The 55,638-nt window shown below is 57.7% G+C and carries 41 protein-coding genes and 1 pseudogene (1 of these 42 only partly in view); 21 read left to right on the forward strand and 21 right to left on the reverse strand.

All coding sequences use genetic code 11. The annotated features are described in order from the left end of the window. Positions 1-259, reverse strand: a pseudogene (locus IIA05_09175) (terminase small subunit) (it extends 221 nt beyond the left edge of the window). 699 nt (positions 260-958) lie between these two features. Between IIA05_09175 and IIA05_09180 the strand changes: the two are divergent. Beyond that, a complete protein-coding gene (locus IIA05_09180; GenBank protein MCH9027272.1) occupies positions 959-1,321 on the forward strand; it encodes a cytoplasmic protein in 363 nt (120 codons plus the stop codon). A gap of 296 nt (positions 1,322-1,617) precedes the next feature. On the opposite strand, the gene IIA05_09185 is transcribed toward IIA05_09180, so the two are convergent. Genes IIA05_09185 through IIA05_09220 form a run of 8 tightly spaced genes read right to left on the reverse strand, consistent with a single transcriptional unit; the run spans position 1,618 to position 12,923 of the window. After that, the gene (locus IIA05_09185; protein MCH9027273.1) at positions 1,618-1,854 is read right to left on the reverse strand and encodes a hypothetical protein; all 237 of its coding nucleotides are present in this window, start codon (positions 1,852-1,854) and stop codon (positions 1,618-1,620) included. Next, positions 1,826-2,731, reverse strand: a complete 906-nt coding sequence (gene psd / locus IIA05_09190; GenBank protein ID MCH9027274.1) for a phosphatidylserine decarboxylase — start codon at positions 2,729-2,731, stop codon at positions 1,826-1,828. Before psd ends, IIA05_09185 begins: the two co-directional genes overlap by 29 nt. After that, entirely contained in the window at positions 2,728-3,855 is a 1,128-nt protein-coding gene (locus IIA05_09195; GenBank protein ID MCH9027275.1) for a hypothetical protein, read from the reverse strand. Before IIA05_09195 ends, psd begins: the two co-directional genes overlap by 4 nt. A gap of 7 nt (positions 3,856-3,862) precedes the next feature. After that, the gene (locus tag IIA05_09200; GenBank protein ID MCH9027276.1) at positions 3,863-5,554 is read right to left on the reverse strand and encodes a hypothetical protein; all 1,692 of its coding nucleotides are present in this window, start codon (positions 5,552-5,554) and stop codon (positions 3,863-3,865) included. Further along, positions 5,551-6,660, reverse strand: coding sequence for a DUF3419 family protein (locus IIA05_09205; GenBank protein ID MCH9027277.1), 1,110 nt, complete (start codon positions 6,658-6,660; stop codon positions 5,551-5,553). Before IIA05_09205 ends, IIA05_09200 begins: the two co-directional genes overlap by 4 nt. Continuing rightward, positions 6,657-9,461, reverse strand: coding sequence for a phosphoenolpyruvate synthase (locus IIA05_09210; GenBank protein MCH9027278.1), 2,805 nt, complete (start codon positions 9,459-9,461; stop codon positions 6,657-6,659). Before IIA05_09210 ends, IIA05_09205 begins: the two co-directional genes overlap by 4 nt. Further along, positions 9,347-10,636 carry a hydroxymethylglutaryl-CoA reductase gene (locus IIA05_09215; protein ID MCH9027279.1) on the reverse strand — a complete coding sequence of 430 codons (1,290 nt, stop codon included), beginning with the start codon at positions 10,634-10,636 and terminating at the stop codon, positions 9,347-9,349. Before IIA05_09215 ends, IIA05_09210 begins: the two co-directional genes overlap by 115 nt. Positions 10,637-10,655: 19 nt before the next feature. Further along, entirely contained in the window at positions 10,656-12,923 is a 2,268-nt protein-coding gene (locus IIA05_09220; protein MCH9027280.1) for an MMPL family transporter, read from the reverse strand. A 513-nt stretch (positions 12,924-13,436) separates the two neighbouring features. Here IIA05_09220 and IIA05_09225 point away from each other — a divergent pair. From IIA05_09225 to IIA05_09235, 3 genes are all read left to right on the forward strand, one after another. Next, complete coding sequence (locus tag IIA05_09225; protein ID MCH9027281.1) at positions 13,437-16,652, forward strand: hypothetical protein; 3,216 nt, start codon at positions 13,437-13,439, stop codon at positions 16,650-16,652. Between the two features lie 124 nt (positions 16,653-16,776). Then, positions 16,777-18,786 (forward strand): PD40 domain-containing protein, encoded by a 2,010-nt coding sequence (locus tag IIA05_09230; GenBank protein MCH9027282.1) that lies wholly within the window; start codon positions 16,777-16,779, stop codon positions 18,784-18,786. Between the two features lie 220 nt (positions 18,787-19,006). Then, entirely contained in the window at positions 19,007-21,238 is a 2,232-nt protein-coding gene (locus IIA05_09235) for a tetratricopeptide repeat protein (GenBank protein ID MCH9027283.1), read from the forward strand. Positions 21,239-21,916: 678 nt separating this feature from the next. Here the strand turns inward: IIA05_09235 and IIA05_09240 are convergent. Then, a complete protein-coding gene (locus IIA05_09240; protein MCH9027284.1) occupies positions 21,917-22,714 on the reverse strand; it encodes a DUF2971 domain-containing protein in 798 nt (265 codons plus the stop codon). A 428-nt stretch (positions 22,715-23,142) separates the two neighbouring features. Beyond that, entirely contained in the window at positions 23,143-24,309 is a 1,167-nt protein-coding gene (locus IIA05_09245) for a tyrosine-type recombinase/integrase (GenBank protein ID MCH9027285.1), read from the reverse strand. 348 nt (positions 24,310-24,657) lie between these two features. On the opposite strand from IIA05_09245, the gene IIA05_09250 reads away from it, so the two are divergent. The 4 genes from IIA05_09250 (at position 24,658) to IIA05_09265 (ending at position 29,983) form a co-directional block, all read left to right on the forward strand. Continuing rightward, positions 24,658-26,853 carry a tetratricopeptide repeat protein gene (locus tag IIA05_09250; protein MCH9027286.1) on the forward strand — a complete coding sequence of 732 codons (2,196 nt, stop codon included), beginning with the start codon at positions 24,658-24,660 and terminating at the stop codon, positions 26,851-26,853. 6 nt (positions 26,854-26,859) lie between these two features. Then, positions 26,860-29,028, forward strand: a complete 2,169-nt coding sequence (locus tag IIA05_09255; GenBank protein MCH9027287.1) for a hypothetical protein — start codon at positions 26,860-26,862, stop codon at positions 29,026-29,028. A 15-nt stretch (positions 29,029-29,043) separates the two neighbouring features. After that, positions 29,044-29,586, forward strand: coding sequence for an NUDIX hydrolase (locus tag IIA05_09260; protein MCH9027288.1), 543 nt, complete (start codon positions 29,044-29,046; stop codon positions 29,584-29,586). Between the two features lie 73 nt (positions 29,587-29,659). After that, positions 29,660-29,983 carry a ferredoxin family protein gene (locus IIA05_09265; protein ID MCH9027289.1) on the forward strand — a complete coding sequence of 108 codons (324 nt, stop codon included), beginning with the start codon at positions 29,660-29,662 and terminating at the stop codon, positions 29,981-29,983. 28 nt (positions 29,984-30,011) lie between these two features. On the opposite strand, the gene IIA05_09270 is transcribed toward IIA05_09265, so the two are convergent. Together IIA05_09270 and xerD are read right to left on the reverse strand one after the other, a co-directional pair. Then, positions 30,012-30,764, reverse strand: coding sequence for a DsbC family protein (locus IIA05_09270; protein ID MCH9027290.1), 753 nt, complete (start codon positions 30,762-30,764; stop codon positions 30,012-30,014). Positions 30,765-30,874: 110 nt separating this feature from the next. Then, entirely contained in the window at positions 30,875-31,819 is a 945-nt protein-coding gene (gene xerD / locus IIA05_09275) for a site-specific tyrosine recombinase XerD (protein MCH9027291.1), read from the reverse strand. A 420-nt stretch (positions 31,820-32,239) separates the two neighbouring features. On the opposite strand from xerD, the gene IIA05_09280 reads away from it, so the two are divergent. Then, a complete protein-coding gene (locus IIA05_09280; GenBank protein MCH9027292.1) occupies positions 32,240-32,968 on the forward strand; it encodes a 1-acyl-sn-glycerol-3-phosphate acyltransferase in 729 nt (242 codons plus the stop codon). Here IIA05_09280 and IIA05_09285 read toward each other — a convergent pair. The 8 genes from IIA05_09285 to IIA05_09320 form a co-directional block, all read right to left on the reverse strand. Then, positions 32,965-34,275 carry a tetratricopeptide repeat protein gene (locus tag IIA05_09285; protein MCH9027293.1) on the reverse strand — a complete coding sequence of 437 codons (1,311 nt, stop codon included), beginning with the start codon at positions 34,273-34,275 and terminating at the stop codon, positions 32,965-32,967. The genes IIA05_09280 and IIA05_09285 overlap by 4 nt on opposite strands. Next, on the reverse strand, positions 34,272-34,901 hold the full coding sequence (locus IIA05_09290; GenBank protein ID MCH9027294.1) for an energy transducer TonB: 630 nt from the start codon (positions 34,899-34,901) through the stop codon (positions 34,272-34,274). Before IIA05_09290 ends, IIA05_09285 begins: the two co-directional genes overlap by 4 nt. Position 34,902: 1 nt before the next feature. Then, entirely contained in the window at positions 34,903-35,310 is a 408-nt protein-coding gene (locus IIA05_09295; protein ID MCH9027295.1) for a biopolymer transporter ExbD, read from the reverse strand. A 54-nt stretch (positions 35,311-35,364) separates the two neighbouring features. Continuing rightward, on the reverse strand, positions 35,365-35,769 hold the full coding sequence (locus tag IIA05_09300; GenBank protein MCH9027296.1) for a biopolymer transporter ExbD: 405 nt from the start codon (positions 35,767-35,769) through the stop codon (positions 35,365-35,367). Positions 35,770-35,793: 24 nt separating this feature from the next. Further along, a complete protein-coding gene (locus tag IIA05_09305) occupies positions 35,794-36,318 on the reverse strand; it encodes a MotA/TolQ/ExbB proton channel family protein (GenBank protein ID MCH9027297.1) in 525 nt (174 codons plus the stop codon). Continuing rightward, the gene (locus IIA05_09310) at positions 36,319-37,725 is read right to left on the reverse strand and encodes a MotA/TolQ/ExbB proton channel family protein (protein MCH9027298.1); all 1,407 of its coding nucleotides are present in this window, start codon (positions 37,723-37,725) and stop codon (positions 36,319-36,321) included. Continuing rightward, positions 37,722-38,516, reverse strand: a complete 795-nt coding sequence (locus IIA05_09315) for a DUF3450 domain-containing protein (GenBank protein MCH9027299.1) — start codon at positions 38,514-38,516, stop codon at positions 37,722-37,724. The genes IIA05_09310 and IIA05_09315 overlap by 4 nt, the downstream gene beginning before the upstream one ends. Before the next feature lie 113 nt (positions 38,517-38,629). After that, a complete protein-coding gene (locus IIA05_09320) occupies positions 38,630-42,073 on the reverse strand; it encodes a methylmalonyl-CoA mutase family protein (protein ID MCH9027300.1) in 3,444 nt (1,147 codons plus the stop codon). Positions 42,074-42,377: 304 nt separating this feature from the next. Here IIA05_09320 and IIA05_09325 point away from each other — a divergent pair, with 304 nt between their 5' ends. The 12 genes from IIA05_09325 to zapE form a co-directional block, all read left to right on the forward strand. After that, a complete protein-coding gene (locus IIA05_09325; GenBank protein MCH9027301.1) occupies positions 42,378-43,496 on the forward strand; it encodes a Glu/Leu/Phe/Val dehydrogenase in 1,119 nt (372 codons plus the stop codon). Positions 43,497-43,570: 74 nt separating this feature from the next. After that, positions 43,571-44,737: an isovaleryl-CoA dehydrogenase gene (locus IIA05_09330; protein MCH9027302.1), complete on the forward strand. Its 1,167-nt coding sequence runs from the start codon at positions 43,571-43,573 to the stop codon at positions 44,735-44,737. A 46-nt stretch (positions 44,738-44,783) separates the two neighbouring features. Continuing rightward, entirely contained in the window at positions 44,784-45,965 is a 1,182-nt protein-coding gene (locus tag IIA05_09335; GenBank protein ID MCH9027303.1) for an acetyl-CoA C-acyltransferase, read from the forward strand. A gap of 21 nt (positions 45,966-45,986) precedes the next feature. Then, on the forward strand, positions 45,987-47,597 hold the full coding sequence (locus IIA05_09340) for a methylcrotonoyl-CoA carboxylase (protein MCH9027304.1): 1,611 nt from the start codon (positions 45,987-45,989) through the stop codon (positions 47,595-47,597). 35 nt (positions 47,598-47,632) lie between these two features. Next, a complete protein-coding gene (locus IIA05_09345; GenBank protein ID MCH9027305.1) occupies positions 47,633-48,406 on the forward strand; it encodes an enoyl-CoA hydratase/isomerase family protein in 774 nt (257 codons plus the stop codon). Between the two features lie 3 nt (positions 48,407-48,409). Beyond that, positions 48,410-50,455 carry an acetyl-CoA carboxylase biotin carboxylase subunit gene (locus IIA05_09350; protein MCH9027306.1) on the forward strand — a complete coding sequence of 682 codons (2,046 nt, stop codon included), beginning with the start codon at positions 48,410-48,412 and terminating at the stop codon, positions 50,453-50,455. Next, the gene (locus IIA05_09355) at positions 50,436-51,356 is read left to right on the forward strand and encodes a hydroxymethylglutaryl-CoA lyase (protein MCH9027307.1); all 921 of its coding nucleotides are present in this window, start codon (positions 50,436-50,438) and stop codon (positions 51,354-51,356) included. The genes IIA05_09350 and IIA05_09355 overlap by 20 nt, the downstream gene beginning before the upstream one ends. Positions 51,357-51,383: 27 nt before the next feature. Beyond that, positions 51,384-52,151, forward strand: coding sequence for an SDR family NAD(P)-dependent oxidoreductase (locus IIA05_09360; protein MCH9027308.1), 768 nt, complete (start codon positions 51,384-51,386; stop codon positions 52,149-52,151). Continuing rightward, positions 52,123-53,763, forward strand: a complete 1,641-nt coding sequence (locus tag IIA05_09365) for an electron transfer flavoprotein-ubiquinone oxidoreductase (GenBank protein ID MCH9027309.1) — start codon at positions 52,123-52,125, stop codon at positions 53,761-53,763. Before IIA05_09360 ends, IIA05_09365 begins: the two co-directional genes overlap by 29 nt. A gap of 33 nt (positions 53,764-53,796) precedes the next feature. Beyond that, positions 53,797-54,498, forward strand: a complete 702-nt coding sequence (locus tag IIA05_09370; protein MCH9027310.1) for a CoA transferase subunit A — start codon at positions 53,797-53,799, stop codon at positions 54,496-54,498. Between the two features lie 18 nt (positions 54,499-54,516). Further along, on the forward strand, positions 54,517-55,176 hold the full coding sequence (locus tag IIA05_09375) for a CoA transferase subunit B (protein MCH9027311.1): 660 nt from the start codon (positions 54,517-54,519) through the stop codon (positions 55,174-55,176). Between the two features lie 12 nt (positions 55,177-55,188). Then, positions 55,189-55,638: cell division protein ZapE (gene zapE / locus IIA05_09380; protein MCH9027312.1), on the forward strand; the 450-nt coding region annotated here is incomplete at its 3' end.

The raw sequence follows: 55,638 nt of genomic DNA on the forward strand, positions 1-55,638 counted from the left end.
GTAGCTGGGTTAAAACCAGCTCCCTGTCTGACACCGCAGAGGCGATAAAAGCGCGGTCTTTAGCCCTATTCAGTACCTCAATACGTGTGGTTATCATGGGGTTGCTCATCAATCTTGTTGCTTCCCGGTGAATGCTGGCTGGCTTCATTCTGCTAGTACTGTACGCTTCCCTGTATGCATCACTCATCGTGCAACCTGCTGCCACCGCTCGACAGAAGTGCTGTTGTTTTGGGGTGAGTGCTGATCCTTTCTGTGCCATGGTTGCTCCTGACTTGCTGTACTCCCTATTATACGCGAACTAAACTTGTATCTATCTTGCTTGATGCTGCTGTGTCCAATAACATTGGTCTTGAGCACCATCACGCGCGCACGCGATTTTTTTAAGCGTATGGTTTCGCGCCATGATCTGACCATTGGGAAGCCTTACGGACTTAGCAAAACCCAACATGTAGCCGGACTTTTCCGACGCGGTTACGCGCGCGAAGACCGTAAAATGTCCGGAGTTTTTGGCAGCGACAACGCGCGGGCGTGTATTGGTGCAGAAATTCACCACGAAAACCTGACAAAATCTGACCTGCAAGCGATCGCGTGTCAATTTCAAATTGGCTGAAATGAGGCAATACCAAGGGCAAGGCCGGATCGAGTTATGGTCTTACAAGCGATCTGAGGGGCCGATTTTTTGGTAAACAGGGCCGCCAGCGATCAACAGTTCCGGCTGGAATGCGTAGGATGAATGAAACGGTGTTCCCCTTGCATCGTGGCCCCAGTTTCCGCGCTGGGGTTTTCACAGATATCCTCGACCAAAGCGGACATCACGGGATTGACACAATGGTTAATTTTATCGACCTAAAATCTAATAGGAGATTGCAGCACAGTCACCAACTAGAATTATCCACTATACTTGGATTGTTAATCACAAGAATTATCTCAATCAGTGAGATTGTAGGAGGATCGACTCATGTTCAAGAAAATAGTCATTGGTATTTCATTCGTCGTGGCAGCAGTTTTTTCTACAGTGACGATTGGGGAAGATGCGGTAATTGCCGATCCGCAGCATTACACTGTCGAATTTGAGAACGACAGGGTTCGTGTAATACGGATCAAATACGGCCCGGGCGAGAAGTCCGTTATGCATACACATGGGCCGCACGTGACGATTTTTCTGACCGATAACACCGTTCGCATGACCTTGCCTGACGGTACATCCTCGGAAGTAACTGGAGAAGCCGGTGCCACTTCATGGACTGATGCGGATGAGCACTTACCAGAGAACCTGAGCGACAAACCGTTTGAACTTATTCTGGTCGAACTCAAGGAATAAGACTTGCAAATACCGCCGTTTCTGGTCACACGGGACGTCCGCTATTGGCCGAGGCTGTGTGAAAACTCATCAGTTTTGGCGGCCGATGGGACAGTGCTTCACTTTGACAGCGTGCAGCGATCAGACAACGATTGACAGCCCACATTGGGGCTTGAAGTGAGTGTATTCGGCAAGGTTTTACCACCATCTTTTTCAAATTCGGGTTTTCACACAGCCTCGGCCGAAAGCGGCCGGTCGCCGAGGCAATATTCTGATTGATTGAATGACCGATTTGGGAAAAGCAGACGTTCGACTGCTCAGTCTATCGGCCCACCGGAACTCAGCGCAGTGTGTATGTCGTCCAGTGCACCATTCACCACGTCCTGCATCACGCTCAGAATTTTCAGCGGCGACGCCTCCTTGCTCAGAGTAGAAATCAGGTCGCTGTCGGTTGTTATGCGATTCTTGATCATTCCACTGAGTATGGATGCGATCTCGTGATTCAGCGTCCACGCTTTATTGGATTCAATCAGGCTTCCGGCCGATTGAATCACCGAGTCGCACGTAGGTTTCGATGTCATCGCGCGTGTTCGCAATGAGGTCGTCGTCGAACACAATCTTGTCGGTCTCGAAGAGCAGCACCACAGTCGATCCTCCCAGTTCGAAGAGACCCTTGCGCTGCGCCTTCTCGACGTGCTGTTCTGCTTGAAAACGCTGCCGGATCGAACCGACAGTGAACGCGCCTACCTCGACTAACGCCATGCTGCCGAAGTGCTCGGACTCGAAGCGGGTGAGCATTCGCTGGTTCTCCGCGTAGAAGGGAACAAGCGCGCGCCGCGCGTACGGGCTCACCGCGTAGAGTCCTCCGGCGATCGTCCGCGAAGGTCCCGGTGTGCCACCGTCGGGAAAATGAAAGTGATGGTAGTCTCGCAGGTACAACCGCGTGATGAACATGCTCCCGCCGGCGAAGCGTTCGGCGAGGTTGTCGTCGCTAAGCAGTTCACGCAAGTTGAACGTCGCGCGTTTGATGCGAAACGTGGCGTCAGGTTCGATGAAGGGGTAAACCAGGGCGCGTCCGTCGGCAGGAGAGATGCACACGTCAGGATCCCATCGCATTGTCCGTCGCGACAGGTCGATTTCGCGGATGAAGAAGTCGTTAAAGCTTTCGAATTCGTCGAGGGGACGCACGATTTCATCGACATTGACGCCCAATTGTTGCACAAAGGGTTTGATGCGGCGCCGGCTCCACCGCGTCTTCTGAAACCAACCATAGAGCCGCGATACCCATCGGTGCCGAAAGACGGTGTCGGTAAGCAGCCTCCCGAAGGCTGTGTTGTATGACCAATCGAGGAACGCGTCGGCGTATATCTCGTCGTCGAGCAACTTGCCCTGCTCACGGTTGTAGTATGTCAGTGGATTCCTCTTTGTCATATTTCGATCTCGTACAGGGTGTATTCGCGTTGCGCGGGCATGGCGTCGCGCCCACCAACGAGGCCCCGCGAGCGCCCGTCCTGTGGCATCAACGCCGCCACTATCGAGCGGTACCCGAGTGTGTGTAACGATTGTGTGACATGGCAAACGGCGGCACTGCCGAGACCGGTTTGCCTCGCCGCTTCCCGCGCGCTCAATCCGATAATGTAGAACACCAGGCGATCGACGCGACGGCGCCGCATGATAAATCGCAGTCGTGCGCAAATGCTGGTTTGGCCCCTCATGGCGCGAACCGCGGCAGACAGGTCGAGAAACGCCCCGGCGAAACCGGCGAGCTCACCTCGTGGATCGGTCACGAACGTAAACAACCGCGGGTCGAGCGCGTACTTGAGCTTCGAGAACATAGCGACAAATTCGTCAATAGTGATCGGCGTGAATCCGAAAAACCCGGAGAAGGATTCGGTGAGTGCGCCATAGAGGCGAGTCAGCTCGCTATCGAAACGCGCATTGTCAAACTTGTCGAAACGGTAGCCATTGGCGACGAAATCCTGGTAGCGTGGCGTGCCCCATGTAGTCAACTGCTCGATCGCATCCCCAATGACTTCGACCGACTCCCAGTTACGCTTCGGCCGCCATCCGTAACGCTCGAAGAAGCCGGGGTAGTACGGCTTGTTGTAAGGCTCGCCGTAAAACACGGGGCGGTCGAACCCGCGCGTCATCATTCGGTAGTCGTGCCAAATGTCGAAGTTCATCGGTCCCCAGACGCGGGTGATGCCATGGACACGTCGCAGCCAGTCGATTGCCGCCGTAAAGAGCTTCTCGGCGACCGCATAGTGGTCCACGCACTCGAAGAAGCCGACGGTGCCGACTGCGCCGTCGGTTTCGCGCAAGTCGGCGTTAACCATGGCCGCTGCGTGTCCCACCGTTTTACCGCCGTCCATGGCGACGAAATTCATGCGGTCGTTGCCCGGTTTACGGCAGAATCGGTAGGACGGAGACAACTGCTCGCGCAGCGACGACTGGAAGGGCGCGATCCAGTTGTCGTCGCCGCGATAGAGTTCGGCGCCAAAGCGAACCATCCGGTCGGTCAGGGTGGTGTCGTCGCTGAAGTCGTGTACCGTCATCGTCATCTCACGACCAGGTGAAGAGCTCGCTGAAGAATTGCTCCAGCAAACCCGAAGCAAAAACCGCAAGAACGTATCCCTCGGCGAACGGACGAAGTTTGGACGATCGCGGGTTGGGGCGAAGAACGAAACGAATATGACCCGCCATGGTGATCACGTATGCGAGCAGGATGACTCCGGGGAAGAGTCCGGATAGCGACAAAGTGCGATAGAAATAGAGCCCGATGATCAAGGCCGCCGTCTGCGCGACAGTGGCAATCAACACCGCCCGGAGTCGGCCAAAGATCCGCGAATAGGTCACGTAGTCGTTCTCCTCCTCCGGTGCCCGGATCTTGCGCGAAATCTCCCACGCGAATATCGGTGCCCAATAGAAGGCGATCACCAGTGCCACCATCGACCCGCTGACTTCGTCAAGGGACAAGCCGTACTCGACGCCGAAGAGCACCATCGCATAAAGCATGAGGACGGCGACAACCGGGTTGTGGGTGGCGAGATTGAGTAACAAATTGCGCCGGAGAATCTCGGGGATGAAAAAGTATCCAAACATCAAGTACGCATAACCGAGCAGGACCAGTGCCACCCACAGCGCGGGACCGGCGGCCATGTTGGTGAGCACAAACAACACCGATGCGATGGCGAGACTCGACTTGATGTCAGAAACGCGCACGCGTCCCGATGGCACAGGTCGATCGCAGAACAGCACCCGGTCGACTTCGAGGTCCTTCAGCTCATCCATCAGCCGCAGGATGAGCAGGTGAAAAAAGAAGGTACACACGCCGATGACGCTGTACGCTGTGAACAGCGACGTTTCGAGCCCGTAAATGCTCTTCATCAGCGAGGCTACGCCGAGGTAAAGAACGGCGGCGATGGCGATGTGCACCGGTATCACGAACATTCCGGAAAAGTATGCCTGCATCCGCTCAAAGAAACTTTTTTGCCCGGGCTCGCGTGCGCGCCGCTGCAGCGTGACAATGGCCGTGACGAGGAGCACAGTCGATCCGATCTGAAGCCAAGGGCCAAACGCGGAACCGTGAAACGAGGTGACCAGCAATACCAACGCGATCAGCGGCGACAACAAATTGTCCAATCCATCGGTGGCAATGGCCTCGGTTAACATGGTGACGACGGCCACGGCCACGGCGATTTTTAGACTGTCGAAGCCAGTCAGATCGGAGAATCGCAGCAGCACCGAATAGGTGCAGAGAAACGATACGACGAAGAACGCCAGCGACCCTTCTACCGACTTGTGTCCGCGTGTGGATCGATAGTGGGTGCATCCGAAACGTAAACCCACAACGGCGGCTGCGGTGTCGGCAAACGTGAGAATCAGGACGGGAATACAATAGAGCAGAGGATCGGCCCCGGCCAGCAGGAACAACATCGCTATCGCCAGAGGGAAATAGAACTCGCCGCCCGATTCCCGGTCGACACTACCTATAACCTCGCGAAGGCGAACCGGAAACCAGTTGGTGTGGCGAAGTACGGCAAGTCCGATCGCGCTGACGCCGCAGGCAATCACCACCGGCCACCACGTGGTGAAGAGCCAGGGGAGACTCAGCGCGAGCAGTCCGCTGCCCACATGGACGATCTTTCGCGCGGTTTCGGCGTGTATGGCGACTCGTTTGCGGACCGCCGCCGTGCCCACCATGAGCCCGGAAACGCCGCCGACGGTGAGTGCGATGCCCAGATATGAATTCATTCGGCCACAACCTCTTCCACGATGAAATTGCTGTAGAAAAATGCCTTGTCCGCCTGATGGAGCCGAGCCGCTTCCGGTCGCGGTCGCAGCCGCTTTGCCAAAGTTTCAGGGCGGGTCCTGGGCACGAGCAGATTCCAATAAGCGATGCGGGTGCCGGGCGCGGCGTAGGCCGTAATGCGTTCGAGAATGCCTGTGTAGTTTTCCTCGGACATGTACTCGAATACGTCGCTCAGGTTGTAGCTGTTCACAGACCTTGCATCGTCGGAATGGAGAAAATCCTCCAGCGATTGAACGCGGCATTCGAGCCGATCGAGGTTGCTGCGAATCGCGTCGAAGTTTTCCGCCCGCAGCGCATAAGGCAACGCCGTGGGATGGCTACCAAAAAATATCCACTGCAAGTAAGAATTCTGTGACGGGTCGAGCTCGATGAGCGCGTGCCGCGCTCGCACAAGAATTCTATCGGACACGCACCCCTCGACGTATTTGAAGAAACTGGGGTCGCGGCCGGCCCATCCCATCACGAACCGGGAGAAAAAGATTCTGAACATCCTCCGCCAGCGCCAATTACTCCACACCTGCTCGTAGAACGCCTCGCGCTCAGAACGCGGCCGTGGCTCGAAAAGGCGCTCGACCGTATCGCGGCCGTGAACGGCCGGCAACACCCTGGTGCGAAACAGCCGGAAGTAGTTTTCGAATTTGCCCGCTGAGCCGATGCCACCCGCGACCGCGCCGGCCCGTGCATCCCAGAATGAACGCGTGTTCCTGGAAAGAAGCGAACGACATCGCCGATAGAGAGCAAGCCGGTCGTTGCCAGGACGCGATCCCATCAGGCGCAGCAGCTCGTTGTGTTCGAGCTCGCGATAGGCGGCAATACGCAATTCGATGCACGCGAGCTGCGCAGGATTGAGGTCAACAGCCACCACGCGTTGCGGGCCACGGCTGAGCATGGCCAGCGCATTGTCGCCGGCCGATGCAATCGCAAAGCAACTATCGCCGGGTTGAATATCGAGCGCGGCGAGAAGCACGTCGGCATCTTCCCAACACTGGGCGTAGCGCAACAGGGAGAAACTAGCGCGTGATTCCACTTCGCTGGTTACGCCGGTCACGCTTTTTCCTCGTCGCCGCCGGTGCGCCGAACGATTCCACTGGCGCCATCGAACTCGACGGTGTCGCCGTTGCTCAGCCACCGGGTCACACCGGAGATGGAGACGATCGTTGGGATGCCCATTTCTCTCGCCATGATCGCCGAATGTGACAGGAGGTTACCGCGCTCGACGAGCAGACCCGACGCAAAGGGGAACAACATGATCCAGCTTGGATCGGTGCACTCGGCTACGAGAATGTCCCCTTGCTGCAGCATGGCCGTTCGCGGGTCGGTAACCACGCGCACCGCGCCGGAAACTTGTCCCGGGCAGCAGCCGATGCCGGTACGTGTGTCGCCGCCGTCATTGGTCCCAAGCGTGGCGTCAAAACAGTTGCGATATACGACCCCGCGAGTTTCGAAGCGATCGGGCGGCGGATCCTGGCGCTCGTATTCTGCGAACTCCTCCTTGCGCAGCGATATCAGCTTGCGCAGATCGGTGGTAACGGCGGTGCCTTCGACAAAATCAAGGACCTCGCGCGTGTGCAGGTAGAAGACGTCACGGGGATCGGCGAGCGCGTCGATGTTGCTGAGACGTTTGCCCAACTCGACGAAGATGCGGCGGACGCGGCCAAAGACTCGCGTTCGTTCCAAGCGCAGGTTTTCGCGGTTACGAATGGTGTCACGGGCATTACCGAGAACCCACTCGAACGTCCAACGCTTGAGTGTTTGCGACGCTAACGTGTGGCGAACACATTCCTCTGCCTCGGCGCGCAGCGCGCACCTGTTGTTGCCCGTGTCCGTCGCGGGCCCGATATTTTGCGCGGCCAGCGCCCCGATCGCACGCAGCAGCATCGTGGGGTCGTCGTGCAGCGTGTGACTTTCCAGCTTGAGCTCGTTGATGCAGCGATCGCCGAACTCCTCGAGATAGGATTGGTAAAGCCGATGAAACTCTTCGTCGGCTTCGATTTGCGGAGTAATTTCCCTGAACTCTGCTTCGCGTAGCGCGCGCGCGAGATCCTTGTTCCCGGCGGCGATCTGGGCCATCGTTTGTAAGCGCTCCGCCGGCTCGGTGCTGACCATGCCACCGGTTGCGCACAACAAGTTGTTTTGCAGGGTGCCGGCCTCATCACCGCACCATTTGACGCACAGCTTGCACAAAATCCCATAGAAGCTCATGGCGAAGAAGTCATTGATCAATGGTGCGTCCCAGCGTGTGATCAGTCGGCTCTCCAGCAAGCGGTACTCGCCCACGAGCTCGTTCGCGCGCAGCGTCGCCAGATCGGGACGCGTGGTCAGCGCCGCTTCGACGCGCCCGTAGAATCGCCGAATCTTGAAATCGAGAGTAAAGAGATTTACAACGATCGAAATTGACGTCCTCAGCAAGCGAAAACACTCCGCTAGGCGTGATGGCAGCGATCGTTTCGTCGCCGTACCCAGCGCCTCTTCGGGGATCGGTTCCTGCAACCCGATCATTTGCTCGAAAAAAGTGGCGTTGGTGCGGTAACCGGGTGTCTGGGCGAGCAGCCGGTACCAGTTGAGCACGTTGTAGTACACGCGTCCGCGGATCAGCCCGATCATGTTCTTCAGGGCGGCGCGATTGTCATCGATACGTGCTTCCGGAATGGCGAAAATGCGACACAGTTGTGTGTACACGCCCTCGTAGGCGTTGCGCGCGAACGAAAACGTCAGGGGTGTGGTCACGCCGCGGTAACTCTCGGCGATGTTGCTGTTGTCCCAAATGTTAAGCGCGCCGCCGACGTCAGCGGTGATGGCGAACGAGGTGATGGGACGCGATTGCAACAGGTAGAGTTCTCCGGACGCCATCGCCCACTCGATATCCTGTGGCCGGCCGAAAAAGGTCTCCGCCTTGCGCACGAGTCTGGCCACCGATGCGACCTCGGTGTCGGAAAGCGCCCACTGTTCGGTTCGTCCTGCGTCCACAGCTACCGCTGCCACACCTTCCCGGGCCGAGGAGGAAAATCGGTGCTCGATCGTCTTTGTCGCCAACTCGCATGAGACCACAGCGCCGTGGCAGTCGACGCGATGGGTATCGGCGTCGGCATCGCCCGAAACCAGCGCCGTACCCACGCCGAAAACTGATCCCACCACCGCGATGCCCCGATCACCGCTAACCGGGTCGATGCTGAAGGCCACGCCAGAGACGTCGGCGTCGACCATTATCTGAATCAACACGGCTGGGACGCCGGGCGACGGCGAGAGTCCATGCTCCTTGCGATAGGCAAACACACGTTCGCCGAATCCAGAACGCCAAACGTCCGCAACACGGCACGGCACGTTCTCGAGCGAGACGAACAGATAGCTCTCCAATTGTCCCGCGAAAGAATGCTGGGCCGAATCCTCGTCCGCCGCCGACGAACGAACCGCAAAGCGCTGTCCGTCGCCCGCGAGTGTGTGCAGCTCGCTCATCAACGCCGACTTGACGTCGGGAGCCATCATCAGGTTGTCTAACAGCGCAGTAACGTCGTCGTAGGTCGTCGCTATGGCGAGGGCTTCGCGCTGCGCCTCAGTGACGCTTCGGTCGAAGGCGTCCGGTGCAAGCACGATCCACGGCGGCACCGGAAAATCGGTGTCGCCAAGTGCGGCCAGCGCACCCGCTTTGCCGCCCAACGGTTGCGCCGGCGTCGCCTGGTCAAAACGGATAATGCAGGACGACCCGTGTTCATCTGCTAGCGGTTTGGGTATCGCAGTCACGATTTGCCTTCGCGACCTTCGTCGAAGTTTCCACGCGCGAACCGTTCGTGGGCCTGCGTGAACTCGCGCGCACAGATGGCGCCGACAATCGAGAGCTCGCCAGCCATGCATAACGCGGCAACCACTTCGGCTAGTTCGTGTGCCCGGCCCGGTTTCTTGAGGCCGAGGATGTCGAGACACGCGCTCTGACTGGGAAGCTGTGTGCCGCCACCAACCGTTGCTACCATCAAATTGGGCAGCGTCACGCACAGGTGCAGGTCACCGTTTTCGGTGGTTTCAAAACGCGTTATCCCCACGGCCGACTCGGCGACGCAAGCCACATCCTGCCCACAGGCGAGGTAAAGTGCAGCCAGTCCATTGGCGTAGTGTCCTTGGGTGCCGATCGATCCGATCAGCAGGCTGGCTGCGGTGGCGAAGTTCGAGTAGCGGGTGATGTCTGCGGGAGTGGCGTGCAGTCGTTTCTCGACCAGATCCCTGGGCACGAACACTTCTGCAGTAACCTTGCGCCCGCGCACCGTCTGGAAGGATTGAATCGTCGCCTTCTTGTCGCCGGACAGATTGGACTCGGAGAAGTAAACCTTGGGCTTGATCGGGCTTTTTTCCAGGATGTATTTGCACATCGCTTCCGATGCGATGGTGGTCATGTTCTGGCCAGATGCATCACACGTGAAGAAATCGAACAGAAAGTAGACGTGGTTGCCCTCGAGGTTGAACTTGATGTCAATGAGTCTGCCGTGCTGTGTGGTTTTCTCGGCGGCGCGACGCAGTTTCTTGATATTGCGCATCGTCCAAATGAGAAAGTTCGACGCCTCGGCGAGGTTGTTGAACACAAAACCCGGGGCGCGGCTCACTCCCTCGTTCGCCAGAATGGTAGTGCAACCGCCGGCTTCGCTAATCACGCGCGCACCGCGATTATACGACGCTACCAGCGTCGCCTCGGTGGTCGCCAATGGATAATAGTAGTCGCCCTGCGCGAACATACCGTTGATGCGCAACGGGCCGGCGACACCCACCGGAACCTTCACCGTGCCGATAAAATTCTCCACGTTGCAGCGAAATCTCTCGCGCAGGCTCATCGACGTGTCGTCGGCGATAACTTCCCGGGCGGCATCGTCAACGGGAAGCACCTGCCAGCGCGCCGCTATCGTTTCTTCATCGGTGCCACGGGGGATGGGCGGCGGAAGTGCGTTGTGTTTGGGTCGAAGCCCATTCTTCCAGTCCAACTGTTCGTGGACGTCGTCAAGGTAGTCGAGGAAGTTTTGCAGTCGATTGAAATCTGTTGCCATGTTTAAACCCCTTCGGATGTTATTCGGCGTGCCGCCTGCTAAACAAAAACGAAATGAACGCGGGCAGCAGTACTAAATCTGTCACCAGCGCCGCCAACACTGCGACTGCCATCAAAAGGCCCGAGTTGCCGATGGCGTCGCTGCCGGCAAGCGAGATGACGAAGAAGCCCGCGCAAAAAACAAAACTCGTCATTACCACCGCGACCCCACTGGCTCGCGCCACTGCGCGCATCGCGTCGTCGAGAGCGGCGCCGGTAGCGAGCTCGCGCCGTAGCCGGTGCAGAATGTGCACGGTATCGTCGACGATCACGCCCAGCATCACTGCGGCAACGGTAACGGTGGCGATGTCCAGCTCGATGCCGGCGAATCCCATCACACCGAGCAGCATCGCTACGGGGAGCAGATTGGGCGGGATGGCCACCAGGGCGAAACGCCAGGAGCGCAGCACCAATGACACGACCAAGAAAACCATCACAAACGCGAGGCTGAAGCTCTTCACCTGGTCGCCGACCAGGTGTTCGATCATCTGGCTGTACAGCGGCAGATAGCCGCTCATAGAGACCTCGGCTTGGTCGCCGACGGCCGCTTGCGCCGTCGCACTCGCTCGCTCGGCTACTTCGATAAAGCCGCCGGCGCTCATCCCCGATGTGGTCGCCGTGAGTCGCAGCGTACGCCCGTCGGCCGCTACCAGGTGGTCGAGTATGTCGCTATTGCCGGTGCGTTCGAGCAGTGCCACCGTCATTTCGATCACATCGTCGCTTTCCGGCACCCACGGCCGAGGGATCACATCTCCGCTGGCACCTACATAAAAGTCGCGTAGCACATCGGCGATCGTGGTCGTGCGCCCGATAGCCGCGTCCGCTTCCAATGCCGTTTGCGCGGCAGCCACCGCGGCGAATAACTCACTGTCCATCCAGTTGTCGCCGCTCGTTCGCAGCGTCATCTCTAGAGGAAAATAGGGGCCGGCCGTGCGCTCAATGGCATCGGCGTCCCGCCGGGCCACGTTGTCTTCGGGAAGGAATCCAATGCTGTTCGTGTCCACGACGATCCTGGCCGCGCCCACTATCGAGACTGCGACGACGAGCGACGTCACCACCAGCACGGTGGCGCGGCGGCGCATGGAAAACATCATGATGCACTCGACGATCTTGGCCAGCCACGCAATTGAGCGGTCGGGCGGACGCAGTCGCGACACCCGCGGCAGCAGCGCCGACATCCCCGCCACTGCGAACACGAACGCGAACACCACGCCGATGGCAGCGAACAAACCATAGTCGCGTGTAACGGCCATGCTCGCCGTCGTCAGTGACAGGAACGCCACTGCTGTGGTGACCGTGTTGAATGCGCACGGTATGGTCACTTCGGCGAGTGTGGTCGTGAGAGCCTGGATCGAGTTGCGCGCTCGGCCCAGGGCGATGTCGAGGTCGGTGGTCATGTGAACGACGTTGGCGACGCCGAGTATCATCACCACCGGAGGCAGCGCTATCGTGACCATATTGACGGAGCGGCCGAGGAGCGACATGACTCCGAGCAGGGCGATGTCCGCCAGAGCGACCACCAATAGGGCGAGGACCGTCCACAGGCATCGCCGTGTGATCAGGAAAAGCGTGGCGGCGATGACCAGGTAGGACAGGCCGATGAAGAGGCTGCCCTCACCGATGGTCGCGCGGTTGAGCGCGTCATGGAGGACACCGATTCCGCCGTAGCTCGAATGCTCGGCTTCGTTTAGTTCTGCCTCGGTGGCGGTACGGATCGCTTCGAGTATGCGCGGCCGCTCGATGTCAATGTCGCGGTTGGCCTCCATCCACGCGAACACCAAGAGCGTCGAGCCGTCGCGCCCGACCAGTCGCGATGCCAGTCCGTCAATAGCGACCACCGCGCGGGCGCGCAGCAGATCGTCGTTGCCAACAGGGAGGTCGACTGCGGGAACGAGCCGCGGCTCAGCGCCGGCCACGAGAACGCCGGTGTTGGCCAAGCTATGCACCCGGGCAACGCCGCCGATTTCTTCCAGGGCGCTACTCAGGTGGGCGAGTCGTTCCAAGCGGTCGGGCGCGAACACGTCGTCCGAACCGTGAATCGCGATGACGACCACCTCATCGTTGCCGAACTCTTCGAGGAATGTCTGGTACGAAACCAGTGCGGGGTCATCCTCGACGAACCACGCCTCAATCGAGTTGTCGATGCTGAGTCTGCTTGCAAACACGCCGAGCACGATGGTCAGCACGAGCGCTACCGATACCACGACGATGCGTCGTTGCACGAGAAAGTAGACGAATTTGGTCAGCATGAGCGTTTCCTATTCGTGGCTAACCGCAAAACTCCTTTGTTTACTAAGGTGGGAGGAACTCAGCCATGTGAGTCCTTCCGCTTATGGTCATGGAACAACCATACCCAGGCATGGCATACACGGGACTTACACAGGACTTACAATTCACTTACAATTCACTTACACAATGCGCTCAGCGGCAGGTGATTATGGTGAAACGCTACGTAAGGCTGTTACGGCCGATATCGTGGCTTCAATCGGTCTCAGGCTTGTCTTTGCGGGACCCAAGTAGATGGTCGATTGCCGCACTAACAAGTGCTGCACTTGTTACCAGAATGACCTGTGCATTTATGTCTGCTATCGACCCAAAGCCGACCATTCCCTAAAACTGTCGGCGCAATTTACAGGCTGTACAGCAATGGAGTCGTAACTCGCTGATTTTGTTGCGCGACACTTTGATTTATCGCTGGCGTTTCTGGCTTGACAACTTCAGGATCAGCGACCATATACTAGTTTTTGGTCCTAAAGACACGCATGCAACATTCGGCCGTCAGGTTCGCAAAAATCAGCCGCCCGCGTCTGCCGAAGATCGCGTCCCGGCCCCGATTGTTCACGCTGCTGGATGAGGGCAGGCAAAGGTCAATAATCTGGGTATCCGGCTCGCCCGGGTCGGGCAAGACCACGCTGGTTGCCGATTATCTCGATACCTGGGCAGTTGATGATGTTTGGTACCAAGCCGATGAAAGCGACGGCGATGTCGCCACCTTCTTTTATTACCTGTCCCGGGCGGTCACTGATTCGGACGATAGCGATGCCAAGCCCCTGCCGGCCTTTTCTCCCCAGTATCTGAGCGATCTCCCGGCGTTCTCTCACGGTTATTTTCGCGAGCTTTTCGCCCGCCTGGCGCAGCCTTTCGCTGTGGTTATCGACAATTTCCAGGATGTGCCCGCCAAATCGCAATTTCATGATGTGATTCGTAATGGCCTGGCCGAGATACCTCAAGGGTGTTGCGTGGTCATCATCAGCCGGGAAGAGCCGCCGGCCTGGATGGCGAGAATCAGGGCGAACCAGCGCATGCTCGCGCTCGACCAGTCCGACATGAGGCTCACGCGAGAAGAATCCGATGCCGTCATCCGCGTTCGCGGGCACGAATTTGACGAAGAGGCCTGTGAGCGATTATTTCAGCGAACCCGTGGGTGGGTCGCCGGTCTGGTCCTGATGCTCGAGCAACAGCACGGGAGCAGACCGATACATGACGTTCAGGAAGATTCTACGCCACAGGTGATTTTCGATTACCTGGCGGCCGAGGTCATCAAACGGCTGCCCGATCAAGATTATGAATTGATGTTGCAGACCTGTTTGCTGCCGCAGGTTACCGCAAAGCAGGCCGATACGCTAACTAACCGCAACGACACAGAAAATATTCTGAGTGTTCTCGCGCGCAACGATTTCTTCGTCACTTCCAGGCACGGTCTGGATGAAATCATCTATGAATATCATCCCTTGCTGCGTGAGTTCTTGTTGGGCAGGGCCAAAGTAAAGCTGGGCAAGAAGGAATTCGCAGAACTGCAGGAGCGTGCGGCGAGCCTGCTGGAGCAGGAAGGACAAATCGAGGATGCGATCAATCTGCGCGTCGAAAACCGACAATGGGATGAACTGGCCAAGCTCGTCAAGCAACATGCAGCGACGGTGCTGGGGCAGGGGCGCGACGAAACCTTGCAGGAATGGCTGGAGAAGTTACCCTCCAAATTCGTGGAAGGTGATCCCTGGATGTCTTACTGGATGGGTGCTTGTCGTACCGCGTATGCGCCGGTGGAAAGCCAGCTTTTCTGCGAGCGCGCTTACACGATGTTCCGCGAACAGCAACCGGTCGATCGGGATGGGCTTTTCATGGCCTGTGGCGGCGTGCTGGACGCGATTTTGTACGATCTTAACGACCTGAGCCCGCTGGATCACTGGATCAGTGAAGTCGAGCGGCTGCTGGTGGAATACCCGGATTTCCCCGAACACCCTTATGGCGCCAGGGTGACCTACAACATGTACCTGTCGCTGGCCTATCGGCAGACCTCACACCCGGAAATCGAGCATTGGGCGGAACGTACGGTTGGCGTAATCGAAAAGGCGCACGATTCGGCTACCCGCTTACGGGCTGTGACCATGCTGTGTTCCGGGATTGTCTGGACCGGGCGCTTTGACGTTGCGCGGACGTTTATCGAATCCATACGCCAGATTGTCGATGAACCGGATGTGCCACCGATCGCGGTCACCACCTTGCATGCGTTCGAGGCCATGCATTACATGCTCCTGGGACAACACGAAGATTGTCTGAAGGTCGCCGGTCAGGGTCTGAAAGCGGCGCGAGACAGTGGTATTCATGTGTGGCGGAACACGACGCTGATTTTTGGTGGGGCCGGGGCGCTGGGCGCCGGGGACTTTGAAATCGCAGAAAGCATGTTGGCACAAATCGATGAGGACGCATTAAAAGCCAGGCGCTTCGATGCCAGTTTGTATTATCTTGTCCGTGCCTGGATCGCGATGGAAAGGAGTGATCCGCAGGATGCTTTCAATCAGCAGAGGACCGCGCTGAGGCTGATCCAGGAACTCGGTCTGCCGTTTTTCGAAGCCATCATGAGGATCGGTATGGCACAGATTCAGTTTGAACTCGGCGATACCCGGAAAAGCTTCGAGCACTTGAAAAAGGTCAGAAGATTTGTCCGGGCCATCGACAACCGTCTATTCGAGTTTTCGAGTCTCCTGATCTATGCCTATCTGGCGTTCGAGTACCACCGCAAGTCGCAGGGACTGCGCGCCTTGAGTGCGGCGCTAAAATTGGGCCGGGAAAATAATTATTCATTCACCTTCTGGTGGCAAAGGCGGTTGATGGCCAGGTTGGCTGTCATCGCCTTACGCAGCGGGATTGAACCTGAATACGTCAAGTGGCTGATTGTAAAACGGCGACTGATGCCCGATAAGCCACCATTGGATGTCGAAGGTTGGCCGTGGATGTTCAGAGTCACGACGATGGGAAAATTCCATATTGAGTGGGTCGGGCAGGCGGCCAGGAAAAAGAAAGGCAAGGCACAGGGAAGGCCCATCGAGCTGCTACAGGTAATCATTGCTTTTGGCGGGATAGATGTTCGCGTACAGAAAATTGCCGATGCTATGTGGCCGCACATCGACAGCGACTACGCCAACCGTTCTTTCAACACGACACTTCACCGCCTACGCAACATCCTCGGCGATGAGCAGGCGCTGATTCTCGAAGGTGGCCGGCTGAGCCTTAATCCGAGTCTTTTCTGGCTCGATCTCTGGGCGATGGAGCAGGCGCAGAAGCAGGTCAGCGGGATGATCGCCGGTGAAATCGCCGGAGGCCTCGATGACATCAGGGCAGTGGTTGGCAAGATCATGAATATCTACCAGGGTGCTTTCCTTGGCGATGAAGAAGCGTCCTGGGCGATTGGTATACGCGAGCAGGTCAGAAACCGATTCACACGATTCACCAGCCAGATTGTCAATTATTTCAATGCAAATGATTGTCCGGACGAAGCGATTGACTTGCTCGAGCATGCCCTCGAGACCGATGACCGATCGGAAAGTCTTTACAGGCTGTTAATGCTTTGCCACGCGGAGCAGGGACGCAAGGCCGAAGCCATAGAAGTGTACAACCGCTGTCGGACCACGCTAGAAGGCACACTGGGCGTAACCCCATCACCGGAAACCGAAAAAATTTATCAGCAGATTCGAGGCTGACAGGTTTTGCCGCTGTCATGGCCTCGCGGCCGAAAGCGGACATTAAAGGCTGAAAACCGTCGTTCCTGGTGAAAGGTCGCTTTACGACCCAAAGCGGACATTCAATGAACCTTGCGGACATTCTATGACCAAGCTGCTGCAACGCCTGTCTAAGAGAAATGTGCCACGAGTCGGAGTTGCCTACCTGGCAGTCTCCTGGGTGGTGCTACAGATCGTCGACGTACTTACGTCAATGCTCGATTTGCCTGCATGGATCGGGCCGTTAAGCATAATAACTTTGCTAATCGGATTTCCCATCGTACTGATGCTGTCGTGGACCTACCGATTTACTCCAGAGGGCCGGTTAGATCGCGAGAACGATGACATAGATTCTCCGGTGACAGCATTCGGTGGGCGGAAAATTGATTTCGTGATTATCGGCGCGCTGTCTGCTGTTGTTGTTGTGTTGGTAGTCAGTCGAGTCATTGGGCAAGATGGACCGAGCCATCGTATTTCAGATCAGCCGGTCGTCTCAAAATACACGAAGCTCACCGATGCTCGGATCGTGCTCCCGCCCGTGTCCAGCCCTTTGCCGATCGTTGCGGATGAGTCTCGCATCTTTTTCACGAATTTCGAGACCGGATACTACGGGATAAGTCAGGTACCAATACAGGGTGGTGGACATAGTCCATTCGAAACGCCATTTAACGTCGAACAGGTGGGTGTTATTGCGTCCGCAATAATCCCGAAAAAGTCATTAATGTATCTTGAGGTATTTGATCTGGAATTTGGTGCCCGCGAACCTATCGGATGGGAGATTCCGATCGTCAGCGGTAGTCCAAAACGGATTGGTCCATCTCGATCGACTTCATTCTCATTGGATGGCAAACAGAAAGTGTTCATGCGATTCAATTCGGACGTTCATATCTCAAACGCCGACGGAACAGATGATAGAAAGATAGCAACAATGCCGCACCGATCATACTGGCCGCGGATTTCGCCGGATGGAACGCGAGTGAGGGTTACTGATTTTCTGGACGATTTCGCCGGGACAATTTGGGAGATTGATCTTGCCAGTGGTGAAGCCGCCAGAATCTTTTCCGACATGGATGTCCATGCAATGTGCTGTGGTTCATGGACCAATGACGGTGGGTATTATGTGTTCCAGGCACGCGATGATGAGGGCACGCAACTGTGGGCGGCCAAGGATACTGGCGACGGAAAATACTGGGAACCATTTCAAATAACGACTGGAGTCATCGACTTTCTTCGGCCGACAATGGAGGTGGGTGGAGATCGAATATTCGCGATCGGCTGGCAATTGCGTGGCGAGATTATGCAATTTAATAAGGAGACCGGCTCGATCGAAGGTATTGAAGGAATGCGGTCGTTGTCGGCCGAGCATTTGCAAATCTCTCCCGACGGATCGACGGCAGCCTATGTGGCCTATCCAGGTGGCACGCTATGGCTCAAGGATTTAACAACCGGCGAGAGTACGCAGCTTTCGTTCGAGCCGATGCGCATTGCCAGTCCTTCATGGGCGCAGGACGGGAAATCGATAGCGTTTGAAGGATGGGTGCCTGGCGACGAACATGGGATCTATGTCATTTCCACAAAGGGCGGTGAGCCTGAGCGACTATCAACGGAAGGAAAGTATAGCTGGTCGCCGAGCTGGTCACCGGATGGCAATCTTCTTTCGTTTAACGAGGCAGGCAAAGAATCGCCGGTATTTTGGGACATGGTCGCTGGGCAAATGGCGAAGATACAGACGTCGAGCCCAATTTACGGTTTGAGGTGGTCGCCGGACGCCCGCTTTGCTGCCGGTATTGTCGACGGAAAAATCGCCCTGCTTGATATGGAGACCCTGGATGTCTCCGAGTTGACCGATGGATCCGCATTCTATGGGCTTATGTTTTGGTCGGCCGACGGACAAAGTCTTTTTCTTGTTGACTCATGGAAGAAAGGCCGCAGGCGGGCGGTTCATCGGCTGGACATCAAGACTCGAGAAATCGTCGAGATGATTCGCATTGGCAAGGAGATGCAGGTTTGGGGTACCACCGGGCCATGGGTCGGTGTTGAGCCAGACGGCACCGTGATTCTGCTCCGCGATCACAGCATTCACAACATTTACGCGCTTGAATGGGAGAGACAGTAGGCACCCGAACGTCCGCTATTGGCCGAAAGCGGACATTCCGGAAGTGCTGATCTAGACCGCTTCTGACGTCTGCTAACGACCCAAAGCGGACACTCAAAATTTCCCTCTAGTGGATCGACTTCGACCACAATTTGGTGAGATTTCATCTAATTTGGTCCTTCGAGGGCCCCATTCTAGGTAGAATCCGGCTTATCTCTGACTCTCGTATACGGGGGGAGGCATGACCTCAGTCTGGGCGGAGTTAAGACGACGCAACGTCGTTAAGGTCGCGGTGGCCTATGCCATCGTGGGCTGGTTGCTGGTGGAAGTTGCCTCCGTCTTGTTCGAGACTTTTGAAGCGCCTGCCTGGGTCATGAAGGTCTTCGCGACCGTCATTATCATGGGGTTCCCGCTGGCTATGTTTTTCGCGTGGGCGTACGAGCTTACACCCGAGGGCCTGAAAAAAGAAAAGGATGTCGATCGCAGCCAGTCCATCACTCACCTAACCGGACGAAATATCGATTACCTCATTATCGCGGCACTGGTTTTGGCGCTGGGTTTCTTCGCTTTCGACAAGTTCGTGCTCGACCCGTCGCGGGACGCTGAACTGGTACAGGCGACGACCGAAGCCGTAACCGAGCAGGCGGCCGAATCCGGGAAATCAGAGATTCCTGATAAATCCATCGCCGTCCTGGCCTTCACTGATTTAAGCCCCGAGGCGGATCAGGAGTATTTTTCCGATGGCATCTCCGAAGAACTGCTGAACGTCCTGGCCAAGATTCCTGGTCTCCGAGTGGCGGCGCGTACCTCATCATTTCAGTTCAAGGGCGAGAACCGGGACGCTATTGAAATCGGCCAGCAATTGAATGTGGCCTTGGTTCTGGAAGGCAGCGTCCGCAAGGCGGGCGTTCAATTACGTATCACCGCCCAGCTTATCGATGCCAGTACCGGCTTCCACCTTTGGTCGGAAACCTATGATCGGGAACTTGTAAATATCTTCGCGGTGCAGGACGAGATTTCGGCAGCCATCGTTGGGGCCCTAAAGGAACATCTGGGACTCGAAGTCGAGGCAGCACCCCGGGTGGTCGCAGCAGCAAATACCGAGGCCCATAATGCTTACCTGAGGGGTCGGTATCTGGTGGCCCAACGCGGGCGGGCCGGCGTTGAGGGAGCGGTTGGCGAGTTTGAAAAGGCAATAGCGTTCGACCCCGAATATGCGCTTGCCCATGCTGAGTTGGCTATGGCCACCCTCTTGCTGATTCAGCAGGCCGGCCTACCTGTCACCGAAGCCATTGCCAGGGCCGTTCCCCATGCGGAGCGAGCGATGGATCTTGATCCGACCCTCGCTGAAGCCCAAGCCGCCATCGGTTTTGTCTTGCTAGAACAGGGGAATCTGGAAGAGGCCTTGACACACTTCGAGCAAGCCATCCAGATCAACCCCAACTATTCCATCGTCTATACCTGGATGGGGAGCATCCTCGGTGGCGACCTCGGAGTCTATGCCGAGGGCTTTACCAGGCAGGAGACCGCGCTGCGTCTCAATCCGCTGTCGGTACCGGCCAGGTACAACTATATTCAACTGCTGATCAACCGAAACCGGCTCGCCGAGGCCGACCGGGAACTGGAAAAGTTTGCTTCCATCGCCCCGGGGGCTTATGCGAGTGTGCGTGGCTTCCGGACATCCGTCGGCGGGAAATGGGCCAATAGAGTCCTGGCCGGCCTGGATGCCTTGCGGATCAATCCGGAGAGTGTGTTCGGGCGGAACGATTTGACCCAGCCGTTCGCCGCCATCGGCCTCGGAAAAGAAGCCCTTGCCATTTCAGAGGCACCACTACCCGATGTACTAAGAGTGTTGGGCAGACCCGAAGACGCGGTCACTACTGCACAGGCGCGCCTTGCTGAGGACCCGGATTCGCTCAGAGCCCGCAGTGATCTAGGGCTGGCGTTTGCCAGCGTCGGTGATTATGTCCGGGCCCGGCCTATTCTGGAGGAGATGTGGCAACGAAGCGGTGGGCGGGTTACGTTCACCGGTCTGTTTCAAGCCGATAACGCGGCAGCATTGATCGCCATCCGCCGCGATGCCGGTGAAGAGGCTGAAGTCGGCGAACTCCTGGCAGCGATAAAGGACAATGTGCGCCGTTATCGAGAGGCCGGGGTCATCAGAGCCAAACTTTACCTCAGCGTTGACTATGAAGAGGGTCTTGCCGACTATCTGGCCGGCGAGCGCGAGAGAGGCCTCGCGCTGATTGCCAATGGGTTGGAAGACGGGTATTTCATCCGGTCCAATGAAGCCTATCTGAAAGTGCTTTATGACGATCCGGGATTTGCCCCCATCCTCGCAAGCCAGGAAGCCCGACAGGCCCGAGAGCGCGATAGATTCCTCGCCATCGTCTGCACCGACAATCCGTACGCGGCAGTCTGGCAACCGGCCGAGGGAACCTGCGAACGGTTTGCGGCGGAGGGTGGAAATTGACTCTTTGTAATGTCCGCTATTGGCCGAAAGCGGACTGTCAAAAATCGGCTTTTCCTGAAATCGAACGTCCGCTTTACCCGCGGAAGCGGACATTCAGCTAATATTGCCACGAAGGGCCGCTAACGACCCAAAGCGGACATCCGGCACGCTGGTTTAGACTTCGAGGGACTCATTAAGCGATAGCAGCAGGACACCGTCGAGGGATTCACCGAGTGACTCGCCGGCCCCTTACTACTCAGCAGCAAAAAAACAGATATCCACAAAGACACGCGCAAATCTTTTCGATCCTTCGCAGCGTCCCTCAGAGCCCAGCCAGAGCGACCCCAGCCCCACAAGCCCAGCGGATTCGGGGAACGTCGATCTGGGGCCATTCTCAGGCCGCTGAGAGGGTATTGTGTGACAGAGTGTGACCACGCCAGGCTACAGGCATTGAATAGCCTTAAAGGTGCCGAGAGAAGCACTCAGACTCAGGGTCGAAAGAAGGTAGGACGGTCGGCGCTGGACACCTTATCTATATACAGGCTGATCGCTCTGAGATTTCGCGAGGGGGCCAGGGGGGGAGATTCGGGCATTCGATTCTCAAGTTGGGGTGACAGAAATTTTTGCCAAAACTAATCGAGTCCCATAATGTCTTTTGATCCAAGGCGGCCATTAGCAGCCCTCGAAAAACGAAATGCTTTAATATATCGGGTCGGCGCGCAATTCAGACCACGCAACTTTCTCAACAAGATCTGGCGCAAACTTTGCAACAACTGTGTGGATAACATCGCTGTACCAGTCAGGCGCAAAGGGGCTAATGATGACTCTGTCGAGTGTGATATCAGGATTCCAGTCCATTTCGTGTCCCTTTGGGGACAGTCCACTACCGCTGGAACCCAATAGCATATCGGTTTCTTCTTGAAGCCACCGGAAGAGTCGAATTTCCTGTTCATGCTTAAATGCAAGACGTTTATGCATAATTGGCTGTAACCAGTTTTCATCAGGTAGAAGTTCTGAACCGTAATCGAGGTAGTTGACAGCACCCAATCGCGTTGCAGCATCTGTGATCGAGTCGTTCAGTCTACCAAACGTCGTCATCATCGCTACACCTTCGTTTTGGCCACAATACAGCCGCCACATTGCCTCGGATTCGTCACCGTGCCGCCAACAGTTTATATAAGAGCTATGGATGTAAGCGAGACGCAAAGCGCGCATCCGAGGAGACACTTGTCGAGAAACCTCCTCTCTACTCAATACAACACCGTGTTTGTCGCCCATGTTCTTCATAACATCAAGCATGCGCGACTGATCGCGTTGAGGAACAGAACCTTCGAACCGGTCCCCTAACCGGTCTGCTCGGCAAAGATAAAGTTTTCGATTAGACAATGTCCAGATGAATTTAGCTAAATCTGTATAACGCCAGACCGGTACATCGCTTTCCAGTAGTGGGAATGCGGGGTGAGGTATATCTTTTTTCCAAGGAGAATTGTTATTCATCGGCTTCTGCATAAGTGTACGTGACAAGGCGACACAGCGTCACTCACGAGTGCCTATTATTGGCCGAAAGCAGACCAATTGGATACGTTCTCCGGGTTGGCGGTTGTAGTTTCAAAGTCGCCATGTACACTGATTGAGGGCATCAGAGATGCCCTGGAGAAGTTCTCCAATTGGTTCATTCCTGAGTCCCCTTCTATCTTTTCTTGAATAGGAGGCAATACCATGAACATGAGCATCTTTGTAGGACCCGCAGACTGGAAATGGCGTCGATATCGGGAAGAGTGCCGAAAGGGGGCCGTCTTCAGCACGACCTACGCAACGATTGGAATCTTCCACGTTTTCTTTTCACGTAAGATTCGGTAAGGGCCAGCGCCCGGTTCTCTCAAGGTCGTCCCATTGAGCGGCCTTGGGGGAGCCTTCGAATCGACTCAGAAACCAAAGTCTAGCTTCTCAATGGCTTCCCTTAGAGTCTCGATTTCCGGGCCTGCGGAGTAAATCGAGAAGGTGAGTTTCGAGGGTGTGTGTCCTGATATGGACTGAATGACTCGTGCGTCTACGCCAGCCCGGTCGAGAGCCGTTATAGCTGTATGTCGGAGGGTATAGAACACAACCGCCTTGTCCGTTGTGATGTTCTTGCGAATGTACCTTCCGGCTCTTTTTGAGAGTCCGTGTGACAGCTTCTTATCGTAGCCTCCCGGCTTCAATGTGGCGAATAGCTGCTCATCAGGACCACGACCGGTAGCCAGTGCTGTAACCATATCGAGGCATGCAGGGTGTATTGGAATTTGACGTATAGCATGGTCGTTCTTACCTTCGGTGATTGCTAGGAATCTGTCTTTAATGTTCACATCCTTTACCGAGAGGCGCGCAGCTTCCTCAGTCCGCAGTGCGTGGTGTAGGCAGAGCATAGAGACCTGATACAGAGGGTCGCTGTGGTCGATCTCGTGGAGTTTGTCGAGTTCCTCTGGTGTCCAGGGCCGACGCTTGGTCAGCTTGGCAGCGGAGCCACGAGTGGAGACTTTGAATTCTTGCCCCATATCGTCCCAGGGATTTACGTCTGTATAGGAACGCCGCTTGGCGAACTTGAATGCGCCGTGTAGTACAGAGATATTGGAGGCATCCGTTTTGAATGCCCTGCCCTTCGGCTTCATCACTTCGGTGACGTAGCGGAGAGCCACAGGAACGGTAACGTCCGACACAGGGCAGTTGTTTGCCCACTCAGCGAAGTTGTCGAGGTCGCGCTTTTTGCCCTTCCATGTGGAGAGCGGCAGGCGCTCTTTGCAGTCGTCGAGGTACTGATCGAACGCGCTCATGAGAGGTCTGTACTTCTCACCTTCAGTGAATGTCCGGGTGACGCTCTTGAGAGTCTGAAGGGTAGAGCCGGGGATATAGTCATGGTCGAATCCCAGGCCTTCCACGTGGCGCTCCTGCTGAGTGTGTAGAATTTCTCTGGCGGTGTCGTAGTCGAGTTCGCCGGTAGAGACCTGTCGGAGCAAGTCTTCGGCCATGCTGAATAGGGCCCGGGGGTCAAGCATCAGGTCGTCACCACCATTCTCATTCTCTATGGCGAACACCTCGGCTTCGGTCTCAGTCATAAGTTCATGCATCAGACGGTGCTTTCGCTTTTCTGCTGCCCTCACATCGGACGTACCGGTCGAGCGTGTTTTTTGAAGACGACCGAGTAGCGGCCTCCACTTGGTAGGAATAACGTATCGGACTACCCAGTTCCCGTCTTTCCTCTGATACATGTGTTTGGCCATGAGCGGTTTTTCCATTGTGTGACAAGTTATGTGACTACAATGGCATGAAGAGGAAGCAATGGCAAGGATTCTAGGGATAAGGGGCCGAAATCTCAGAAATCTCAGAGTCCGACCTTCGGCACCATCTCCCGAAAATGGCCAATGTTAGGTCTGAAGCCGCGGATTCTGCTAGCCTGCCATAACATGAACAAGCTGTTTGCAGAACTGAAACGACGCAATGTCATCAAGGTCGTGACCGCCTATGTGATCGCGGCCTGGATCTCGCTGCAGATGGCCGATATGGTGCGCGAACCGCTGGGTATGCCGGACTGGGTTTTCCAGGCAATCCTGGTCGCCTTGGGCAGCGGGCTTGTGCTGACGATTACGCTGAGCTGGATATTTGAGATCACGCCGGATGGCATCAAGAAAACACCAACCACCGGCGATGATGCCGGCAAGGGCTTTTCGACCGGGCGCAAAATAGACTTCATCATTATCGCCTTGCTGCTTGTCTCGCTGCTCGCGTTTGTCGCCAAGGACTCCTTGCTAGGGCCGCAGGAAGCGCCGCCTGCGGCAGCCGATGCGGATGCCGTGAAAAGCATCGCGGTCCTGCCCTTCGTCAGCATGAGTTCGGATATCGAGAACGAATATTTTTCCGATGGCCTGTCCGAAGAACTGTTGAATATGCTGGCCAACATCAAGGACCTGAAAGTCGCCGGCCGGACTTCGTCTTTTTATTACAAGGGGCGGGATATCGACCTGCGGGAAATCGGCAGCCAGCTCAATGTCAACCATGTGCTCGAAGGCAGTGTCAGAAAATCCGGCAATCAAGTACGCATTACCGCCCAGTTGGTCAGCGTGGCGGACGGTTATCACGTTTGGTCGGAGACTTATGACCGGCAACTCGACGATATTTTCAAAATCCAGGAAGAAATCGCGCGCGCCGTGACCGCCGCATTGAAAGTGACGCTGCTGCTCGAGGAGGACCAGGCGCTGGCGACGCAGCAGGCACTCAACCCGGCAGCGCACAGCATGTACCTGATCGCCCGCAGCCGCCAACGCGAGCGCGGACTGGACAATCTGGAACAGGCGATGCATTTGTTCGAGAACATCATCGAAGACTTCCCGGATTTCGCGCCCGCCTATTCGGGCCTGTCCGACTCGATCCTGTTGTTGTCGAACAATCATTTAATCATTCCCTTTGCAGAGGCTCGGGGAAAAGCCACGCCACTGATCGAAAAAGCGCTGCAACTGGCCCCATTTTCCTCGGACGCATGGACATCCAAGGGCTTCCTCGATCAGCAAATATTCGAAAATAGCGGTGACAGCGACTACCTGGCTTCAGCCGAGGCCGCTTACCTGAAAGCACAAGAGCTGGACCCGAATAATGCACAAGCCCTGTACTGGCACGGCATCCTGATGGACGCCACGGGTAATTACAAGGCCGCGATCGAGATGTTCCGGCAATCGCTGAAACTGGATCCGCTGGCGCGTATTCCGCGTTATCGCCTGGCATTGGACTACCAGCAGGCGGGCCATTTCGACGAGGCCCGCGCGGCGCTGGAAGAATCCTTCCGCCTGTACCCGGATTTCACGACCGCGAAAGCGGCGATCGGCACCCTCGAACTCAGCCTCGGCAATTTCGAGGCCGCCGAATCCATCCTGCTCGAGATTGCCGATTCTCCGGCCGGCGGCGACGCCAATATCTATTTCAGCCTGTTTGCGGTTTATTCAAACGTCGGCGAATACCAGTTGGCGCTAGACGCGATCGAGAAAGTGCCGCCGAGTCCGCTGAAAGACGGCGTTAACAAGTTACTGGCGGCGCAGCAGTCGCACGATATCGGTGTCTTGCTGGCGACCACCGCCGAACTTGCCGCAAGCGACGGGTCACCGCTCCAATGGAAGATCCTGGCGGCGCAGGTCGAATACCTGGCCGGCGATTTCGAAAAAAGCCGGCAGCGGCTGGCAAAGGATTATCCCGTTTTGTTTAGCGAGAATCCGGAGATCAACCTGCAGAGAGTTCTCCCGGCAACCATTGCGGCCGCGGCGCTGAAGAAGCTGGGCGAAACGGAACAGGCCGATCGCCTGTTGCAACTGGCCCAGGCAATCTACGAGTCGAAATGGCCGGACTACCAACCATCTGGTGTGCACTACCGCCTGGCCGAACTGCTGGCGATCAAAGGCGACAAGGACGCGGCCATGCGGCATTTGCAGGCTGCTTATGACGAGGGATTCCGCCTGCTGTGGACGGATTTTAGCTACCCGATGGATGGCAACCCCTATTTCGGAGAATTGCTGGCCGATCAGCGCTTTGTCGCGCTAGTCGAAAAAATCCGGGTGCACAACGAACAGGCCCGCCAAAGAATTGTCGCCGCGCATGCCCAAAGCGAGCAGGCATAACCGGCCATGAGCGGGCTGTTTACAGAACTGAAGCGACGCAATGTTTTCCGGGTTGCGGTCGTCTACGTGATCGCCAGCTGGATCATCCTGCAGGTCGCGGATGTCATGGCCGAGGCGCTGACGCTGCCCGACTGGACCCTGGGGCTGATCGCCACCTTGCTGATACTCGGTTTTCCGGTCGCGGTGATCCTGGCGTGGGCGCTGGAAATAACACCCGAGGGCATCAAGCGCCAAAAACACGTGGACCGCAGCCAGTCGATTACCGGCGAGACCGGCAAGAAAATCAACCAGGTCACCGTTATCCTGCTGGCAGTGGCCGTGGGCTTCCTGCTGATCGAGCGTTTCACGCAACAACAGCCAGCGTCGGAATCAGCGGTCGAATCGCCAACGGAACAATCCACGGTCAGCGCGCCGGACCGGTCGATCGCCGTGATTCCGTTTGCCTCGAGGGGAGGCGATGGTGCGGATGACAGTTTCGCCGAAGGCATCCATGACGACCTGTTGACCCAGCTCGGCAAGATCGGCGCGCTGAAAGTCATCTCGCGCACTTCGGTCATGCAATACAAGGACACAAAAAAATCGATACCGCAGATCGCCCGCGAGCTCGGTGTTGCGACGGTGCTCGAAGGCGGCGTGCAAAGGGCCGGCGACCGGATCAGGATCAACATGCAGCTGATCGATGCGCAGACCGACAAGCACCTGTGGGCGGAAACCTACGACCGCGACCTCAGCGTCACCAGCATTTTCGATATCCAGAGCGATATTGCCCATGCGGTGAGCCGCGCCTTGAAGGCCAACCTGACTTCTGATGAGGAAAACCGCCTGGCCAGCCTGCCGACCAGCAGCCTGGCCGCCTATGACGCCTTTTCGCGCGGCAAGTTACTACTGCCAAACAGAACCACGGCGGCGCTAAAACAAGCGGAGGGTGCTTTCCGCGAGGCGATTGCGCTGGATCCCGAATACGCCGAGGCCTACACGGCCCTGGCCGATACGCTGAGTCTGCAGGTGGATTATTCCGGTCTCAGGATCGACGATTACCTGGCCGAGGTGGAAAGCATCGTCGAAAAGGCGCTCGACCTCGACCCACTGCTCGGTGAAGCGCATATCGCGCAGGCGACCTGGCTGGGTTACAACGACTCCGCGGCAGCACGAGAAAGCTATGCCAGGGGGGTGCGCCTCAGCCCGGGTTATGCCCAGGGCCACCAATGGTACGGCAACACGCTTTCAAATGCCGGGCAGATCGATAAAGGCATCGCGGAACTGCGTATCGCCCATGAACTGGATCCAGGATCGGGCATCATTACCAGCAACCTCGCGGAATTCCTGCACCAGGGCGGGCAAGCTGAAGAAGGCTGGGCTTTATGCAACGAGTTGGTCGCTCAGCGGCCGGCCTACTCACGGGGCCACAACTGCCTGTTGACGCTGGCCTGGTCCGAGGGACAGATCGTCGATGCCATCGGACACAACCGCCGTACATTGGAACTGGCTCCGGGCAATGTCCTGTTGTATTCGTTTCATGGAGCCATGCTCAACGAACTGGGTTTGCATGAAGAAATCGCGTCCTGGTTTGCCGCGCAGCCCGCCACAATAAAAGGAAATGCGAACGTTCGCGCGGGCGCGGGAATCGCCTTCTACTACCAGGGGCAGCATGAAAAGGCGCTGGCTGCAGCCAGGGAGGCCCTGGAAATCGACCCGCGCTCAATGGGGGCCATGTCATTGCTGGCCGCCCTCGATCTGGACGATCAACGAAACCTGGGTGCGCTCGAAGCCCTGTCATCGGTATTTGTAAACCTGGCCGGGGCCGATCCGGAAATTGACGCCACTATCGCCGAGCAAGCCATGCTGCTTTCTGCTTTGATGATGCAAGCCGGGCGGACCGGGCAGGCGCAAGAAATTGCCACCGCAGCCGAGACAACATTGCGTCACATGCATGGTTTTATTCCCTTTTACTATGCACAGGCATTGATTCTACTTGGCCGCGAATCTGAGGCAGTGGATGCCTTGCGGCGTGCGATCGGCAACAAATCGATGGGTGCCGCACGCTGGAATGTGTTGGCCAGCCCGATTTTCGAAACGGTCCGCGGTAAACCGGAATACCGGGATATTTTTGCTGCGATCGAGAGCCACCTTGCGCAGCAACGCGAACTCTATCTCGCCAGTCTTGGTAGTCACTAGGGTTTGTCAGCGAACATGAAATTCTGCAGCGACTGTGGCCAGCCCGTCGTGCAGAAAGTTCCGCGAGGTGACACTCTCCCCCGCCACATCTGCGAAAGCTGCGGAACCATTCATTACCAGAACCCGAAGATGGTCGTAGGATGCGTGACCGAACATGCGGATGGCCGCATCCTGCTTTGCAAACGCTCTATCGAGCCGCGCCTGGGTTACTGGACGGTGCCTGCCGGCTTCATGGAAAACGACGAGACCCTGGAACAAGCCGCCGCCCGGGAAACCCGTGAAGAAGCGCTGGCAACGGTGGAAATTCTCGATCTGTTTGCCGTTGTCAATGTCACCCGCGCGCGCCAGGTCCACCTGTTTTTTCGCGCTCGCATGATCGGCGATGAATTCGGCGCCGGCGACGAGTCGCTGGAGGCCGCCTGGTACCGGGAGCAGGATATTCCCTGGGAGGAGATCGCCTTTCGCAGCGGCGAATTCGCGTTACGCCGGTTTTTCGACGATCGCAAAAACTCGCGCACCGGCGTTCACATCACGGAGGTCAGGCGGGTTAATCCCTGAATCCTGTTTGTAGAAACCACTAATTGTGGCAGAATAACGCCGGTCGCGGTTCACTTTTCCTGTGGAGCAAGCAATGACTTTCGTGGTAGTCGAAAGCTGCATCAAGTGCAAATACATGGACTGCGTCGAAGTGTGTCCCGTGGATTGCTTCCACGTGGGGCCCAACATGCTGGTCATCGACCCGGAAGAATGCATCGACTGTACGCTTTGCGAGCCCGAGTGCCCGGTCGAGGCGATTTATTCGGAAGAAGAACTGCCGGAGGGGCAGGAAAAAATGCTCGCCCTCAACGCCGAGCTGTCTGAAAAATGGCCGGTCATCACCGAGATGGGCGAACCGCCCGAGGATGCGGCCGATTGGGAGGATAAGCCCGACAAGCTGCAGTACCTGGAGCGTTGATGGCACGAGCCGTGCGCCAGGCGCTGGTTTATCGGGCGTTATGGATCGCCGCGAGCTGGTCGAGACGCTCCAGCAAGGCGTGGGGGGGCAAGTAACCGGCGATCAGATCGCCGTTGGCGGTAACGGTGGCCGGCGTCCCGCGAAAACCGATCCCTTGTCCCAGCTTGTAGGATTCCTGTACCGGCGTATCACACTGAGTCGGCTCGATGGTTTTACCCAGTTTGGCCAGGGTCAGCGCTTCCCGCCGATCATCGGCACACCAGATATGATTCGCGATATGCCAGGACTTCGAACCCGGCCCATAGCGTGGGTACAGCAAATAGCGCACCGCGATACCCAGTTTATTGATGGCGGCAATTTCCGCGTGCAGTTTGCGGCAATAGCTGCAGTCGGTGTCGGTAAAAACCGTGATCGTGTGTACCGGGTTTTCACCGCCAAAAACGATCATGTTGTCTTCGCCGAACGAGTCGATAGCGATCTTCCTGGCCTGTGCGCGTCGCTTATCGGTCAGATTTTCATGGTTCTCAAGATCGACGATATCGCCTTCCATGAGGAAGCGGCCATCCGCACTCAAATAGATTACCTGCGAGCCGATGATGACCTCAAACAACCCGGGTATGGCGGCATCACGTATGTTGTCGATTTCGAGATCCCAGCGCTCGGCGATTGCCTCGCGTTGCTGCTGGCTTTGCCCCACGGCGTCGTTTTCGGCGGCCGATAGCGAGCCGCCGGCCAACAGACCGGTCAGACCAAAGGCAATCAGAAATCTGGCAATGTTCAATATTTTCTCCACCTGTGCCGGGCAATATTTATGACTGCGAGGCAGTCTGCGGGTTCCGCAAAACGCATCCGGCAGGCGGGCGAATATTAGCAGAAGACAGGTGGATAAACTTATCCGCGAGGATGATGGCGGCCGTGCAATTCCTTGATCCGCTCGCGGGCGACATGCGTGTAAATCTGCGTGGTCGACAGATCGCTGTGTCCGAGCAGCATTTGCACGACCCGCAGATCGGCGCCGTGATTCAGCAAATGCGTGGCAAAGGCATGGCGTAGAGTATGCGGAGACAATTTGCGGCCAAAGCCGGATTTTTTCGCATAGCGGCGAATGATGTGCCAGAAGGCTTGCCGCGTCATACAGGACCCTCTGCGGGTCGGGAAAATCGCATCGGTCTGGCGCTCCAGCAATATTTCCATTCGCGGACCGTCGATAAATTCCTGCAGCCAGCGCTGTGACTCTTCGCCAAGCGGTATCAGCCGTTCCTTATCGCCCTTGCCGACGACCCGGATAACGCCCTGGTTGAGATTCACCTGGCCGATGCGCAGGTTGATCAGTTCCGAGACGCGCAGGCCGGTCGCGTACAATACTTCGAGCATTGCGCGATCGCGATGACCCAGCGCATCGGTGACATCCGGAGCCTCCAGCAGCGCTTCGACTTCTTCCTCGGTCATGGACTGGGGCAAGGCGCGGCCGACCTTGGGCATGGCAATCCTGGCGGTCGGATCGTCGTCGACTTCGCCTTCACGGACCAGGTAACGGAAAAAGCGGCGGAAACTGGATAATTGCCTCGCCGTCGATCTCGGTCTGGCGCCGCTTTTTGCGCGCCAGGCCAAAAAAGCCAGCAGGTCGCTGCGCGTGGCTGCTGAAAGCTTTACGTCCTGTTCTTCCAGCCAGCGACTCAGACATAGGATATCGGCCCGATATGCCGCCAGCGTATTGACGGACAGACCGCGCTCCATCCATATGGCATCGAGAAATCTGTCTATGGTCTTCTCCGGCGCTTCCAGTCCGGCGTAGATTTGATGCTTGTTTTCGGCCTTTAGCGACAAAGTCGACATTACTCACTTGCTCCCTGTCTCGCAACCGCGCTCCATGCGCAAGCCGGCGCACCAGCAATTGGCGTCCGGCCGGGTACCCGGTTTTTTGCCCGGGCTTAGAGTGCGAAACGGGCTGCGTCCTTGCTGCCCGTCCGCGTGAGCCAGTATGGGGTTGTGGGCTCTGCGGGGGCCGTGACAGCGGTCACAAATCGGCTAATCGATTAACATAAAGTGATGCAGTTCACAGTTTCCGCGAGCATGTCAGCGCCGCTTGTTCATGAATCGTCGCGATGATTGCCCAAAGCATTGTTTGCACATGGGATTTTCTGACCGAGCGGAATATCCGCGGGTATTTCCGAGGGAGGAAAAACTGCTGTGCGGACACGACTCGAGCAAGGGCGCGAGCGCATTCATGAATAATTCGGGCTAGACTGCGCCACGATGAAAAAGCTGATTCCACATTTGTTCCAGGTTGTCTTCGGCCTGTACATGTTGCTCGTATTTATCGTCCTGCTGATATCGCTGTTCCCTTTTCTGCTGATTCTGCCCAGGCTGGCCTGGCGGAGAAGCATGGCACGCGCGCTCAGCAGCCTGGTATTTTTTCTTTGCGGCATGAAAATAACCCTGCGTGGCCTGGAAAACCTGCCCGACACTGCTTGCGTGATCGTTGCCAACCATGCGAGCTACCTGGACGGCGTTATCCTGACCGCCGCACTACCGCCCGATTTCGCGTTCGTGATCAAGCGTGAAGTCACCCAGGTGCCTTTTGTCCATTACCTGCTCAGGAGTATCGGTTCGGAGTTCGTCGAGCGTAACAAGAGCGGGGCCAAGACGAGGGACAGCCGCAGGCTGCTGCAAAAAGCCGCTGCCGGATTGTCGATGGTTTTCTTCCCCGAGGGTACATTCCGCCTGGAACCGGGGCTGCTACCCTTTCACAACGGTGCGTTTACGGCGGCGGTCAGAGGCGGATTGCCGCTGGTCCCGGTGATCATCCGCGGCGCGCGCCGGATACTGCCGGCAAAGGCTTTCTGGCCGCGCTGGGGAAGAATTGAAGTCGAGGTGCTGGCGGCTCTCGACCCACCCGGGACCGGCGGCCAACATCGCTTGAAAGAAGCGGCCCGCCTGGCCATGCAGGCAAAGCTGGGTGAACCACTGGTGGAAAAGCGTTAAGGTGCGTTGCGTAGTCCGGCCCTGGTATTGGCCGCATCGCGGCGATCCGCGACATAGGACTTCCATCCCTTTGCCTGCTCCCGAATGTTGCGCTTGCAACTCGATCTCGACGCACGATCGAGCGATGAATCGGCGGCCGAATACCGGTCCATTTCCGCGTTGGCAACGCCCTTCATCAGGTAAGCCGAGCAAATCTCTTTCAGACCGCCTTTTTCGATCGCGTCGTCAGCCGCATTGACGACTTCCCGCCAGTTGGCCTTTTCCATGAACAACTGCGCTTTCTGGTAATAAAATTCGCCGTCATCGCTCATTGGGCCAAGCCGGTCGATGACCGAAATTGCCTTGTCGAACTCGCGCGCGGCTGTCCATGCGCCCAGCAGCATTTCCAGTCTCTTCTGGGTCCCCTGTATCCGACCGCGATTGATTTCCGTATCCAGGATCTTACCGGCCATAAAGGGGTTTTCGAGAAACAGGTTCATGCGAACCAGGTTCACCAGGCGATCTTCCTTTTCCAGCAAGCCCTTCTGGTAAGCAAGCATCATCGCGGCCAGCGCGTGGCTGTCTTGCCTGAGTTCCTGGTAGGCGCCGGCCAGCATTTCCCAATAACGGGCCTTGTTCGGCCAGTAGCGAATGACTGTTTTCAAAATATTGGCGGCGTTCTGGTATTGAGCAAGCTCATAAAAAATCGCCAGCTCGAGCTGATACCAGCCTTCCACCGGTTTTTCGGGCTGCGCCTCGATCGCCTTTTTTACCCACGGCAGGGCATCGCGATATTTTTCGAGCTGCGCGTAAGAAGAACCGATCAGTATCAGCGCGGCGCCCGGCGGCTGTTTCTCGATACACAGCCATTTCATCATCATGTTGATGGTGTCCTGGTACCGGCCCTGCGACGCGTACAGGCTGGACAGCGAATACATCATGCCCTTTTGTGCCGAGTCCGGCAGCGCATCCAGGGCAATGGCTTTCTCAAAGTGAGGAATGGCCAGGTCGTAGTTATTCTTGCCACCCATCTGCGCGAGAATAAACCCGAAGGTCTGCTCGATCTGCGACTGCTCGTATGGGGTAAAACCACCCTTCGCCGCCAAAACCTGGAGCCTCTGCCTCGCTTGGGGAAGTTCGTTGTTGCCTAGCAATTCGTGAACCACGCTCAGCCGCCGGTAGGTGCGTTCGTCCATCGCGGTCTGCCGGGGTTTGCGCTCCTCGGTCGGACAGGAATACTGCTGGGCCAGCGCCGGCGTGCTGTTCAGCATCAGTAAAGCGGCAATAAAAACCGGCAGCCACCGGTAATGCGGCAGTCTGCCCTTCATTCCAGCGGCTCCATTCTGAACACTATTGTTGTGCTGGCGCGACGCTGCACCGGCACGCCATCGATGATTCGTGGTTTGTATTTCCAGCGATAAATCGCGCGCAGGGCCGCCCGGTTAAAAATTCGCCTCGGTTCCGATTTGATCACGCTGGCATTGGAAACCGTGCCATCTTCCATAATCGTAAACTCGATCTCCACAAAGCCTTCGGTGCCCGCCATCAGCGCATCGCGCGGATATTGCGGATTGATCCTGACTATGGGAATCACATCGCCATCCGAGCCTATGTCGCCCGGGTTCCAGGCGCCGAGAAACGGCCCGCCGCCAGCACCGAGGGAAATATCGACATTCGGGGTTTCCATCCGCATCGGAGTCTGTGGCGGCTTGTCCTGTTTCGCGACCTTCAGCCTGGGAGGTGGCGGAGGTTTTTTCGGCGGCTCTGGTTCTTTCGGTTTCTGCCGCTGCTTGATATTGGTAATATCATCCTGCCGTATCCGTATAAATTCCACGACCTTGCCGCCACTGTCGTCTTTTGCAAAGCCTCTGCCGCCCGAGATCAGCGTACTCATCAGCAGGAACAACAACAATCCCATCACGGCGCCCGCACCTAATGACATGAGGTAGCGCATCTCAGTTCCCCGCTTTCCTGGCGGCAACCATGATATTGGCGACTCCACCAAGCCGAACCTGATCCATCAGATCGATCAAAACGCCGGTCGAGGCTTTTTCATCGGCAATAATAATCACGCTGCTTTCCGGTATCTCGGCAACGGCGGATTCCACCATGGCCCGGATTTGCGCCAGATCGATCTGGCCTTTGTTCATCCAGACCTGATCGAACTCGGAGATCGCGATCAGGATGTTGCCACGCGCATTCGGCATCGCTGTCTCGGCCTCCGGACGATTGGGGTCGATCCCCGTTTCCTTGATAAACGAGGTCGTCACGATGAAGAAGATCAACATGATAAACACCACATCGAGCATCGGCGTGATGTTGATCTCGGTTTCTTCTTCCTGGGTTGCGTGTCGTCTTGCCATGTTGTTAGGTTTGAGTCCTCATCTCGTGCCAGGTTCCCCCTGATCGCCCAGCGCTCAGCGCGCCGCCGCAGCCAGCGATACCGTTTGGGCGCCGGCCACCCTCGCCTGATCGATAACCCGGACCAGCAGACCGGCATCCGATTCGCGGTCCGCGATGATGACCACCGGCGCATCGGCTTTGGCGGCCAGGCTGCTTTCGATATTGGCACGCACGGCGCGGATATCGATGGTCCGGCCCTGAATCACTATTTTGCCGGTCTTTTCAATCCTGATAGCAATAACCTCGGATATCTTCTGTTCTTCTTTCGGTTGATTGGACGGCCGATTCAGGTCTACGCCGATTTCCGAGACAAACGAAGTCGTCACAATGAAAAAGATCAGCATGATAAACACCACGTCCAGCATCGGCGTGATATTGATCTCGGCGTCTTCTTCGCGGTGACTTATTTTACGTCGCATGTTTTAACCTTGGTGATACAACCCCTAGTGATGCAATAACAAGTCTTCGGCTTGCTCAATCTCGGCATTCGCCTTGTTTTCGAGGAAAGTCACCAGGTAAACCCCGGACAGGGCTGCGACCAGACCCGACATGGTCGGAATGGTCGCCGCCGATACGCCACCCGCCATCAGGCGCGCGTTGCTGGTGCCGGTAATTGCCATGACGTCAAAGACCTGGACCATGCCAGTCACTGTCCCGAGCAAGCCCAGCAAGGGCAGCACCGCCATCAGCGTCTTGATCAGCAGCAGGTGTTGCTTCGCTTCCAGGGAAATATCCGAAATCAGCATTTCGCGAATACGCCGTGCATACCATGAGGTGGTGTCTTCACGATTGTCCCATTCCTCCTGGACCAGGCGGACTCGTTTTGGCATCTCGCCGTAGAAATACCAGAGCCGTTCTATGATGAACGTCCACATCAGGATCGTGACGACCAGGATGCCGTAGAGTACGTCCCCCCCGGCCTCAAAGAAGTCGCGGATTACGTAGAATGGCTCCAGCAACAAACTCATTTAATAAGTCTCTTGCTCTGAGTGACGCGCGATCATGCCGGCGCTCTGCTCTTCGAGTATCTCGACCAGCGCACGGCTCTTGGCAGCCACCAGGCTATACAGCAGCACCAGCGGTATGGCGACGACCAGACCCATCACGGTCGTCATCAGCGCCTGCGAAATACCGCCGGCCATCAGCTTTGGATCGCCGGTGCCGAACAGGGTAATCATCTGAAAAGTTTCGATCATGCCGACGACCGTTCCCAGCAGACCCATCAGCGGGGCGACCGCGGCCAACACCTTGATCGTCCCCTGGCGTTTCTCGAATTTCGGGGTCTCCTTGAGTATCGCCTCGTCAAGCTTGAGTTCCAGGGTCTCGGTGTCGATCTCCTTGTTCTGGTGATAAACGGCAAGGATACGGCCCAGGGCATTGTCTTCGTTGGGTTCAGCGCTTTTGAGCTGCCGGCGCACTTTCGTGCTCGCCCCGGACAGGAACAGCCAGCGCTCGATGGAAACCAGGAAACCAAATATGCCAAGGACAATAATGACATAGCCGACGGTGCGGCCCTGCTCGATTCGCTCACGGAAAGTCGGCGCATTGATCAGCAGCTTCAGCAGTGAACCAAAGCTGGGGTCGACCGCCATCGCAACGGTCCCCGAGGTGGCGTCAAACAGATCGCCCGCCATGTTGCGGAAGCGGCCTTTGGGCTGCCGCGGCAGCACCTTGATGCTCTTGGTGCCCGGCTCATAGGTCAGAAACTCGTCGCCGGTAATCAGGTTGAACACGCCGACCCTGACGACCTCGGCATCGGAGAAGGTTCCATCCGCATTGACGATCCGGGTTGTGAAACGAACGATTTTGGCCGATTCGATCATTTCATTGAGCATCAGGACCCGCAAATTATTCAAATCCTCGATCGATGGCAAACCCTTGATTTGCGCGAGACGGGCAGCGAGCGCCCCGCGATCCGGATATTGTGCGGACACCATCGACGCATCGATCGTGCCTTTTACATCGCCGGCAACCTGGCGGACCACACCAAACATTTCGCCCATGTTGCCGCTCTGAATACGGAATTTGTCCTGCAAATCTTCGAGTTGCCGCTCATTGTTGTCAAACAAGGCCTTGAGCCGTTCCGCCTGACGTTGGGCGGCGTCTCGATCGGCCTTCGCCTGCCGCAACAAGGCGCGCTGATTGTTGCGTTCCGTCTCAAAACGACGCAGGCGTTCCTGGTTCTCCCGGCTCACCTTGCGGGCTTCCTGTTGCGAGTTCCGCAGCAATTCATCCATCGACGCAGCCGATTCCCGGACCAGCACCTCAGCCGCTGTTTCCGCGGCCGCCACCGGCGCCGTTTCCTGGGCCAGCGCCGATGCGCCCACCAACAGGCCTGCAACCAGGGAAATCGATAATATTTTTATGCTGGTCATTGTGCGTTCTCCGGCGCCGGCACGGGTAATTTCAACAGGTCAGGCGCGGCCTGCTTTTTGGCAATACGCAGACCTTCGGAAATGGGCTTGCGATACTCATCGCCCAGTGCTTCCCACTGGCGCGTATTCTTGTTCCAGAAACCGGTATCCTGCCGATCCGGCGTCTGGTAGGCGAGCAGAATCCTGCCGACCCGGAGGAAATTGACCTCACGGATCTCGCCATTGATTTCCAGGCTGTCAACGGTGAATTCGGTGTCCTTACCAAACGAGGTTTCGATCTGGTAAGCATTCATGATCTGGCGGAATTTCTCGGATATCGTCAGTTCAGAACTATCCATATTGGTACGCAGCATATCGATTCGATTCTCGCGCTCTGCCATGTTGAACGGTATGTCCAGATGGATAAACTTATCCAGCGTTTCGATCATGCTGCCCATCAGCGGGATAATCCCCTGCTCCACCACGACGATGTTTTCCAGCTCGGTGGTAATCCGGTCGATTTCAGTCTGCTGACTTTTGACCAGCGTCCGCATATGCCCATTATAAATCTGGATACGATCCAGTTCCTGAATCGTCAACCGGTAGTCACCCCGGATTTCAGTGATCTGATAGTCCAGTTGCCCGATACGGGTCTGGGTCCGGACAGAGGACTGGTCCGACTTTCGCTGAACATCCAGGGCCCTGTTTAATGTGGCTTCCTGTGCGCCCAGCGTACCCGCGAACAGCACCAGCATCGCGGGCAATACCCGGTTTCCGCGGACCCGTTGGTGCGCGATCGTAGCTTTCAACATGTGGTTACCTTCTGTTTTTATAGCTTGAAAAGGCGATTTTGGCTTCGCTCTGCAGCGGGTGAATTTATCAGAAACACCCCCGAAACAAAAGCTGCATCTATCAAATCAATGGTTTACATGCTTCGACGATACTGGCCGCCGACCTGGTAAAGGGCGTGACTGATCCGGCCGAGAGAACTGATTTTCACCGTCTCCATCAGGCTGGCGAACACATTCCCGCCACGCGCCGCGGCGACTTGCAACTCTTCGAGAGCAGCGGTAAGCCGCGGTTCGTTCCGCTCGAGAAATTCGGCGGTATTTTTTACCTGCGCCTGTTTTTCTTCCTCGGTGGAACGGATTAATTGTGCTGCCGGCTTTTCCTGCGGCTCATTGTCCGCCCCGAGAAAAGTATTCACGCCAATCAGCGGCAGACTGCCATCGTGTTTCATCGACTCGTAATACAGGCTTTCGTCCTGTATTTTCCCGCGCTGGTACATGCTTTCCATGGCGCCCAATACGCCGCCACGCTCTGAAATACGCTCGAATTCCCGGTAGACCGCTTCCTCCACCAGGTCGGTAAGCTCGTTCATCGCAAAAGAACCTTGCATCGGGTTCTCGTTTTTGTTCAAGCCCAGCTCCTTATTGATTATCAGCTGGATGGCCATTGCCCGGCGGACCGATTCCTCGGTTGGCGTCGTTATGGCTTCATCGTAGGCGTTGGTGTGCAAGCTGTTGCAGTTGTCAAACAGCGCGTACAAGGCCTGCAGCGTGGTGCGAATATCATTGAACTGGATTTCCTGCGCGTGCAGGCTGCGACCTGAGGTCTGGATGTGGTATTTGAGCATCTGGCTGCGCGGCCCGGCGCCATAAATACCGTGCATCGCCCGCGCCCAGATTCGCCTGGCCACGCGGCCGATTACCGCATATTCAGGGTCCATTCCGTTGCTGAAAAAGAAACTCAGGTTCGGTGCGAAATCATCGATCTTCATGCCCCGGCTCAGGTAATACTCGACCAGGGTAAAACCATTGGCCAGGGTAAACGCGAGCTGGCTGATCGGATTCGCGCCCGCCTCGGCAATGTGATAACCGGAAATCGACACGCTATAGAAATTGCGTACGCGATTGTCGATAAAATAGGCCTGCACGTCACCCATCATGCGCACCGCAAACTCGGTCGAGAAAATGCAGGTATTCTGCGCCTGGTCCTCCTTGAGGATATCGGCCTGAACCGTACCCCGCGCTTTTTGCAACGCCTCGGCCTTGAGCTTTTCATAAACACCGGCATCGACCAACTGATCGCCACTGACACCCAGCAAGCCGAGACCGAAGCCATCGTGTCCGCGTGGCAGCTCACCATCGTAAACCGGTTTTTGCCGGTCCGCGTAAAGCGCATCTATTTTTTTCCGCGCCTTCTCGAACAGGCCGTTCTCACGCAAATAACGTTCGACATTCTGATCGATCGCGGTATTCATGAACATCGCCAGCAGCATCGGCGCCGGGCCGTTGATCGTCATCGAAACCGAAGTTGCGGGCGCCAGCAGGTCAAAACCCGAATACAGCTTTTTCATATCGTCCAGCGTAGCGACGGACACGCCTGAATTCCCCACGCGCCCATAGATATCGGGTCTTAAGTCCGGGTCTTCGCCATACAAGGTAGCCGAATCGAACGCCGTCGAAAGCCGGGTGGCCTCGTGCCCCCGGGCCAGGTAGTGAAAGCGCCGGTTGGTCCTTTCCGGAGTCCCTTCGCCGGCAAACATCCGGGTCGGGTCTTCCTGGGTTCGCCGGTACGGGTAAACACCGGCCGTATAGGGATAGAAACCCGGCAGGTTTTCCTCCATCAGGAAACGCAGGGTATCTCCCCAGCCACGGAAATCCGGTGCGGCGATTTTGGGTATCTTGATATGACTCAGCGATTCGCTGAAATTGTGCCCGCTGACTTCCTTGCCGCGCACCTGGTAACTGTATGTTTCCTGACGCAGGGCCTGTCGCCTGGCCGGCCACTCGCGCAGAAGCTTGATGCCATCGGCGCCTACCTTGTCGAGCGCGGCGTTGTAGGCCCGACGCAACTTACCAATCGAACGCTGGTCTTTTTTCGCAATCGCGGACTTGGCAAAGGCGTCGAGTTCGACTGGCAGGGCTTTGTCCTGCAGAACTTGCAGTGCCCGGTAACAAGCCTGAGCCTGATCCGCCGCGGCCGCGCGCCACAAGATTTCCTCGTGGGTCGCCCTGCCGCCGCCGGCGATCTCAGCGAGATACCGCGATCGATCCGGCGGCACGATCGCCTGCTTCCGCAGGTCGCCGGTCGGACCCGCATCCTTGCACACCCACTGACCCTGCTGGCTGTTTTCAAGGGCCGCCAGGCGCTTGCAAAGCTCCTGGAACAGGCGGTTGACGCCGGGATCGTTGAACTGGCTGGCGATCGTCGGGAAAACCGGTATATCCTCATCGGCCGTCTTGAACGCCAGCCGGTTTCGTTTCCACTGTTTGCGAATATCGCGCAAGGCGTCTTCGGAACCGCGCTTTTCAAACTTGTTGAGTACCACCAGGTCGGCGTAATCCAGCATGTCTATTTTTTCGAGTTGGCTGGCGGCGCCGTAATCGCTGGTCATCACATAGGTCGACAAATCGACAACGTCGACGATCTCGGTATCGCTCTGCCCGATGCCGGCGGTCTCGACGATGATCAGGTCGAACCCAGCGTAGCGCAACACCTGAACGCTGTCGGCCAGCACCTCGCTGGTCGCCAGGTGCTGCCGCCTGGTGGCAATGGAGCGCATGAAAACCTGGCCACCGCTCAGGCTGTTCATGCGAATACGATCGCCGAGCAAGGCCCCGCCGGTACGGCGCCGGGTTGGGTCGATAGCCAAAACCGCGATCCTGGCATCCGGGAAATGACGCAGAAAACGGTTCAACAGCTCATCGGTCAGGCTGCTCTTGCCCGAGCCACCGGTGCCGGTGATGCCGATGACGGGCGCGCGGTTGGCCGATTCTTTCCAGGTGCGGCGCAACGCGTCGAGCCGTTGCGGTTCGTCGACGGCCTTTTCGAGCAGCGAAATCGTTCGCGCCACCGCCTGGTGGTTGTCCGTAGACAGCGCGCAAGGATGGAAGTCCTCGGCCTGCCAGTTGCTGACCCGCCTGAACACATCGTCGATCATTCCATCCAGACCCATGTTCATTCCGTCCTGCGGGCTGTAGACCTTTTCCACTCCAAAGGCTTCCAGCTCACGGATTTCCTGAGGCGTGATGGTCCCGCCACCACCGACGACAATCCGTATGTGCTCGGAATTTTTTTCGCGCAGCATGTCCACCATGTAACGGAAGTATTCCATGTGGCCGCCCTGATAGGAGCTGATCGCCACGCCGTCGACATCCTCCTGGATCGCCGCGTCTACGATATCGGCCACGCTGCGGTTGTGTCCGAGATGGATAACCTCGGCGCCATGCGATTGCAGTAGACGGCGAATAATATTGATCGCCGCGTCATGGCCGTCGAATAAAGAGGCCGCGGTGACAAAACGCAACGGCGCCCGGCCGCGGGCGGGAGAGGTATCGTGAAGCTGGTCGGCAACTGTACTCATTAAAGGGATTCCGGCCTGTGCAAGGTCAACGGCTGATTATATACCGGGAATCCGCAAAGCCTGCTTTACGGGGAAATAAGGATTGATGCGTTGCAGCAATTAAAATCTGTAATGCAGTGTCGCGCGCGGATGACTATAATACCGCCCGCCTCCGGTCATGCCGCACATAACACCGGGACGCAATGCGATAGCCGTTCCTATCGATGCCTGGGAACTCACAACAAATTAACCACCCGGGCGGGCTTTGGTGGCTCCAAGCGATGCCCTTGCCCTCGAACCCGAACACGTGTGTCAGGAGATATAAATGGAATTGTTCAAAACCATGGATGAGAGAGAACACGAACAGGTGGTATTTTTTCATTGCAAGCGCAGCGGGCTGAAAGCCATTGTCGCTATTCATGACACCACGCTGGGTCCGGCGCTCGGCGGACTTCGCATGTACAACTATGATTCCGAAGATGAAGCGCTAAAGGATGTTTTGCGTCTTTCCAGAGGCATGACTTACAAAGCGGCGGTAGCCGGCCTCAACCTTGGCGGTGGCAAGGCGGTGCTGATAGGCGACCCGCAGAAAGACAAGAGCGAACAGCTGTTCCGCGCCCTTGGCCGTTTCATCGGCTCCCTCGGCGGGCGCTATATCACGGCCGAAGATGTCGGCACCAACGTCGAGGACATGGACTATATTTACGCCGAAACGGATCGCGTGGTCGGAGTTCATGAAGTCCATGGAGGCAGCGGAGACCCGTCACGATTCACCGCCTACGGTACTTTGCAAGGAATCCGCGCCTGCCTGATGAAAAAATATGGGCATGCCGAGATTGCAAAAATGAGTTACGCAGTTCAGGGCGTGGGCCATGTCGGCAGGCACCTGGTGGACATGCTGCGCGAGGAAGGCGCCAAAGTTTTTGTCACCGATATCAACGATGCAGCGGTACAGGATGTCGTTAGCAATCTGGGAGCCGAAGCGGTGCCGCTGGATGCTATTTATGACACCGACGCAGACGTTTTTTCACCCTGCGCGATGGGCGGCGCCATCAACGAAGAAACCATTCCGCGTTTGAAATGCAGCATCGTGGCCGGTAGCGCCAACAACCAGCTCGACACCGACGAGTGCGGTACGATACTTGAGAAAAAAGGCATTCTCTATGCTCCGGATTACGCGATCAATGCCGGTGGCCTGATGAATGTGGCGATCGAATTGCAGGGATACGACCGCAAGCGAGCGATCATGATGGTAAAAACGATTTACCATATCATTGGCAATATTTTCCAGATTGCCGATCGCGATGGAATCCCCAGTTGGCAGGCTGCCGACCGCCTGGCGCAAGAACGGATCAATGCGATTGCCGCAACCAAGATTCCATACACCAAGAGTTTCAAGGATCGCCTCGATGGCCGCAAACCGCACACCACCGCGATATCCTGAAACAAACACCCTGACCCGGAAAACGGTCGGCGTTTAGCCGGCCGCGTTGCGCTAAACAGGAGCATAATAGATAAGTGAGCGCCTTCAATACCCATATCAACGAAGATCTGGACCTGTTGCGCGATACCGTGCGCCGATTCGCCGCTGAGGAAATCGCGCCGCGCGCGGCCGAGATCGATCGCAGCAACGAGTTTCCAGCCGACCTTTGGTCCAAACTGGGCGATCTGGGATTGCTCGGCATGACCGTGCCCGAGGAATTCGGCGGTTCGGGCTTGAGTTACCTCGCGCATGTCGTTGCGATGGAAGAAATATCCCGCGCATCGGCCTCCGTCGGCCTGTCCTACGCCGCTCATTCCAATCTTTGCGTCAACAATATCTATCTCAACGCCAACGACGAGCAACGCGGGAAATTCCTGCCGAAACTCTGCAGCGGCGAATGGGTCGGCGCGCTGGCCATGTCGGAAGCGGGCGCCGGTTCCGATGTGATCGGATCGATGAGCTGTAGCGCGAAGAAGACCACCGGCGGCTGGCTGGCCAACGGCTCGAAAATGTGGATTACCAACGGGCCGGAAGCGCATATTTCGCTGGTCTATATGCGGACCGCGCCCGCCGAACTCGGATCGAAAACGGTCAGCGCGTTTATCGTCGAAGCGACAACCGAAGGTTTCAGCAAAGCGCAGAAGCTGGACAAGCTGGGCATGCGCGGATCCAACACCTGCGAACTGGTGTTCGAGGACTGCCTGATTCCGCATGACAACCTGCTTGGCGAGGAAAATGCCGGTACCTATATCCTGATGCGCGGCCTGGATTCGGAACGCCTGGTCCTGTCCGGCGGTCCGCTCGGCATCATGCAAAACTGCATGGACGAGGTCATGCCCTATATCCATGAACGCAAACAGTTTGGCAAGCCGATCGGCACCTTCGGCATTATGCAGGGCAAGATTGCCGACATGTACACGGCGCTGCAGTCGGCGCGCGCTTTCACTTACCGCACCGCCGAACAGTTCGATCGCGGCCAGCCAACCCGGCAAGACTCCGCAGCCTGCCTGCTATACGCCTCCGGGGCCGCGGTCGATGTCGCGCTGGAGGCGATACAGGCGCTGGGCGGCAACGGGTATATTAATGAATACCCGACCGGCCGCCTGCTGCGGGACGCGAAACTATACGAGATCGGCGCCGGTACAACCGAAATACGCCGCCTGTTGATCGGCCGCGAACTGTTCAAGGCGACCGGGCCATAAAGACACGAAGCCGCTGCTGAGTGAGCGCTTCCGAAGGAGACCAGCAATGCCCGACTTAGTGGTAATCGTAGCGGCGCGCCGCACACCCATCGGCAGTTTCCAGGGTGGTCTTTCGCCATTGAGCGCAGTCGATCTCGGCGCCGCGGCAAATCGTGCGGCGCTGGCGGACAGCAAGGTCGAGGCCGCGCAAATCAGCGAAGTCGTCTCCGGTTGCGTATTGCCGGCCGGTCTCGGCCAGGCGCCCGCCAGGCAGGCGGCGCTGGCCGCGGGTTTGCCCGAATCGATCCCCTGCACGACCATCAACAAAGTCTGCGGCTCGGGAATGAAAGCCGCGACACTTGGCCACGACATGATCCGCGCGGGCAGCGCCGATATCGTTCTCGCCGGCGGCATGGAATCGATGAGCAACGCCCCGTACCTGTTGCCAAGAGCCAGGTCCGGCTATCGCATGGGTCATCAGCAAGCGCTGGATCACATGTTTTTCGATGGCCTGCAGAACCCGTATGACGGCAACATGATGGGCCACTTTGCGGAGATGTGCGTCGACAAATATGGTTTCACGCGAGAACAGCAGGATGCATACACGATCGAATCCGTGACCCGCGCGATCGATGCCGTGGAATCCGGTCGCTTTCGCGATGAAGTCACGCCGCTGACCATCAAGACACGCAAGGGCGAAACCGTCGTCGAAAACGATGAAGAACCCTTTAACTGTGACCTGGAAAAAATTCCCACGATGCGGCCGGCGTTCAAGCGCGATGGCGGCACCGTCACCGCGGCCAGTTCATCGTCGATTTCCGATGGCGCCGCTGCGCTGGTGCTGATGGCCGCGTCCGAGGCCGAAAAACGAGGGCTGGAACCGCTGGCGAGCATCGTCGATCACGGCGGTTTTGCCCATGCGCCCGAATGGTTTACCACCGCACCGGTCAGCGCGATCGCGAATCTGCAAGAGAAAATCGGCTGGCGGGTCGAGGATGTGGATCTTTACGAAATCAACGAAGCGTTTGCCTGTGTCGCGATGGCGCCGATCAAGGAGCTGGGCATCCCGCACGAAAAACTGAACGTCAACGGCGGCGCCTGCGCGCTGGGCCACCCGATCGGCGCGACCGGCGCCAGGATCCTCGTCACGCTGATTCATGCCTTGCGCAATCGCGGCCTGAAACGCGGTATCGCGGCCTTGTGTATCGGCGGCGGCGAAGCCACGGCTGTCGCGGTCGAAGTGCCCTGATCCCGTAGGCCTCGCTCATCCATGCCCGTCATCAAAAGCAAGATCGATACCAGCAGCCAGGTTTTCAAAACCAACCGGGAGGCGATGCTGGCGCAGGTCGGGGATCTGCAAACCACCTGCGAAAAAATCGCGCTTGGCGGTAGTGCAAGGGCCAGGGAAAAGCACCTCGCACGCGGCAAACTCCTGCCCCGGCAACGTATCGAGGCCCTGCTGGATGAAGGCTCGGCGTTCCTCGAACTGTCGCAACTGGCTGCCTACGGGCAGTACGACGACCAGGCTCCCTGCGCGGGGCTGATCACCGGTATCGGGCGGGTCAATGGCCATGAAGTGGTCGTGGTGGCCAATGACGCGACCGTCAAAGGCGGCACCTATTACCCGATGACCGTAAAAAAACATTTACGCGCCCAGGAAATCGCGCTGGAAAACAGATTGCCTTGCGTTTACCTGGTGGACTCCGGCGGCGCCTTCTTACCCATGCAGGATGAAGTTTTCCCGGACCGCGATCATTTTGGCCGGATTTTCTATAACCAGGCGCAATTATCGGCCCGCGGCATACCGCAGATCGCCGTGGTACTCGGATCCTGTACCGCCGGTGGCGCCTATGTGCCGGCCATGTGCGACGAAGCCATCATCGTGCGTAACCAGGGCACGATTTTTCTTGGCGGGCCGCCACTGGTCAAAGCGGCCACCGGCGAAATCGTCGATGCCGAAGAACTCGGCGGCGGCGATGTGCATACCCGGATTTCGGGAGTCGCCGATTATCTTGCGGATAACGACGGCCACGCCCTGTCGATCGCCAGGGACATCGTCGGCAGCCTGAACCGGATCAAATGCCATGGCCTGCAGACCCGTGAGGTCGCCGATCCGCATTACGACGCGGAGGAAATCTACGGCATTATCCCGACCGATACGCGTTACCCTTACGACATTCGGGAAGTCATTGCCCGGCTGGTGGACGCTTCCCAATTCCAGGAATTCAAGGCCCTGTATGGAAAATCGCTGGTCTGCGGCTTTGCCCATCTGCACGGATACCCGATCGGCATCGTCGCCAACAACGGCATCCTGTTTTCCGAATCGGCGCTCAAGGGCGCGCATTTCATACAGCTTTGCAATCGCCGGGGCATCCCGCTGGTGTTCTTGCAGAACATCACCGGGTTTATGGTCGGCAAGAAATATGAACACGCCGGTATCGCCAAGGACGGGGCGAAAATGGTCAACGCGGTCGCCTGTGCGATGGTGCCAAAATTCACCGTCATTATCGGCGGCAGTTTTGGCGCCGGCAATTACGCGATGTGTGGCCGCGCCTATGGCGGACGCTTCCTGTGGATGTGGCCGAACGCGCGGATCTCGGTCATGGGGGGCGAGCAGGCCGCCGGCGTGCTGGCAACCGTGAAACGCGACGGCATGGAACGCCGCGGCGAGAAATGGGCCGCACGAGACGAGGCAGACTTCAAGAACCAGATAGCGGCCCAGTACGAAAGCCAGGGACATCCTTATTACGCAAGTTCGAGACTATGGGACGACGGCATCATCGACCCGCTCGATACGCGGCGGGTGCTCGGGCTGGCGATCTCGGCGGCCCTCAATGCGCCGGTCGGCGCCGATGACGGCTACGCCATTTTCCGGATGTGACGACGATGCCCGGACCGGCCAGCATACTGAAAGGCATGGACGATCGTGGCGTGTTGACGCTGACGCTGAATCGCCCACGGCTGCACAACGCTTTTGACGATGCCCTGATCGCCGAACTGACCGGCGAGTTGCTGAATGCAAACCGTGACCAATCGGTCAAGATCGTGATCCTGACTGGCGCGGGCCAGTCCTTCAGCGCGGGTGGCGACCTGAACTGGATGCGCTCGATGGCAGCGCTCGACGAAGCGGAAAATATCGAAGACGCGCTGGCGCTGGCCGAAATGCTCAGCGTTTTGAATGGCCTCGATAAACCCACCATTGCCAAGGTCAATGGCCACGCGTTCGGTGGCGGCGTAGGTCTGATCGCATGCTGCGATATCGCGATTGCCGCCGACCATATCAAGATGGCGCTGACCGAGGTCCGGCTGGGACTGATCCCGGCCGTCATCTCGCCTTATGTCATCGCGGCGATCGGCCCGCGCCAGGCGCGGCGGCTGTTTCTCACCGCGCAGGCTATCGATGCCTCGGAAGCCAGGTCGTGCGGCCTGGTTCATGTGTGCACGCCGGCCGATCGGCTGGACGAGACGGTGACAAAGCAAGTGCGCATGTTGCTCAAAGGCGGTCCGCGGGCGCTAGCGGCATGCAAGTCCCTGATCGCCGAAGTCGCCGGCGCGGGCCGGGGCAACGCAGCGCAACTGAAACGCCGCACCGCCGAAATCATCGCGCAGCTTCGGGTCTCCGCCGAGGGCCAGGAAGGCTTGTCGGCTTTCCTGGAGAAAAGACCTGCGAGCTGGGATACGGAAAAATAATCGATGATCAGCCGCTTGCTCATCGCCAATCGTGGCGAGATCGCCTGTCGCATTATCCGCAGCTGCCGTCGCCTGGGCATCACGACGATCGCCGTTTTTTCGGCGGCGGACCGGCGGGCGTTGCATGTACGGCTGGCGGACGAGTCCGTGCATATCGGCGCCGCGCCCGCTGCCGATTCCTACTTGAATATTGAAAGCCTGCTCGCCGCGGCCAAAGCCAGCCGGGCCGACGCGGTTCATCCCGGTTATGGGTTCCTCTCGGAAAATGCCGAATTCGCGCGTCAGTGCAAAAAGGACGGCCTGATTTTCGTCGGGCCGGAAGCGGAAACCATCGCCAGCATGGGCAACAAGGACATCGCCAAAACGATCATGGAAAAAGCCGGTGTTCCGGTGGTCCCTGGGTATCATGGCGAGCTACAAACCGACCAGGGATTGCAAAAAGAAGCCCGGCGCATCGGTTGGCCGGTCATGATCAAGCCCTGTGCCGGTGGCGGCGGCAAAGGCATGCGTGTCGTCCGCGAAGAAAGCGCTTTTGCCGAGGCGTTGCACGCCGCGCGCCGGGAGGCGCGGAGCAGCTTTGGCGATGACCGCGTGCTGCTCGAGAAATTCCTGGAAAATCCCCGTCACGTCGAAGTCCAGGTTTTCGCGGACACCCATGGCAATATCGTCCATCTGTTCGAACGCGAGTGTTCGATTCAGCGCCGCTATCAGAAAATCATCGAAGAAGCGCCCTGCCCCTCGGTGGCCGACGATATGCGCAGGGCAATGACCGCCGCGGCAATAACAGCCGCCCGCGCAGTTGGCTACCAAAACGCCGGCACCGTCGAATTCATTCTTGATCGGGATGGCCGGTTTTTTTTCATGGAAATGAATACCCGCCTGCAAGTCGAACATCCGGTCACCGAAATGATTACCGGCCTGGACCTGGTCGAATGGCAACTGCGCGTCGCCAGTGGCGAAGAACTGCCGCTGACCCAGGAGCAAATTACTTGCGACGGCCATGCCATCGAAGCCCGGATCTATGCAGAAAACCCGTACCGCGATTTTCTACCGGCCACTGGCACGGTGGAAGCCTTTGTCTACCCGCCACAGGAAAACGGTTTGCGCGTCGATAGCGGGATTACAGACGGCGACCGGATCGGTATTCATTACGACCCGCTGCAGGCCAAGCTGATCGTGCATGACAAGTCCCGCCGTGCGGCGACCAAGAAACTGCGGGCCAGCCTGGCGCGTACCGCCTTGTTTGGCGTCAGCAACAACCTTCCTCTGCTCCGTGGAATCGCGGCGTCGGAGATTTTTGCCAGCGCCGGCATGGACACCGGCTACCTGGACAACCACCTGGCCGATGTCTTGACGGACCAGGCCACGCCACCCGCGATCCTCGCGATCGCCGCGGTCGTTTCTCTCGAACACAGGAATCACGCCGCGAGCATTGGCAGCTTGCGTGGCGGACAGGATGCCGGCTCACCCTGGCACAACCCGGACGCCTGGCGTCTGGGGGGAACAGCCGGTTCATTGCTCCGCTTTCACGATGGCCACGGGCCCGGGGCCGGCGTTCGCGTTTTGCCCGCCGCTGCCGCGGACAGCCATTGCTGCTATTTCGCTGACGATCGCCTTGCGCTGAGCGTCACAGAGAACACTGCGCCGGCTGAGCCAGGCCCCGATTGGCGGGAATCGGTCTGGCAGGTCGAAGGACAGGAGATCGCGGCCACGATCATTTGCCGCGGCCCATGGCTGCAGCTTTGCGCCGATGGCCAGTGCCATGAATTGCGGCGTCTGAATCCATACTTGTCGGAACCAGGAAGCACGGATGACGATGCTCACCCAGGCTCGCCATTACCGGGTAAAATTGTTGCCCTGCTGGTCGCTGAAGGCGACCGGGTCGAAACGGGCGACAAACTGCTGGTACTCGAGGGGATGAAAATGGAATACACGCTGCTTGCCCGAACCGCCGGCACGGTCGAAAAAATCCTTTACCGTGAAGGCGATATCGTCGAGGCGGAGGTCGCGCTTATCGATATCCAGGCAGATGAGGCAGCCATTGAATAATTTTCCCGAATCGGTTCGCGTCGTCGAAGTCTCGGCGCGCGACGGTCTGCAAAACGAGAAACAGGCATTGCCGGCAGCCGTCAAGATCGAGCTGATCGACCGCCTCGGCGCATGCGGCCTGTCGACGATCGAAGTCAGCAGTTTTGTCAGCCCGCGATGGGTTCCGCAACTTGCCGACGCCGCCGAAGTCATGGCCGGCATCAGTAAAAAGCCGGACGTTCGCTACCCGGTGCTGGTGCCCAACGCACAGGGGATGCAGCGTGCCATCGCTGCCGGCGCCAGCGAGGTGGCGGTATTTGCCGCCGCATCGGAAACCTTCAGCCTAAAGAACAGCAATGCCGGTATCGCAGAATCGCTGCAAAGGATCGCAGCGGTGATACGCCTGGCAAAAGAAAACGGGATGCCGGTGCGTGGCTACCTGTCCTGCGTACTCGGTTGTCCTTACGAAGGCGATATCAGCGCGTCCGTGGTGGCCGGGCTCGCAGAACGCCTGGCCGGCCTGGGTTGTTATGAAATTTCGCTCGGCGACACCATCGGCGCGGGGACCCCGCTGGCGGCCCGGGACATGCTGGCGGCCGTGGCCGAAAAGGTGGCCATGGACAAGCTGGCGATTCATTTCCACGATACCCGGGGCCAGGCGCTGGCCAGCATTTTTGCGTGCCTCGAACTGGGGGTGTCGGTAATCGATGCTTCCGTTGCCGGCCTCGGCGGCTGCCCGTACGCCAAAGGTGCGAGCGGTAACGTCGCCAGCGAGGACCTGGTATACCTGCTGCATGGAATGGCGATTCGGACGGGCATCGATCTCGACGCACTCACCGATGCCGGGCTTTTTATCTGCCGGCACCTGGACAGGATGCCCGGCAGCCGCCTCGGTCAGATTGCCTGGCGGCAACAACACTAATCATCAACCCTTGCTACAGGAACAACTATGCAAATCAGTAAAGCAAAGGCAATCGTCACCGGTGGCGCTTCGGGCCTGGGGCTGGCCACCGCCAGAAAAATAGTCGACGCGGGCGGCCAGGTCACCTTGTTCGATATCAACTCCGAACAAGGTGACGCGGCGGCCAGCGACCTGGGTGCGGCCTGTGCGTTCATCGCCACCGATGTCAGTTCAGAGGCAGCGGTCAACAAAGCCGTGGCGCAAGCGGCCAAGGATATGGCTGGCGTCAACATGCTGGTCAACTGCGCGGGCATACTCGGGGCCGGCCGGGTACTGGGTCGCGATGGCCCGATGGCGGGTGAACTTTTCAGCAAGGTCATCCAGGTCAACCTGATCGGCTCGTTCCTGATGGCCAAGGCCGCCGCGGATGCCATGCAGCACAATGAGCCGAACGAGGAAGGCGAGCGTGGCGTGATCATCAGCACGGCATCGGTCGCCGCCTTCGAAGGACAGATCGGACAGGCGGCTTATGCGGCTTCGAAAGCCGGCGTTGCCGGCATGGCCTTGCCCATTGCCAGGGAGTTTTCGCGTATCGGCGTACGCGTAATGACCATTGCGCCGGGGATATTCATGACCCCGATGATGGAGGGAATGCCGGAAAAGGTTCAGCAGTCGCTGGCCGCGCAAGTGCCGTTTCCACCGCGCCTGGGCAGACCCGATGAATTTGCCGACCTGGTGGTCTATATTTTCGGCAACACGATGCTCAACGGCGAAACCATCCGGCTGGATGGGGCGATCCGGATGCAGGCGAAATAGACCAAGAAATATGGAAAGCGCACGCGACATCATGGAATACGAGGTGGCGATCGTCGGGGCCGGCCCGGCCGGGCTCGCCTGCGCGATACGCCTGAAACAGCTAAAACCGGAACTCGATGTCTGCGTCCTCGAAAAAGGCGCCGAAGCCGGTGCGCACCTGCTGTCGGGCGCCATCCTCGAACCCGCGGCTCTCGATGAATTGTTGCCGGAATGGCGGCGGGAATTTACCGCAACCTGCGTGGCGGCAAGCACGGACCGGTTCGTGCTGTTGACCAAAAAGCGCAGGATACCGCTGCCGCTGCCACCCCAGATGAACAACCATGGCAACTTTATCGTGTCGTTGAACGAGCTTGGCGCGTGGCTGGCGGCAAAGGCCGAAGCGTTGGGTGTCGACGTTTTCCCGGGGTTCGCCGGCAACGAATTGCTGTATGACCCGGACGATCGCGTAAGCGGAGTCAGGGTCGGCGACATGGGCCGTCAGGCGGATGGTTCCGAGGGGCCCAACTTCGCGGCCGGCGTCGATATTCATTGCCGGCTGACCGTGCTGGCCGAAGGCTGCCACGGCAGCATGGCCAAAGGATTGATCGCCAAGTTTTCGCTGGACCGCGACTGCGACCCGCAGACTTACGGCCTGGGGTTCAAGGAGCTTTGGCAGCTACCCGATGGCCGCGGCAAACCAGGCCATATCCTGCACAGCGTGGGCTGGCCGCTGGATGGCGACGTCTATGGCGGCAGTTTCGTTTACCACCTCGATATGGACCGGGTCTATGTCGGCTTCGTCGTCGGGCTCGATTACCGCGACCCGGAGTTTGCCCCCTTCGAGGCGTTTCAGCAGTTCAAGCATCACCCGATGATGAGAAAACTGCTCGCGGGCGCGGAACTGGTCTCGGCTGGCGCCCGCGCCATCGTCGAAGGCGGCTGGCAATCCATGCCGCGCCTGGAAACGCCGGGCGCGATGCTGGTCGGCGATGCCGGGGGCATGCTGAACGTGCCGAAAATCAAGGGGATCCACATGGCGCTGCGCAGCGGCATGCTGGCGGCCCAGCACTACCTCGAGCGCGGCGACAGCCAGGGCTTTGACGCCCGCTTCAGGCATTCGCCGAGCGGCCTGGAACTGAAAAAAGTCAGGAACATCCGCCCGGGCTTCAACCAGGGATTCTGGGTTGGGCTGGCCAATGCAGCGCTGGAGACCGTGACCGCCGGGCGCATGCCTTACACCCTGAGAAACCACGCTGACCACAGCGCATTGCGAAAACTGGATGAGTACAAGTCGCCACAGCGCCGCTGGGTCAAACGCGAGTTGCCGCCGCGCGACCAGTTGGCGTCGGTTTATTTCTCGGCGACCGATCACGATGAGAACCAGCCGGTGCATCTGCATGTTGCCGACACCGACATCTGCATAACTCGCTGCGCCGAGGAATTCGGTAATCCGTGCACGCGATTTTGTCCGGTCGGGGTCTACGAAATCGTCAGCGACGATGCGGGCAAGCGCCTGCAGATCAACGCGGCGAATTGCGTCCATTGCAAGGCCTGCGATATCAAGGACCCCTATGGCATTATCGACTGGGTGCCGCCGGAAGGCGGCTCAGGCCCCAATTACCATGGCTTGTGAACATTCGCAGGCAAGCACCAGGAGACCCCGCTGATGGCCGGATTTAACAAGGTAGTCGCCACCTACGATGAAGCCCTGGCGGGTCTGAGCGACGGCATGACGGTCATGGTCGGCGGTTTCGGCCTGTGCGGCATCCCCGAAGGCCTGATCCAGAAAGTCAAGGATATGGGCATCAAGGAACTCACCTGTATTTCTAACAATGCCGGGGTCGATGGTTTCGCGCTCGGCAAGTGGCTGGAAGGCCGCCAGATAAAAACCATGATCGGCTCCTATGTCGGTGAAAACGCCTTGTTCGAGCGATTGTTCATATCGGGAGAAATGGAAGTCATCCTGACGCCGCAGGGCACGCTGGCGGAAAAAATCCGTGCCGGCGGCGCCGGCATACCCGCTTTTTATACCGCAACCGGTTATGGCACGGATGTCGCCAAGGGCAAAGACACGCGCGAATTCAACGGGCGCAACTATGTGCTCGAGGAGTCGCTGACCGCGGATTATTCGCTGGTCAAGGCGTGGAAGGCAGACACCATGGGCAACCTCGTCTATCGAATGACGGCGCAGAATTTCAACCCGATGATGGCGACCGCCGGCAAGATCACCGTGGCGGAAGTCGAGGAAATCGTCGAACCGGGAGAACTGGACCCGGAGCACATCCATACGCCCGGAATCTTCGTCCAGCGCCTGATCAAAGGTACGTTTGAGAAGCGTATCGAACAACGAACCATCCGCAGCGCCTGATGATATGAAGGATAGATAATGGCACTAAGCAGAGTACAGATTGCCCAGCGGGTCGCGTCCGAGTTACGCGATGGTTATTACGTCAACCTGGGCATCGGGATCCCAACGCTGGTCGCCAACTACATTCCGGCGGACATCGAGGTCATGCTGCAATCGGAGAACGGCTTGCTGGGCATGGGCCCGTTCCCGCTCGATGAGGAAGTCGATGCCGACCTGATCAACGCGGGCAAACAGACCGTGACGGCGATCACCGGCGCCGCCTATTTTTCATCGGCGGAAAGTTTCGCGATGATCCGCGGCGCCCATGTGGACCTGACGGTACTCGGTGCATTCGAAATCGATCAGAACGGCAGCATCGCGTCATGGATGATCCCCGGCAAACTGGTCAAGGGCATGGGCGGCGCCATGGACCTGGTCGCCGGAACCGAGAATATCGTCGTGACAATGACCCACGCCAGTAAATCGGGCCAGTCTAAACTGCTGGAATCGTGCACCCTGCCGCTGACCGGCGTGAACTGTATCCGCAAGGTCATTACCGATCTTGGCTACCTGGAAATCCACGACGGCGCGTTCCATTTGGTGGAACGGGCGCCGGGCGTATCGGTCGAGGAAATCCAGGAGAAAACGGCGGGCCGGTTGATCGTCGATGGCGACGTGCCGGAGATGCGGCTCGGCTGAGTCCGCCTGCCGATGGAAGCCAGCCCGACCCCCCGGGAGCGGTATGCACGAGCGCTGGAAGACCCGGACTTTGTCGCAGACGCCGCTCAGAAAAAGGCCATCGAGGCGCTGCATCGAATCTATCTGCAGTTGACCGCCGAACCGGCCTCGTTGTCGCCCTGGCGGCGGTTGCGCCTCGCGCTCTCTCGCAACACCGAAATCCCGCCCGTCCAAGGCCTTTACCTTTGGGGTGGAGTCGGCCGCGGCAAGACCCATCTGATGGACATGTTTTATCGTGCCCTGCCCTTCAGGCAAAAACAAAGACGCCACTTTCACCGTTTCATGTACGAATTGCACGCACAGCTAAAAAACCCCAAGCATCGTCAGGACCCGGTCAAAGATATCGCGGCGCAGATCGCCAAAGACACCCGGGTCATTTGTTTCGACGAGTTTTTCGTGTCCGATATCGCCGATGCAATGTTG

The sequence above is a fragment of the Pseudomonadota bacterium genome (assembly GCA_022572885.1).
Taxonomy (GTDB): Bacteria; Pseudomonadota; Gammaproteobacteria; order Steroidobacterales; family MnTg04; genus MnTg04.

What these genes read in the sequence shown, in the direction of transcription:
- psd (MCH9027274.1), bottom strand. Translation starts at nt 2,731, where the DNA reads ATGACAAAGAGGAATCCACTGACATACTACAACCGTGAGCAGGGCAAG.
- IIA05_09250 (MCH9027286.1), top strand. Translation starts at nt 24,658, where the DNA reads ATGAACAAGCTGTTTGCAGAACTGAAACGACGCAATGTCATCAAGGTC.
- IIA05_09365 (MCH9027309.1), top strand. Translation starts at nt 52,123, where the DNA reads ATGGGGCGATCCGGATGCAGGCGAAATAGACCAAGAAATATGGAAAGC.
- IIA05_09180 (MCH9027272.1), top strand. Translation starts at nt 959, where the DNA reads ATGTTCAAGAAAATAGTCATTGGTATTTCATTCGTCGTGGCAGCAGTT.
- IIA05_09340 (MCH9027304.1), top strand. Translation starts at nt 45,987, where the DNA reads ATGCCCGTCATCAAAAGCAAGATCGATACCAGCAGCCAGGTTTTCAAA.
- IIA05_09285 (MCH9027293.1), bottom strand. Translation starts at nt 34,275, where the DNA reads ATGAAGGGCAGACTGCCGCATTACCGGTGGCTGCCGGTTTTTATTGCC.
- IIA05_09295 (MCH9027295.1), bottom strand. Translation starts at nt 35,310, where the DNA reads ATGGCAAGACGACACGCAACCCAGGAAGAAGAAACCGAGATCAACATC.
- IIA05_09195 (MCH9027275.1), bottom strand. Translation starts at nt 3,855, where the DNA reads ATGACGGTACACGACTTCAGCGACGACACCACCCTGACCGACCGGATG.
- IIA05_09265 (MCH9027289.1), top strand. Translation starts at nt 29,660, where the DNA reads ATGACTTTCGTGGTAGTCGAAAGCTGCATCAAGTGCAAATACATGGAC.
- IIA05_09210 (MCH9027278.1), bottom strand. Translation starts at nt 9,461, where the DNA reads ATGCATGGCTGGCGAGCTCTCGATTGTCGGCGCCATCTGTGCGCGCGA.
- IIA05_09355 (MCH9027307.1), top strand. Translation starts at nt 50,436, where the DNA reads ATGAGGCAGCCATTGAATAATTTTCCCGAATCGGTTCGCGTCGTCGAA.
- IIA05_09335 (MCH9027303.1), top strand. Translation starts at nt 44,784, where the DNA reads ATGCCCGACTTAGTGGTAATCGTAGCGGCGCGCCGCACACCCATCGGC.
- IIA05_09370 (MCH9027310.1), top strand. Translation starts at nt 53,797, where the DNA reads ATGGCCGGATTTAACAAGGTAGTCGCCACCTACGATGAAGCCCTGGCG.
- IIA05_09215 (MCH9027279.1), bottom strand. Translation starts at nt 10,636, where the DNA reads ATGGCAACAGATTTCAATCGACTGCAAAACTTCCTCGACTACCTTGAC.
- IIA05_09375 (MCH9027311.1), top strand. Translation starts at nt 54,517, where the DNA reads ATGGCACTAAGCAGAGTACAGATTGCCCAGCGGGTCGCGTCCGAGTTA.
- IIA05_09260 (MCH9027288.1), top strand. Translation starts at nt 29,044, where the DNA reads ATGAAATTCTGCAGCGACTGTGGCCAGCCCGTCGTGCAGAAAGTTCCG.
- IIA05_09240 (MCH9027284.1), bottom strand. Translation starts at nt 22,714, where the DNA reads ATGAATAACAATTCTCCTTGGAAAAAAGATATACCTCACCCCGCATTC.
- IIA05_09230 (MCH9027282.1), top strand. Translation starts at nt 16,777, where the DNA reads ATGACCAAGCTGCTGCAACGCCTGTCTAAGAGAAATGTGCCACGAGTC.
- IIA05_09290 (MCH9027294.1), bottom strand. Translation starts at nt 34,901, where the DNA reads ATGCGCTACCTCATGTCATTAGGTGCGGGCGCCGTGATGGGATTGTTG.
- xerD (MCH9027291.1), bottom strand. Translation starts at nt 31,819, where the DNA reads ATGTCGACTTTGTCGCTAAAGGCCGAAAACAAGCATCAAATCTACGCC.
- IIA05_09315 (MCH9027299.1), bottom strand. Translation starts at nt 38,516, where the DNA reads ATGTTGAAAGCTACGATCGCGCACCAACGGGTCCGCGGAAACCGGGTA.
- IIA05_09200 (MCH9027276.1), bottom strand. Translation starts at nt 5,554, where the DNA reads ATGAATTCATATCTGGGCATCGCACTCACCGTCGGCGGCGTTTCCGGG.
- IIA05_09245 (MCH9027285.1), bottom strand. Translation starts at nt 24,309, where the DNA reads ATGACTGAGACCGAAGCCGAGGTGTTCGCCATAGAGAATGAGAATGGT.
- IIA05_09225 (MCH9027281.1), top strand. Translation starts at nt 13,437, where the DNA reads ATGCAACATTCGGCCGTCAGGTTCGCAAAAATCAGCCGCCCGCGTCTG.
- IIA05_09345 (MCH9027305.1), top strand. Translation starts at nt 47,633, where the DNA reads ATGGACGATCGTGGCGTGTTGACGCTGACGCTGAATCGCCCACGGCTG.
- IIA05_09360 (MCH9027308.1), top strand. Translation starts at nt 51,384, where the DNA reads ATGCAAATCAGTAAAGCAAAGGCAATCGTCACCGGTGGCGCTTCGGGC.
- IIA05_09305 (MCH9027297.1), bottom strand. Translation starts at nt 36,318, where the DNA reads ATGAGTTTGTTGCTGGAGCCATTCTACGTAATCCGCGACTTCTTTGAG.
- IIA05_09235 (MCH9027283.1), top strand. Translation starts at nt 19,007, where the DNA reads ATGACCTCAGTCTGGGCGGAGTTAAGACGACGCAACGTCGTTAAGGTC.
- IIA05_09255 (MCH9027287.1), top strand. Translation starts at nt 26,860, where the DNA reads ATGAGCGGGCTGTTTACAGAACTGAAGCGACGCAATGTTTTCCGGGTT.
- IIA05_09280 (MCH9027292.1), top strand. Translation starts at nt 32,240, where the DNA reads ATGAAAAAGCTGATTCCACATTTGTTCCAGGTTGTCTTCGGCCTGTAC.
- IIA05_09220 (MCH9027280.1), bottom strand. Translation starts at nt 12,923, where the DNA reads ATGCTGACCAAATTCGTCTACTTTCTCGTGCAACGACGCATCGTCGTG.
- IIA05_09350 (MCH9027306.1), top strand. Translation starts at nt 48,410, where the DNA reads ATGATCAGCCGCTTGCTCATCGCCAATCGTGGCGAGATCGCCTGTCGC.
- IIA05_09300 (MCH9027296.1), bottom strand. Translation starts at nt 35,769, where the DNA reads ATGCGACGTAAAATAAGTCACCGCGAAGAAGACGCCGAGATCAATATC.
- IIA05_09320 (MCH9027300.1), bottom strand. Translation starts at nt 42,073, where the DNA reads ATGAGTACAGTTGCCGACCAGCTTCACGATACCTCTCCCGCCCGCGGC.
- IIA05_09325 (MCH9027301.1), top strand. Translation starts at nt 42,378, where the DNA reads ATGGAATTGTTCAAAACCATGGATGAGAGAGAACACGAACAGGTGGTA.
- IIA05_09310 (MCH9027298.1), bottom strand. Translation starts at nt 37,725, where the DNA reads ATGACCAGCATAAAAATATTATCGATTTCCCTGGTTGCAGGCCTGTTG.